The organism is Streptomyces sp. NPDC048018, assembly GCF_043202995.1.
Taxonomy (GTDB): Bacteria; Actinomycetota; Actinomycetes; order Streptomycetales; family Streptomycetaceae; genus Streptomyces.
The window spans coordinates 223228-279138 of sequence record NZ_JBIDBK010000005.1 but is presented as its reverse complement, the minus strand read 5'-3'; the positions used below and the strand labels follow the sequence as shown (position 1 = coordinate 279138).

Below are 55911 nucleotides of genomic sequence, written 5' to 3'. Positions count from 1 at the left end.
TCCTCACCAAGGACGACTTCCGGGCCGCGCTCCCCGGCACCGTGGCCCGGGCCCGTGACGCCCGCTTCGGCTCCCTCGTCTACGCGAGCGGCGGCACCACCGCGAGCCCCAAGCTCAGCCTGATCCCGAGCCACATGTTCGTCCGCGACGTCGCCGCGCACTGGAACCCGCTCACCGCGGACGACGTGCTGCTCAACTACGACACCCCGGGCCTGCTGTCCTCCGCGCACAACTTCTTCAACGGGCTGGCCGAGTTCACCGGCGCCGTCAGCGTCCCCCTCGGCGCGGTCGACGACGAGCGCGTCCCGGCCTGGCTGGACACCGTCGAGTCGCTCGGCGTCACCGCCTTCAACGGCACCCAGAGCCAGATCGCGCAGCTGGTCAGGCTGTGCGCGGCGGCCGGCCGCAAGCCCCCGGCCTTCCGCAAGGTGCTGTGGAACGGCGAGGCGTTCAGCGCCTCCGCCGCCGCCCTGGTGCGCGAGCAGCTGCCCGACACCGAGCTGCACGGCATCTACGGCTCCACCGAGACCTGGGTGATCGGGCACAACGGCCTGGGCTGCGACCTCGACACCTTCCACGTCCTGCCGTACCAGCACATCGAGCTCGACGAGGGCATGATCCTCGTGACCAACACCCACCCCGACTGCCTCAACCCCGTGCTGCGCTACCGCATCGGCGACCGGGGCACCTGGGTCGACTGCCCCTGCGGCCGGCCGGGCCCGGCGCTCAGGGTGCACGGCCGCGACGACCCCCAGCTGAAGTTCCTCAGCATCCTCGTCACGCCGCAGGAGGTCGCCGGGGCGGCCCACGCCGTGCCCGCGGTGACCGGCGTCCAGGTCGTGATGGTCGACCACGGCGCCGCCGAGGAGCGCATGGAGCTGCTGGTGACCCTCGCGCCCGGCACCGACACGGACGGAGCGGTGGCCGAGGTTCGCCACCGGGTCCTCACCGACGTGTACAGGTTGGGGTTCGAGGTGGCGGCCGTCCCCCAGGCCTTCGAGGTGCGTGCGGTGGAGCGGCTGTGGGTGAACCCGCGCTCGAACAAGACGCCGCTGCTGCGCCACCGCAGCGGCTCCGACACGGAGGAGACCTGGAATGGCAACGCCTGAGACGCAGCGCAGGATCGTGGTCGTCAGCGGCGGCGGCACCGGCATCGGACGGGCCGTGTGCGCGGCCTTCGCCGCCGAGGGCGCCGAGGTCGTCGCCCTCGGACGCCGCGCCGAACCGCTGGAGCGGACCGCCAAGGAGCTCACCGCGGAGCACGCGGCGGCGGGCGGCTCGGTGCGGGCCCTGACCGCCGACCTGACGGAGCCGGCCGAGGCCGAGCGGGTCCGCGACGACCTGCGGGCCGCCTACGGCCGGGTGGACGTCGTCGTCAATAACGCCGGCGGCAACGTGCTGGTCGGTGCGCCGGAAGGCGCCGCGGACGGACTGGCCGGCGCGGCCTGGCACTGGACCGGCAATTTCCGGTCGAACGTGCTGACCGCCGTCCTCCTCACGGAGGCCCTGCGCGACCTGCTGGCCGCACCCGGCGGCCGGGTGGTGCTCCTCAGCTCGATCGCCGCCTACCGCGGCTCGGGCGCCGGCTCGTACGCCGGAGCCAAGGCGGCGCTCCACCCGTACATGTACGACCTCGCCGCCGACCTCGGTCCGCGCGGCGTCACCGTCAACACGGTCGCCCCCGGCTACATCGCGGAGACCGAGTTCTTCGGCCCGGACGGCGTCGCCGACGCACGGCGCAGGATGCTCGTCGAGCAGGCGATGAACAGGCGTGCCGGGGCGCCCGCGGATGTCGCGGAGACCGTCCGCTGGCTGGCCTCGCCGGCCGCCGGCCATGTCACGGGCCAGATCATCCAGGTCAACGGCGGTGCCGAGAAGGGCCGCTGACGCAAGCCTCGTCAGTCTCGCAGGGGGAGTGGAAGCGTTGATATTCGCCGATTCCGTGGCCGTGAAGGCCTTCGAGGAAGGGCACGAGGAACGGCTTCGGATCACCGAGGCCGGATTCGGGAGCGAGCTCGTCGCCGAGCGGCAGCGGGTGAAGCTCGACCGGCTGTGGGACCGGCTCGCCGACGTGCCCTACTACCGCGGCCTGCCCGCGGTCGCCGAACGGGCCTTCGCCGAGGCGCCGTTGACGCCCAAGGCGGCGCTCAAGGCGGATCCGGACCGGTTCCTGCGCGAGGGCGCCGGGCCGTACCACAAGTACTACGAGACCTCCGGGACGACGTCGGTGCCGACGCCGACCCCGCGGCTCGTCGAGGACACCGTGCTCAACACCGTGTCCGTGGCGTCCTTGTGGTCGCGGGTGCTGCGGCCCGGCGACCGGGTGGCCTCGCTGCTGCCCTCCGACGTGGCACCGGTCTGCGACCTGGTCGCCGGCGTGTCCGAGTACCTGGGCTGCACGATGCTGCGCTGCTACCCGTTCAGCCAGGGCATGTGCGACTGGGACCGGCTGGAGGTGCTGTTCACCCGCTACCGGCCCGAGCACGTCTTCGCCGCCCCCGGCGTACTGCTGCAGTGGACCCGTGTCCTCAAGAGCCGTGGCCGGCTCGACGAGGTCGCCGCGGGCGTCCGCAGCCTGATGCTGCTCGGCGAGGTCAGCACCCCGCCGCTGCGGGCCCGGCTCGCCGAGCAGTGGGGCGCGCGGGTCCTCGACGCCTCGTACGGCAGCACCGAGACCGGCACCATCGCCGCGGCCTGCGAGCACGACCGGCTGCACGTCCTGGAGCACAGCCACGTCGCGGAGGTGGCCGCGCCCGGCGGGCAGCCGGTGCCGGCCGCCCCCGGCGCGCACGGCGAGCTGGTCGTCACCCCGCTCAACAACCACGCCCGGCCGCTGCTGCGGTACGGCACCGGCGACCTGGTCACGGTCGGCGACGGCAGCGACTGCGGCTGCGGCGTCACCCTGCCCGTGCTCACGGTGCACGGCCGCGACACCGACGGCGTGGCGCTCGGCGGCACCCGGCTGACCGCGGAGGCCGTGGAGCGGATCGTCTACACGACGCCCGGCGTCACCGGCTACCTCATGCAGCTCAAGAGCTCCGACCCCGGCGCCGGACGCCTGCTGCTCGAACGCGACGTGGACTTCGACAGCGCCGTCGGCACGGATCCGGACGAGCTGTGCCGCGCGGTCTCGGAGCGGTTCGCGGCCGAGGGCGTGCGGTGGACGGCGGTCGCCCTGGTCGGCCAGCTCCCGCAGACCACCAAGGCGGGCGGCAGCCAGAAGAACTGGAAGCGCACCAACGTCCAGTGGGTGGACTGACCATGACCGACACCCTCGACCGCACGCTGTGGACCGAGGACGGCGGCGCCCGGCAGGGCGGCGCCGACCTGTGGTGCACCTACGCCGCGGTGCGCACCGCGACCTGGCTCGGCCTCACCCTGCCGGGCCGGGACACCACCGTCGCCACCCTGCTCGCACGCCAGAACTCCGACGGCGGCTTCGCCTGGCAGAAGGGCCTGCCCTCGGACATCTGGGCCACCTACTACTGCACCCAGGCGCTGAACGACCTCGGCGCCGAGGTGCCGGAACCCGGCCGGATCGCCGCGTGGCTGGCCGGCACACAGGATCCGGACGGCGGTTTCGCCATGACCCCGGGCCAGGCCGCCGACATCTGGGCCACCTACTACGCGGCCCGCACCTACGCCGAGATCCTGGGCCGGCCCGTGCCCCGGCCCGAGGCCCTGCGGGCCTGGCTGGCGGGCAGCCAGCGGGCCGACGGCGGCCTCGGCTGGAACCCGGGCGCGAGCGAGTCCGACGCCCGGGCCTGCTACTACGGGGCGATGGCCCACCGGGCCGCCTTCGGTGACACCGCGCCGCCCTGGGACGTCCCGGCCCTGGTCGGCTGGCTGCGGGAGCGCCAGACCCCCGAGGGCGGTTTCGTCTTCGACGAGTCCGCCACCGCGGCCTGCCTGTGGGCCACCTTCCGCGCGGTGCGCGCCCTGACGGCGCTCGGCGCCCGGCCCGCGCGCGAGGAGGAGTGCGTCGCCTGGATCCACGCCCGGCAGCTGCCCGACGGCGGCTTCGTCCGCTGGGAGGGCTACGGTCACGCGGACGTCTGGGCCTGCTTCAGCGCGGTCGGCGCGCTGACCGCGCTCGGCCGCGAGGTGCCGGAGCCCGAGGGCGTCCGCGCGGCCCTGGTGGCGTGCGGTCTGCCCGAGGGCGGCTTCACCTACCGGGACGCGGCGTCCGCGGGCGACAGCCTGGCCACCGCGGCGGCCCTGATCCTCGCCGCGCCCGACGGGACCGGCACCGGTCCGGCGACGGACCCGGTCGCGGTCCCGGAGCCGGGCGCGGACCCGGTCGCGGGGGAGCCCGGCCGGCGCGCGGCGCTCGCCGGGTGGCTGCGGGCCGCCCATCTGCCGTACGAGGGCGGCGTGATGTACATGCCGGGGCGCGGTGCCGAGGTGCGCTGCACCCTGTGGGCCGCGAGCGCGCTGCGCACCGCGGACGAGCAACCGCTCGACGCGGACCGGCTCGCCGACTGGCTGCGGCTGCTGCAGAACTCCGACGGCGGCTTCGGCTTCTGGCACGGCCGCGGCTCCGACATGGTGGCCACCGTCTCGGCCCTGGAGATCCTCGCGACCGCCGGCCGGTCCCCGGAGGGCCTGGACCTCGACGCGCTGCGCCGCTTCCTCGACGCCTGCCGGGACTCCGGCGGCTACCGCTTCGCCCCCGGGGGCTCGGTCACCTGCGCGGCCACCGCGCAGGCGGTGCGCGCGCGTTTCCTGCTGGGGGACCGGGACGAGGCCCGGGCCGAGGCCAAGCTGCTCGACCCCTTCCGCTCGCCGCTCGGCGGCTTCTCCGCCGTCCCCCGGCACCTGCCCGACCTGGTGTCCACCTACCAGGCCCGGCTGACGGCGCAGACACTCGGCGCGGCCGGGGACGCGGCGGGCGGCGCCGTGGCCGAGGAGGCCGACGCCGACCTGGACCGGTTCCTGGCGAAGGTCCGGCGCCCCGGCGAGGGGCACGCGTGGTCCCCGCTGGGCCGTGGCTCCGGCGGCCCGCTCGCCGACGCGCTGGGCGCGCTCCTGGAACGCGGCCGGCGGGCGGACCGTCCGCTGCCCGCGCTCAACCTCTGACCCCCGACCCGCCGAGGAGCCCTCCGTGCCCACCCTCACCGTGCGCACCACGGTCACCGATCCGGTGGTGCGCCGCCGCTTCGCCAAGCACATCAGCATGTGGATGCGCGGCCGGGGCGTGGACCTCACCCACGTCCTGACCGAGTTCCACACCCTGGAGCCCGACGCGGTGTTCAGCGGCCCGTTCCCGCTGGCCGCCGCGGGGCCCGAGCCCCGGCACGTCGCCCTGGTCCGCTGTGTCGTGTCCCGGGACCGGACCCGGGAGTTCCTGGACGAGGCGGCGGTAGAGATCGCCCGCGGCCTCGCCCCGGACGTGCCCCGGGACCGGGTCTTCGTCCACTTCGAACCCATCGATCCGCTGCTGCACCACGCAGGTCCCGGGGACACGGGTCCCCGGGACTCCGAGAGCAAGGAGACCGCCGATGTCTGACGCCGTGCCCACCCCCGAGGAGATCGCCGACCGGGTGCGGTCCGCCGTCGTGTCCGTCGTCGCCACGGAGCTGTCGCCCGCGGACGACGCCGTGGAGCTGGCGCCCCGTTTCGACCGCTACGACAGCCTGGGCGTGCTCGACTGCGTCGGCGCCGTGGAGCGGGAGTTCGGGATATCGGTCGACCTCGTCGACGACGACCTGCGCACCACCTTCGTCAGCGTGGCCGCGATCAGCGCCCTCGTGCGCCGCAAGCTCGAGGACCAGTCGGTGCTGGGCGCGGCGTTCTGATGGAGCCCGGCTTCACGCCGTACCGCACGTCGGGTTCCACCGGGGAGCCGGTGACCTGGTGGCGCGGCCGGGCGCAGCTCGCGGCCGAAGCGGAGCTGCTGGCCGGCCTGTTCGCGGACGATCCGCCGGACGTGATCGTCACGCACGCCCCCGAGGAGCACCTCTTCGGGCAGTTGATGGGGGTGCTGGTGCCCCGGCTGCTCGGGGTGCCGGCGGTCCGGCTGCACCTGCTCGACGGACTGCCCACCGGGCCCGTCCGACCGCTGGTCGCGGCCGTCCCGGCGACCTGGTGGGCGCTGGAGCACGCGGGCCGGGCGCTCGAAGCGTACGAGCGGGTCACCGTCGTGCACAGCACGGCGGCCCTGCCCGAGCGGGCCGCCGCGGTGTGCGCGGCCCACGCGCACCTGCGGCTGACCGAACTCCACGGTTCCACCGAGACCGGCCTGATCGGGGTGCGGCGGGACGGCCCCGACGGCGGGGACGCCTGGCGGCTCGCGCCGGACGTCCGCCCGGCCGGCCCGTGGACCCCCGGGGAGGAGACCCGGCTGACCGTCTCGGGCCCCCGCCTCGCCCGTACGGAGCCGGACGCGCCGCTGCCGGACGCGTTCGTCCTGGACGACCTGGTGGTGCCGGTCGACTCCCGCGCCTACCGCCTGGTGGGCCGCCGCACCCGGCTGGTCAAGGTCAACGGGCGGCGGGTCAACGCCGACGCCGTCTCCAACCGGCTCCGCGCCGCCGCCCCGGGCTGCCGGCTCTCCTGGACGCCGGTGACCGACCCGGTGCGCGGCGAGTGGTACGAGATCCTGGTCGACGGCGACGCCACGGCGACCGCCCGCGTGGCGCGGGCGGTCGACCGGGTCCTCCCGCCCGCCGAACGGCCCCGGCTGGTCCGCCCGGTGGGCGCCGGACGGAGCTCCTGAGCGCCGGCTCCGTGCCGTCCTGGGTCAGCCGGCGCGGAAGCGGCGGCGGAGGAAGTCGACCAGCGCCAGGAGTTCCGGACGGGTGTCGTCGCGCGACCAGACCAGGGCGAGGGGCGCGGTCGGCTCCGGGGTGGTGAAGTGCTTGTAGCGGACGCCCTCGGCGCGCAACAGGCGTGCCGTGGAGGCGGTGACGAAGGAGATGCCGCCGTGCTCGGCGACCGCGGCGACCAGGTGGGTGTCGTCGGGCTCCAGCCGCCAGGGCTCGGGCGGCTCCGGGTAGAGCCGGCCGATGACCGAGTCCCACAGGCCGGGGCTGTGTTCCCGGGCGACGAACACCAGCGGCTCGCCGCGCAGTTGGGCGGGTGCCACCCGGGTCGCCTCGGCGAGCGGATGGTCCTCGCGGACCACCAGCAGCACCGGCTCCTCCTCCAGGGGCAGCACGTTGCGATGGCGTCCGTCCTCCGGCCCGGGCAGCGGCGTGCGGACGAACGCCGCGTCCACCCGGCCCTCGTCGAGATGGCGCAGCTGCTGCGCGGTGCTCGCCGAGCTCGCCGGCAGCCGGGTCTCCGGGTGTGCCTCCCGGAAGGCGGCGACGGCCGCGCGCAGCGCGGACGAGTGCACCGAAGGGGTGTAGCCGAGGCGCAGTTCGACCGGGGCGGGATCCGTCAGGGTGCGGGCCAGCCGGTCGACCGAACTGGCCTGTTCGAGCAGCCGGGCGACCGGTGGCAGCAGCCGTTCGGCCGCCGCCGTGAGCCGGACGCCCCGCGGCCCGCGGACGAACAGCGGGGTGTCCAGGTGCGTCTCCAGCGACTTGATCTGCTGGGAGAGGGTGGGCTGGGAGACCCGGCAGCGCTGCGCGGCGACGCTGAAGCTGCGCTCGGTCGCGACGGCGACGAAGTACCGCCACTGCCGCAGGGTGAGCGGGCCCGGCTCCGCCGGCACGGCCGGGAGCGCATCGGGTACCGGATCGGCGAGTCTCACCGGCCGCTCCCCCCGTCGGCCGCCACCGGTCCGCGGGACCCGTACGCCTCCTCCGGCTCGCGGAAGTGCGCCCGCAGGCTCGCTCCGGCGGCCGCCACGGTCCCGGCGAGCGGCCGGTCCTCGGTGAGCGCCGGCATGAGCGCGCGCAGTCCGTCCCAGACCGCGCCCGGCGCGGGCGCCCGCCCGGCGAGGCGTTCCCACTGGGTGACGGCGACGCCGAGCGAGCCGAGCACGAGCCAGCCGAGCCGCACGACCTCCTCGCCCGCCAGGGCGCCGTTGAGGGCCATGGGGACGTGGTCCTGGTTGCCGAGGTTGGTCGGCAGCGGGGTGAGGGTGGCGGGCAGGCCGAGCTGTCGTGCCTTGGCGACCATCGAGGTGGCGGCGATCTGGACGCCGGCGAGCCCGCTGCGTGCGCCCGGGGTGGGCGTGAGCATGGGGGGCAGGCCGCCGTTGTGCGCCGGGTCCACCAGCAGGGCGAGCTGCCGTTCGGCCAGGAAGGCGAGTTGGTGCGCGCAGAGGGTCAGCTGGTCGGAGGCGAGCGCGACGGGCAGCGCGTGGAAGTTGCCGCCGTGCCAGACCTGTCCGTCGACCACCACCGGGTTGTCGGTGCAGCCCGCCGCCTCGGTGGCCAGCACCGCGCCCTGGGCGTCGAGCTGGTCGAGTACGGCCCCGATGACCTGCGGCGCACAGCGCAGCGAGTACGGCTCCTGGAGGGGCCGGTCCGCCCCGCGCCGGGCGTCCGCGGGCAGTTCGGCGCGGATCCACTCGGCCGCCCGGCGCTGGCCGGGGTGCGGGCGGACCCGCTGGAGCGGTTCGGCGTAGGCCTGCGGATCGCAGCCGAGCAGGCCGGCGATGTGCCCGGTGAGGGCCGCGAGGGCCCGGGCCTGTGCCGCGAGTTCGAGCTGGTTGAGGACGGCCACCGCGAGGGAGACGCTGGTGCCGTTGACGAAGGCGAGGGCGGACCGGGCCGACCAGGCGACCGGCGTGCCGCCGAGTTTGTCGATGACCTGGGCGGCCGGTGCGGCGATCGGGCCGGCGTCGGTGTCGAGCCAGGCCTCGCCCTCGCCGCCCAGGGCGAGGGCGGCGTGGGCCAGCGGGACGAGGTCGCCGCTGGCGCTGAGGCTGCCCTCGCCGGGCACGACCGGGACGAAGCCGCGGCCGAGCAGGTCGGCCACCGCCTCCCAGTGGGCGGCGGACACGGCCGACCAGCCGTGCCGCATGCCCTGGAGCCGCAGCCAGACCGCGAGGACGGTGGCCTCGCGGCCGAGCGGGCGGCCTTGACCGGTGCACAGATGGTGGACGAGTCCGAGGCCCTGGGCGGCGCCGTCGTGGTCGGCGGCGTAGGCGACCAGGGGGCCGAAGCCCCGGGTGACCCCGTAGACGGACTCGCCTTCGGCGAGCCGCCGTTCGAGAGCCGTGTGACCGTCGGCGATGCGCCGTCGGTCCTCGGACGTCAGGACGAGTCGTCGGGCTCGCAGCGCGTCCCCCGCAAGCGCGCTCAGAGTGGTCACGGCTTCGGCTGGTCCCAGCCCGAGTCCTCGACGACCACCGGAGCGATCCGGTCCCAGCCGGAGTCCGCCCGGACGGAGAGCCCGTCCTCCGCCGCGGAGGTGCTGGTGGGGCCGCCCACGGCGAGCACGCTCAGGCAGGCGGCGGCGAGGGTCGGAGCAAGCAGCGCGAGGGTTATCGGCTTTCTCATCTCGAGTGTCTTTCTCTGGGTTCACAAGGAGTTCATAAATAGCGGGGTGGCCGCGCAGAACCTTCCCCGCCCATGCTGCTTCGCTCCTCCTCCCCGGGCAAAGAAGTACCCTCTGCACAGGTGTACATTTCCCAAGTGTGAACCCCGGACATACCTGCCGAGATGTGGCCTTCTGTGACACGTCACAGGGGCAAACGGCCTGTGAGGCGGCGCTCGACCAGTACCGGAGGGCCCTCGCCGAGCCGTCCCTGATAGCGGAATCAGCCCTTCCGTGTCTGCGGGAGCTCGGTCTTGTCGCAGAGATTCCGGATAATCCCGGGACGTTCCGCGCCGTACCGCCGACCGCTGCCGCCGCGGCCGTTCTCGCCCCGCTTCAGCGGCAGATCCGGGAAACCCGGGAAAAGGAGTACGCGGTCGAGACCGCGCTGAATTCCTTTGAGTCCGTCTACGCGGAGCACCGCCGCCAGCGCGGGGAACTGTTCACCGAGCACCACGGCAGCCGCAACATCGGCAACGCCCTCGAAGAAGCCCTGAGCCGCTGCCGCACGGAGCTGATCACCGCCCAGCCCGGCGGCCGCCGCTCCCCCGAGACCCTGGCGGCGGCCCTGGAGCGGGACGGCGCCCTGCTCGCCCGCGGGGTGCGCCAGCGCACCCTCTACCAGCACGCGGTGCGCGCCCATCCCCCCACGCTCGCCTACGTCGAGCAGGTCGCCGGCCTCGGCGCCGAGGTCCGCACCGTCGCGGAGGTGTTCGAACGGCTCATCGTCTGCGACCGCGACGTGGCCTTCGTCCCGGTCGGCGAGGACCGCGGCCGGGCCGCCCTGGAGATCCGCCACCCCGCGGTCGTCCGCATCCTGGTGCGGGCCTTCGAGCAGGTCTGGGCCCAGGCCACGCCCTTCGACCCGGCCACGACCGCCCGCCCCGACATCGTGCTCTCGGAGGTCCAGCTGACCATCGTCCGGGCGATCGTCGACGGTCAGACCGACGAGACGATCGCCCGGAGGCTCGGCGTCAGCCGCCGTACCGTCGGCGACCACGTCCGCCGGATCTCCGAGGGCCTCGGCTCCCACAGCCGCGCCCAACTCGGCTATCTGCTCGCCACCTCGGGCCTGGTGACCCCGGACCCCGGGCAGCCGGACGGCGAGCCGTCGTAGAACCCGTCCTCCGGATCAGGGCCGGCCGAGCCGCTTCAGCCGGTCCACCGCCTCCTGGAGCACGTCGACGCGCTTGCAGAAGGCGAAGCGCACGAAGGGGGCGCCCTCCTCGCGGTGGTCGTAGAAGACCGCGTTGGGGATCGCCACCACACCCGCGCGCTCGGGCAGGGCCCGGCAGAAGGCGAAGCCGTCGGTCTCGCCGAGGGGACGGATGTCGGTGGTGACGAAGTAGGTGCCGGCCGGACGGTGCACGCCGAAGCCGGCCGCGGCCAGACCTTCGCTCAGCAGGTCCCGCTTCGCCCGGAGTTCGGCGCGCAGGCCGTTGGTGTACGCGTCGGGGAGGCGCAGGGCCTCGGCGATCGCGTACTGGAAGGGGCCGGAGGCCACATAGGTGAGGAACTGCTTGGCGGAGCGGACGGCGCTCGTCAGCTCGGGCGTGGCGGTGACCCAGCCGACCTTCCAGCCGGTGAAGGAGTACGTCTTGCCGGCCGAGCCGATGGTCACGGTGCGCTCGCGCATGCCCGGCAGGCTCGCGATCGGTACGTGCTCGGCGTCGTCGAAGACCAGGTGCTCGTAGACCTCGTCGGTGACGACGAGCAGGTCGCGCTCCTGGGCGAGCTCGGCGATCGCGGTCAGCTCGGCGCGGCTGAGGACGGTGCCGGTGGGGTTGTGCGGGGTGTTGAGCAGGATGAGCCGGGTCCGCCCGGTGACCGCCGCCCTCAGCTCGTCCAGGTCGAGGGTGAAGGCGCCCGCGTGCGGGCGGAGGGTGACGGGGACCCGGGTGCCGCCGGCCATCGCGATGCAGGCGGCGTACGAGTCGTAGTACGGCTCCAGGGCGATGACCTCGTCACCGGGCTCGACCAGCGCGAGCAGCGCGGCGGCGATCGCCTCGGTGGCGCCGGCGGTGACCAGGACCTCGGTGTCGGGGTCGTGGGCGAGGCCGTAGCGCCGCAGCTGGTGCTCGGCGATCGCGGTGCGCAGCTCGGGGACGCCGGGGCCCGGCGGGTACTGGTTGCCGCGGCCCTCGCGCAGCGCCCGTACGGCGGCCTCGCGGATCTCCTCGGGGCCGTCGGTGTCCGGGAAGCCCTGGCCCAGGTTGATCGAACCGGTCCGGGCGGCGAGCGCGGACATCTCGGCGAAGATCGTCGTCCCGAACTCCGCGAGCCGGCGATTGAGCAGCGGTCGTGTCATGACCGCCATCCTGGGCCGAAGCTCTGGACTTGCTCAAGTGCGCTTCGGGCCCGTTCCCGCCGGGAATCCCCCTCGCAGAGAGCCCGCAGAGGCTCCTTCAGCATCGTCATGACGGGGGACGACATGGAATTCTTCGTGATCTTCGGGCTCATCATCCTGGTGGTCGTCGGCTTCTCCGCGGCCGCGGGCGGGGGCTCCCGCAACCGGCGGCGGCGCCGGCGCGGCGGCTGGTCCAGCGGCTCCGGCAGCGCGAGCGGATCCTCCTCGTGCGGCGGCTCCAGCTCCTCCTGCGGCAGCTCGTGCGGCTCGTCGTGCGGCGGTGGCGGCTGCGGCGGCGGGAGCTGACGGGGTGCGGGCAACCGCCGTCGTACGCCTTTCCGTTGGGCATTTGTGGGAATCACGCGATCGATTCCGACTGAACAGTTGAACCGTGGGGCCCCCGGGGGGATGGAAACCACGTCAAGTTGGGTAAAAACGCTGTGAGCTCAGCGCGGTTCATGATTCCCTCGCTGTCGAGAACATCCAGCCCTCGGACCGTGTGTGGACCCGAGCCGGCGATCCCCACTCCCGGTCGAAACCCTTCACCGGGACGCCCCCGGCCCACCCGTCAAACCGTGTTTGCGGAGCCGATCCATGCTCACCACCCTGAAGACCTCCTACACCGATACGCGCGCGGCCGACCTGGCCTGGGCGCTGGGGCGCGACCCGCTGCCCGCGCTCGCCGTGCTCGATCTCGAACTCGCCGGGGCGAAACTGCAGTTGCGTCTCCTCGGCGCCTCCCACCAGGTCCTCCTCGAAGAGGAGCACCGCACCTGCTCGGAGACCGTGGCCTGCATGCCCGGCAGCAGCACCCCGCTGCCGCTGGGCGTGTCCAAGCGGGTCGGCGAGTGGGAGTACGAGTTCGCGGCCCGCGTCGAGACCCTCACCCATGGTTCGTTCGCCGGGCGCGCACAGGAGTTGCTCGCCCTCGTCGCCGACCACCCCCACGGCCTCGCGGGGACCTTCCCCGGCTCGCCGCACGCCTTCACGGCGATGCTGGCGCAGCGCCACGAGGGCCAGGTGCGCTGGCGCACCTGGCACGCCTACCCGCAGGAAGGGCAGTTGGTGGTGACGAGAACGCGGATCGGCGCCCGTATGCCCGCCGCGCTGTGACGCGCCGTACACCTGCCTCGGATGCACTCGTGTGGGTGACAGGCCGCGCCACACCTGTGACGTAGCGTTACGGACATGATCGACCCGCCCGTGACCCTGCCCCTGCCGTCCGAGCGGGCGGCGCGGCCGCCCCGGCGGGCGCCGAGGCTGTCCGAGCGGCCGGGTGCGGTGCGGTATCCGGTGCTCGCGGTGGTGTTCGTCTGCGCCGCGTGCGGTCTGGTGTACGAGCTCGAACTGGTGGCGCTCGCCTCCTACTTGATCGGCGACTCGGTCACCCAGGCGTCCGTCGTGCTGTCCGTCATGGTCTTCGCCATGGGCGTCGGCTCGCTGCTCGCCAAGCGGCTGCGCTGCCGTGCGGCGGTCGGCTTCGGCCTGGTCGAGGCCGGACTGGCGCTGATCGGCGGCTGCTCGGCGATGGTGCTCTACGCGGCCTTCGCCTGGTTCGGCGCGTCCCAGTACCTCCTCGTGGCGTTCGCCCTCGCCATCGGAGTGCTCATCGGTGCGGAGATCCCGCTCCTCATGTCCCTCATCCAGCGGGCGGAGTCCGCCCGCGGGGTCGCGCACCGGCGGGAGGCCCACGACCCGGCCGGCACGGTCGCCGACCTCTTCGCCGCGGACTACGTCGGCGCGCTCGTCGGCGGGCTCGCCTTCCCGTTCCTCCTGCTGCCCTGGCTCGGCCAGCTCACCGGCGCGCTGGTCACCGGCGCGGTCAACGCCGTGGCGGGCGGCGGGCTCGTCCTGTGGCTGTTCCGGCACGACCTGACGTCCCGTTCGCGGACGCTGCTCGTCGGCACCAATCTCTGCGTGCTGGCGGTCCTCGCGACCGCGACCGCCCTCGTCGGCGACTTCGAGCAGGCCGCGCGCCGGGCGGTGTACGGCGACAGCATCCGGGTCGCCGTGCACACCGACTTCCAGGAGGTCGTCGTCGCGGGCGAGCGCGGCGCCCCTCCCGACCTCTTCCTGGACGGCCGGCTGCGGGTCGGCGGCCGGGACGAGTACCGGTACCACGAGGCCCTGGTGCACCCCGCGATGAACGGGCCGCACGCGCGCGTGCTGATCCTCGGCGGCGGCGACGGCCTCGCCGCCCGCGAGGTGCTGCGCTATCCCGGCGTCCGCGCCGTCACCGTCGTCGAGCTCGACCCCGGGGTGGTCCGGCTCGCCGAGACCGCCCCCGATCTGGCCGGGCTCAACGCCCATGCCTTCCGCGACCCGCGCGTCACCGTCGCCTACGGCGACGCCTTCAGCTGGCTGCGCGACTCCCGTCCCGTGCAGGAACGGTACGACGTGGTGATCTCCGACCTCCCGGACCCCGGGATCACCTCCAGCGCCAAGCTCTACTCGGAGGAGTTCTACGGACTCGCGGCCGGCGTCCTCGCCGCGGAGGGCCGGCTCGTCGTCCACGCCGGCTCGGCGGCCGCCCGCCCCCGCACGTACTGGACGGTCGCCGCCACCCTCCGCGCGGCGGGTTTCGCCCCTCGCCCCTACGGTGCCGGCGGCCGCACCGCCGGACTCACCGCGGGCCCCGACCGCGCGGCCCGCTCCTGGGGCACGGCCGACTGGGCCTTCCTCCTGGCGACCCCCGGCCCGCGCCCGCCCGCCCTGGCCCTTCCCGCCGACGCCCCGAGACTGCGCTCCCTCACCCCCGCCTCCCTGCCGGCCGCGGAGACCCGCGTCCGACGCACCCGCACCCCGTCGACGACCGACCTCCCCCCGTCGACCCTGGTGCACCCCCGCTACTGACGAAGACGGCGGGAAGGGGGCCGGGTCGCGGAGGTCCCGGCCCCCGAGGGCCCACGGGTCTGAGGCAGCGAATCTGCCGGGCGCCCCGACCTGGGCGCCCCACGGGCGGGGCCCGACGAACCAGCAGGGCACCCGCGCCGCCGGCACCAACAGGCGACGGGCGTCCCCCGCCTGAGTAGGCTCGGCTTCCATGGAGCATGAGGTGTTCGTCCCGGTCCCCGCCGAGGTCCTGCGCGCGACGCTGACGGACCCCGCCCGGGTGGCGCGCTGCGTCCCCGGCTTCCAGCAGGATTCCGAAGGAGAGGCGGGCCCGCTCTCGGGCCGGCTCAAGGTCCGCGTCGGCGGCAACACCATCACCTACCGGGGGGCGCTGCGGATCGCCGAGCATGCCGGGCACTTCGCCGTCGAGGGCGAGGGCACCGAGGTCCGCGGCAAGGGCACCGCGACCCTGTCCGTCACCCTCGCGCTCACCCCCGTGGCCGAGGGCACCACGATCGGCTTCGCCGGACGGGTGACGGCGGAGGGCCGCCTCGCTGACGCGGACGCCGACGCCCGGGCGGCGGCCGGGGCCCGGCTGTTCGACCGCTTCGCGGAGGCACTGGCCGCCGTCGCGGACGTGGAGGCGGAGATCGCGGCCGAGGAGGCGGAGGCCGACCTCGACGCGGTGGACCTGGACGGCGTCGACGACGGTGTCGAGGAGCCGGGCGGGGCCTCGGTCTTCGATGCCCCGGCCCCGCCTCCGCCTCTGGACCCGCTCGCGGACGAGGACCTCGCCGGCCGGACGGGCACCGGCGGTCCCGCCGAGGCCGCGCACGCCCGCCGCACCATGATCGGCCGTAGCGCGGAGGAGGTCGACCACGCCCCGCCGCGCGGCCGCTATGCCCCGGTCCCGGCCGCCGAGAACTCCAGCGCGGGCGCGACCCTGCGCTGGATCGCCCCCGCCGCCGCCCTCGCCCTGGCCTCGGCCGTGGTCGTGGGGCGGGCGCTGCGCCGCCGCCGCTGAGAGCACGGACGGACGAGCCCCGGCCCCCCGTTGGCCGGACCGAGCCTCCGGCCCCGTGGCCGGACCGAGCGCTGGCCCCGGGCGCGGTGGAACCAGCACCGCCCCCCGTGCCGATCCGCAACGTGCCGATCCGCAACGAGCCGACCCGCAACGAGCCGACCCGCGACGGGCCGGCCGCCGGCTCGGGCCGGGGGCCGCGACGGGCCCGCCGACAGGCCTGAGGACCTGTCGACAGGAGCAGGCCGGATGGCCCTAGGGTCGGACCCGTGACCAATCTGACGCGACTGACGGCCGGCGACGCCGAGTTGACCATCGACCCGGAGCACGGCTGCCGGATCGACAGCCTCCGTATCGGAGGCACCGAACTGCTCCTCCAGGGAGCCCGCTACGGCTGCTTCGTGATGGCGCCGTGGGCGGGCCGCACCGGGAACGGGCGTTTCCGCGACGGCGGCACCGTGCACCGGCTTCCCGTCAGCGAGCACGCGGCGCCGCACGCCCTGCACGGCACCGTCCGCGACGTGCCGTGGAAGACGGCGTACGCGACGGAGACGACGGCGGCGTTCACCACGGAGCTGGCCGCCCCCTGGCCGTACACGGGCACGGTCACCCAGACCGTCGAGCTGACGGAGGACTCCCTCACGCTCCAGCTCGGCGTCGAGACGGCCGGGGACTCCTTCCCGGCGCAGGCGGGCTGGCACCCCTGGTTCCACCGCACCCTCGGCGGCGACGCCCGCGAGGTGGAGATCGCGTTCCACCCCGGCTGGCAGGAGGAGCGGGGCGACGACCACCTGCCCACCGGGCGCCGGATCGATCCGAGGCCGCGCCCCTGGGACGACTGCTTCGGCATGCCGGACGGCGTCGACGTGACCCTCACCTGGCCGGAGCGGCTGGAGCTGAGGATCACCAGCCGGGCCGAGTGGGTCGTGATCTACGACGAGCCGGCGGACGCGGTCTGCGTCGAGCCGCAGTCCGGCCCCCCGAACGGCCTCAACACCCATCCGCGCCTGGTCACCCCGATCGACCCCCTGGAGATCGCGACCACCTGGCGCTGGCGCGGCCTGTGACCGGGCGGCTTTAAGCTCGTGAGCATGACTGACGTACGCGCTGAGCTGCTCCAGCAGATCAAGGACAAGGCCGTGGTGCACGGCAAGGTGACCCTCTCCTCGGGTCTTGAGGCCGACTACTACGTCGATCTGCGCCGGATCACGCTCGACGGCGCCGCCTCGCCGCTCGTCGGCCAGGTCATGCTCCAACTGACCAAGGACCTGGACTTCGACGCGGTCGGCGGTCTGACCCTGGGCGCCGACCCGGTCGCCACCTCGATGATGCACGCCTCCGCCGGGCGCGGCGAGCGCCTGGACGCCTTCGTGGTCCGCAAGGCCGCCAAGGCGCACGGCATGCAGCGCCAGGTCGAGGGCCCGGACATCAAGGGCCGTCGGGTCCTGATCGTGGAGGACACCTCGACGACCGGCGGCTCGCCGCTGACCGCCGTCGAGGCGGCGCGCGCGGCGGGAGCCGAGGTCGTGGCCGTCGCGACGATCGTCGACCGGGCCACCGGCGCCGGCGAGAAGATCAGCACGACCGCCGGGGTGCCCTACCTCTACGCGTACGCGCTCGACGAGCTCGGGCTGGCGTAACCGGAGCCACCGCTCCGAAGTCGTGACCTCGGTCCCGGGGCTGTCGTAAAACGACCCTGACCTGCGGTTTTGTCGAGGGGCGGGGTGTTTCACGTGAAACACCCCGCCCCTCGGCGTGCCGGGCCTGTGGGAGCCCGCACCAGAGTCTGGAAGGATGGGGTCGACGATGACGTCGCCCCCCAGGTCAGGGACAGCAACGCACACACCCGCACATCACAAGGAGCGGACGAATGCCCATCGCAACCCCCGAGGTCTACAACGAGATGCTCGACCGGGCGAAGGCAGGCAAGTTCGCCTACCCGGCCATCAACGTCACCTCGTCCCAGACCCTCCACGCCGCCCTGCGCGGCTTCGCGGAGGCCGAGAGCGACGGCATCATCCAGATCTCGACCGGTGGCGCCGAGTTCCTGGGCGGCCAGCACAAGAAGGACATGGTCACGGGCGCCGTCGCTCTGGCCGAGTTCGCGCACATCGTCGCCGCGAAGTACGACATCACGGTCGCGCTGCACACCGATCACTGCCCGAAGGACAAGCTGGACGGCTACGTCCGCCCGCTGCTCGACATCTCCGCCGAGCGCGTGGCCCGTGGTGAGAACCCGCTCTTCCAGTCGCACATGTGGGACGGCTCCGCGGAGACCCTCGCCGACAACCTGGCCATCGGCCAGGAGCTGCTCGCGAAGGCCGCCGCCGCCAAGATCATCCTCGAGGTCGAGATCACCCCGACCGGTGGCGAGGAGGACGGTGTCAGCCACGAGATCAACGACGAGCTGTACACCTCCGTCGACGACGCCATCCGCACCGCCGAGGCCCTGGGCCTGGGCGAGAAGGGCCGCTACCTGCTGGCCGCGTCCTTCGGCAACGTCCACGGCGTCTACAAGCCGGGCAACGTCGTGCTCCGCCCCGAGCTGCTCAAGGACCTCCAGGCGGGCGTCTCCGAGAAGTTCGGCAAGGCCTCCCCGTTCGACTTCGTCTTCCACGGCGGCTCCGGCTCCACCGCCGAGGAGATCGCCACCGCGCTCGACAACGGCGTGGTCAAGATGAACCTCGACACCGACACCCAGTACGCCTTCACCCGTCCGGTCGTGGACCACATGTTCCGCAACTACGACGGTGTCCTGAAGGTCGACGGCGAGGTCGGCAAGAAGTCCACCTACGACCCGCGCACCTGGGGCAAGCTCGCCGAGGCGGGCATGGCCCAGCGCGTCGGCGAGGCCTGCGCCGCGCTGCGCTCGGCCGGCCAGAAGCTGAAGTAAGCCTCCGAGGCAGAGCACTGTTGTGTGACGGGCCCGGCACCACGAGAGTGGTGCCGGGCCCGTCGTCGTCTCCGAAAGGGCTGCGATGTTCGACTTCGACCGTCAGATAGACCGGCAGGGCACCTGGTCGGTGCAGTGGGACGGCATAGCCGACCGCTTCGGTGTCTCCGACCTGCTGCCGTTCACCATCTCCGACATGGACTTCGCCTCCCCGCCGGCCGTCCTCGACGCGCTGCGCGAACGGGTCGACCACGGGGTGTTCGGCTACACCGACTGGCGGCTCGGCGAGTTCCGTGAGGCCGTACGGGACTGGTACGCGCGCCGTTACGGCACGGCGGTCGACCCCGAGTCGATGGTCTACGCCCCGTCCGTCCTCTCCCAGCTCTCCCAGCTGCTCCAGATGTGGACCGGGCCCGGCGACGGCGTGGTCGTGCACACACCGACCTACGACGGCTTCCGCAAGGCCGTCACCGGCCTCGGCCGCGAGCTGCGCGGTGTCCCGGTCGGCGACCTCGACGCCCTGGAGCGCGAGCTGGCCCGGCCGGACAGCCGGATGCTGCTGCTCTGCTCCCCGCACAATCCGACCGGACGGGTGTGGCGCGCGGAGGAGCTGAAGGAGTTCGCCCGGCTCGCCGAGCGGCACGGCGCGGCCGTCGTCAGCGACGAGATCCACGCCGATCTGACCGGCGAGGGGCACCGTCACGTGCCGTGGGCGGCGATCGCCGAGCCCGGGCGCGGGCGCCGCTGGGCCCTGATCACCTCCGGCACCAAGGCCTTCAACTTTCCCGCGCTCTCCGGCTCCTACGGCTTCCTCGGCGACCCCGACGAGCGGGTCGCGTTCGTCCGCCGCATGGAGACCGGGGAGGGCCTGGCCTCCCCGGCGGTGCTCTCGCTGACCGCCCACATCGCCGCCTACCGGCACGGTGCGCCGTGGCTGGACGCGCTGCGCGGCTATGTCGCCGGCACGATGGACCTCGTCCGGGAGCGGCTCACGGCCGGCCTGCCGGACATCGACTGGTCCCCGCCGCAGGCCGGCTATCTGGCCTGGATCGACCTGCGGCCGCTGGGCATCGACGAGAGCGCCCTCCAGGAGGAGCTGGTGTCGGCCGAGCGGGTCGCGATCATGCCCGGCGGGACCTACGGCACCCCCGGCTTCGTCCGTCTCAACGTCGGCTGCCCCCGGGCCAAGGCCGAGCGGGGCGTCGACGCGCTGGTCCGGGTCGCGGCGCGGCTGCGAAGTTGACCACTCAACGGATACCGGGAGGCGGACCGTCAGAGGGGTGATCTAGGCTGCGTCCACCGTGCTTCGATCTGTGAAGCGCGAGGGATCATGTGGGGGGTCACATCATCGTGCGCAAGCGCACTCTCTCGGCCGCGACGGCGCTCGCGGTCCTTTTCAGCTCCGCGGCACTGGTCGCGGGCACGGCGGGCACGGCGTCCGCCGACGGCAGTGTGAACCTGCCTCTGGCGTCCGTGGGCGACATGGTCGTCGACGGCGTCCACCAGAAGGTCTTCATCAGCGACCCGGCCGGCGGCAAGATCGTCGTCACCGACTACGCGGGCCGGGTCCTGGCGACCCTGTCCGACCTGCCGGGCGTCCGGGGCCTGGAGATCTCCGCCGACTCGTCGCGGGTCTACGCGGCCGTGGCCGGCAAGGGCGAGATCGCCTCCATCAGCACCGAGACGCCGACCGAGGCGGTCGGCTACGACCTCGGCGACGCCGAGAATCCCGAGGACCTGGCGATCGCCGGCGGCAAGATCTGGTTCGGCTACGGCAAGGCCGCCGCCGGCAACCTGGGTTCGCTGGACCTGTCCGGCGAGACGCCGGTGGTGGCGCTCGCCCAGGTGGCCCAGGGAGCCTTCTACTCGGCGCCCCTGCTCGGGGCGGACCCGGCGGCGCCCAGCCTGCTGGCCGCGGGCGTCCCGGGCCTGAGCCCGGCCCCGGTCACGCTCTTCGACGTGTCGACGGGCAGTGCCACGGAGAAGGCCCGCCGGGTCGACACCGGCAGCAATCTGGGTGAGCTCGACATCACGCCCGACGGCAAGCAGGTCGTCACGGCGAGCGGTTCCCCTTACTACCACGCGGCGCTCTCCACCACGGACCTGTCCGAGGTGACGCGCTACCACACCACGACCTACCCGAACGCCGTGGCCGTCGCGCCCGACGGCACCATCGCCGCCGGCACCATGTCGTCCTACGACAAGGACGTCCGCGTCTTCAAGCAGGGCGGCTCGACGGCGGTCCGCGACTTCGAGACGGGTCCGAACCTCGCCGCCGGCGCCCTCGCCTGGGCGCCCGACAACAGCAAGCTGTTCGCGGTGTCCGAGAGCTACGGCGGCTCGGCCCGGCTGAACGTCTTCGACGAGCCGACCAAGGCCGCGGCGACGGTCACCGTCAGCGCCCCGGCCACCGCGCCGGTGCGCAAGCCGCTCACCGTCAGCGGCACCGTCTCGTCTCCCGTGGCGCTGCCCGCCGGCACGCCGGTCACCGTGACCCGCTTCGACCCCGCGAGCCCGCAGGGCGAGGACCTCGGCACGAAGACGCTCGGCGCGAACGGAGCGTTCTCCTTCGAGGACACCCCGCCCGTCGCCGGCAACGCCACGTACAAGGTGGCGTACGCGGGTGACGCCGAGCACGCGCCCGGCACCGGGACCGCGTCGGTCAGGGTCGAGCTGGCCCGGACCACCGTCACCCTCAACGCCGCGTCGTCCGCGCCGCTGCTCAGGGCGCTCACCGTCACCGGCACCCTCACGTCCACCCAGGCACTGCCGGCCGGCACGCCCGTGGCCGTGCAGCGCTTCGACGTCGAGAACCCGCAGGGCAAGTCCCTCGGCACGAAGACGACCGCCGCGAACGGTGCCTTCTCCTTCCAGGACACGCCCACCGCCGCCGGCAGCGTCAGCTACCGGGTGACGTACGCGGGTGACGCCGACCACGCCTCCGCCATCGGGACGAGGGCGGTCCAGGTCTCGCACAACCGGACCGCGCTGACGCTGGACCGCAACGGAACGCTGGTCAACTACGGCACCACGGTCACCTACACCGCCACCCTCGGCCCGACGTACAGGAACCGCGTCGTCGAGATCTGGGCCGACCCGTGGGGTCCCGAGCCGAAGCGGCTGCTCAAGCGCGGCACGGTAAATTCGGCCGGCAAGCTGTCCGCGTCGATGTGGATGAACCGCGACACCACGGTCACCGCCGTCTTCACGGGCGACGCCCGCAACGCCTGGGTGCAGGCCAAGTCCGGCGTCTACACCAAGGCCGGTGTCACGACCTCGCTGTCGCGGCACTACAAGTGGACCAACATCGGTGGCGTCAACTACCAGACGTACCACCAGACCGCCGACCCGCTGTTCACCACCTGGCACAACGCCTTCCCGAACCGCAGCACCCAGCTGGACGTCCAGTTCTGGTACGCGGGTGCCTGGCGGGACCTCGGGGCGGAGTACTTCCTGCTCGACCAGTACGGCAGGTCCTACGTGAGCTTCGACGGTGACGAGCTGGCCGGCTACCGCTTCCGGATGCGCTCGGCGTACATCGACGGGCTCGCCGGCGACAACGTGAACGCGACCGCCTACGGCCCGTGGAAGTACTTCAACTTCACGCGCTGACCGCCCGCGGGCACCTGAAGACGCAGAGGCCCCGTCCGCCGTTCCGGTGGGCGGGGCTTCCGCGTTCGCGGGACGATGCAGGCATGGACATCAGGCTGGCCTCGGGGACGGGGCGGTGGATCGTGTTCACCACCGTTCTCGCCTCGGGAATGGCGCTGCTCGACTCCACCGTCGTGAACATCGCCCTGCCGCACATCGGCGAGGACCTGGGCGCCGACCTGGCGGCCCTGCAGTGGACCGTCAACGCCTACATGCTCACCCTGGCCGGCCTGATCCTGCTCGGCGGGTCGCTCGGCGACCGCTACGGGCGGCGGCGGGTGTTCGTGACCGGGGTGGTGTGGTTCGCGGCCGCCTCGCTGCTCTGCGGGCTCGCCCCGAACGCCGGCGTGCTGATCGCCGCCCGCGCCTTCCAGGGCGTCGGCGGGGCGCTGCTCACACCGGGCTCGCTGGCGCTGATCCAGGCGAGCTTCCACGAGGACGACCGGGCCCGCGCCGTCGGCCTGTGGTCCGGCTTCGGCGGGGTGGGGGCGGCGATCGGGCCGTTCGTCGGCGGCTGGCTGGTGGACGGTCCCGGCTGGCGCTGGGTGTTCCTGCTGAACGTGCCGCTCGCGCTGGTCTGCGTCCCGGTGGCGCTCCGGCATGTCCCCGAGTCGCGCGACGAGGGGGCGCACGGGCGTTTCGACGTGCTCGGCGCGGTCCTGGGCGCCGCCGCGCTCGCCCTGGTGACGTACGCGCTGATCGACGAGGTGTGGTGGGCGGGCGCGGCCGGGCTGGTGGTCGGCGCGTGGTTCGTCCTGGCGGAGCGGCGGCGCGGCGAGGACGCGATGGTGCCGCCGTCGATCTTCCGCTCCCGGACCTTCACCGCGGTGAACCTGGTGACGCTGTGCGTGTACGCGGGCTTCAGCGGCTTCTTCTTCCTGGCCGCGCTGCAGCTCCAGGTGGTGTCGGGCTATTCGGCGCTCGCCGCCGGCACGGCGCTGCTGCCGACGACCGTCCTGATGCTGCTGCTCTCCGCGAAGTCCGGCGAACTCGGCGAGCGGACCGGGCCGCGGCTGCCGCTCACCGTGGGGCCGCTGCTGTGCGCGGCGGGGATGCTGCTGATGCTGCGGGTGGGGGAGGACGCCGACTACCTGACGGACGTGCTGCCCGCGATGCTCGTCCTCGGGCTCGGCATGACCGCGCTGGTGGCCCCGCTCACGGCGACCGTGCTGGCCTCCGTGGACGTGTCCCGGGCGGGCCTGGCCAGCGGTATCAACAACGCCGCGGCCCGGGCGGCCGGCCTGGTCGCGGTGGCCGCGCTGCCGCTGCTCGCGGGCATGAGCCCGGAGGCGTACCGCTCGGCCGACGAGTTCGCCGCCACGTTCGAGCGGGCGATGCCGATCCTCGCGGGCGTCCTGGTGGCCGGGTCGGTCCTGGCCTGGGCGACGCTGCGCACCCCGGTGACGGCGGAGTGCCACCCCGAGTGCAGGGTGCACTGCGGGGTGACGGCCCCGCCCCTGGACCCGGGCGAGCGGGGAAAGGGCGCGGCCGCACCGCCACGGGAGAGCTGAGGCAGACTGGCCCCATGGCACTCCACGAGAACCTGCTGGGGGGACCCGCCCCCACCCACCTGCCCGACGACCCGGAGCCGCGTGAGCTCCTGGCGTCCGGCGCCGCGCCGGCCGACGTCGCGGCGAAGTACCCGACCTCCTCGCTCGTCTGGGCGCAGCTCGCGGACGACGCGTACGAGGGCGGCCGCGTGATCGAGTCGTACGCCTACGCCCGTACCGGCTACCACCGGGGCCTCGACGCCCTGCGCCGCAACGGCTGGAAGGGCCACGGGCCGGTCCCGTGGGAGCACGAGCCGAACCGCGGCTTCCTGCGCGCGCTGCACGCGCTGGCGCGGGCGGCCGGCGAGATCGGTGAGAAGGACGAGTACGAGCGCTGCACGGCGTTCCTGCGGGACTCGTCGGAGACGGCCGCGAACACGCTCGGCTGACCTGAGCTGACGCTGCGGATCGTCCCCGGCCCCCGGGGCGGGGACGATCCGGACAGGGCCGCCTGCGGTGTTCGAGCGCGTTCGAAGGGGTCGGTACGATCCTCCGGACCGCATGCAGGGGGGAACTGTCTTGGGGAAGCGTGCCGCGACGTCCGGTCGCCGACGGAGCAGAGGGAAACGGTCCTCGGGAAGGCGGCCGGTCCTGCCCGTGCTCGCCCTGGTCCTGGTCTCGCTCGGCTGCGGAGCCGCGCTGGCGCACCTCCGGGGGGAGGACGACGGCCGGGACACCGCCGCCGTCCGGCCGTTACCGACGGCAGCCACCGGGTCCCCGGCGCCTCCGGAGCGGAGACCCACCCCCACCCCCAGACCCACGCCGAAGCCGAAGCCGAAGCCGGAGCCGAGGCCCACGGCGAAGCGGACCACGGTGCCGCAGGCAGGCGCCGGCCGTTTCACCACCGCCCTGGCCACCGGCCGGGCCGTCGGCACCGGGGGCTCCCTGCGCCGCTACCGCGTGCAGGTCGAGGACGGCGTCGACATCTCCGCCCGCGAGGCGGCCGAGGAGATCGAGCGGATCCTGGCGCATCCGCGCGGCTGGGCCGCGCACGGTCGCGGCCGCTTCCAGCTCGTCACCGGAGAGGCCGACTTCGTCATCCGCATCGCCACCCCGGACACCGCGGACAAGCTCTGTGCCGCCGGCGGCATGGACACCCACGGCGAGCTGAACTGCGAGACCGCCTCCGGGGTCGTGGTCAACCTCAAGCGATGGCTGCTCGGCTCGCCGACCTTCGCCGGGCCCGCCGGGGAGTACCGGCATCTGATCATCAACCACGAGGTCGGGCACGAGATCGGCCTGCGGCAGCACCTGGGCTGTACGGGGCCCGGCAGGCTCGCCCCGGTCATGATGCAGCAGATCAAGGGCCTGAACGGCTGTCGTTCGAACGCTTATCCGTATGACGAAGAGGGGATCTACATCACGGGTCCGATCGTGTCATGATGCGGTTGGGAGGCAGCGCGACGAAGCCGCCTCCCGAGGGGACCGGGGCTCCCGTGCCGGAAGGGCCGAGAGGAGCGGACCGCTACCTGGAAGTTCGTACCAGGAGACAGAAATGTCAGCCTTCCAAGGTTCTCCCGATGCCTCCGGAGCCGCTCCGGTCGCCGAAGACGCGCCGAACCTCGACTTCGCGGGCACCACGCCGTACGAGGACTACGTCCAGGCGGACGTGCTCACCCACCTCCAGCACCTTCGCTCGGACGACCCCGGTGAGATGGTCTTCCTCGTCACCACCCAGGTCATGGAACTGTGGTTCACGGTGATCGTCCACGAGTGGGAGACCGCCGGCCGCGCCCTGCGCGGCGACGACCTGCCCGTGGCCATGGACGCCCTCAAGCGCTCCGTCCGCGAGCTGGAGGCCCTCAACCACTCCTGGCGGCCGCTCGCCCACCTCACCCCCGCGCAGTTCAACTCCTACCGCGGCGCCCTCGGCGAGGGCTCCGGCTTCCAGTCGGCGATGTACCGGCGCATGGAGTTCCTGCTCGGCGAGAAGTCGGCGTCCATGCTGGTGCCGCACCGCGGCGCGCCCCGCGTCCACGCCGAGCTGGAGAAGGCCCTCCAGGAGCCGAGCCTCTACGACGAGACGCTGCGGCTGCTCGCCCGGCGCGGCCTGCCCGTCCCCGCCGAGGTCCTCGACCGCGACCGGGCACTGCGCTACGAGCCCTCCGCCGAGGTCGAGCGCATCTGGGCCGGGATCTACGCCGACCCCGACCAGAACGCCGAACTCGTCCGCCTCGGCGAGGCGCTCAGCGACGTCGCCGAACTGGTCTGGCGCTGGCGCAACGACCACCTGGTCGCCACCCGGCGCGCCATGGGCGCCAAGACCGGCACCGGCGGCTCGGCGGGCGTGGCCTGGCTGGAGAAGCGGGCGCAGAAGAACGTCTTCCCCGAGCTGTGGACGGCGCGCAGCCATGTCTGAGACCTTCGGTGAGCGCGCCCAGGCGCTCGACACCGCCGACGAGCTCGGCAAGCACCGCGAGAAGTTCGCCCTCGACGCCACCGTCTACCTCGACGGCAACTCGCTGGGCGCGCTGCCCGCGCACGTCCCCGCGCGGATGGCCGACGTCATCGCCCGCGAGTGGGGCGAGCTGCGCATCCGCTCCTGGGACGAGTCCGGCTGGTGGACCGCGCCCGAGCGCGTCGGCGACCGGATCGCCCCGCTCGTCGGGGCGGCCGAGGGGCAGATCGTGGTCGGCGACTCGACCAGCGTGAACGTCTTCAAGGCCGTCGTCGCCGGGACCCGGCTCGCCGGCGAGGGCCGCGACGAGATCCTCGTCGACGCGACCACCTTTCCCACGGACGGGTACATCGCGCAGTCCGCGGCCCGGCTGACCGGGCACCGGATCGTGCCGCTCGACCCCGCCGACATCCCCGGCGCGGCCGGCGACCGCACCGCCCTCGCCCTGGTCAACCACGTCGACTACCGCACCGGCCGGCTCCAGGACCTGCCCGCCGTCACCGCCGCGCTGCACGCGGCCGGCGCGCTCGCCGTCTGGGACCTGTGCCACAGCGCCGGCGCGCTGCCGGTCGGCCTGGACGCGCACGGCGTCGACCTCGCGGTCGGCTGCACGTACAAGTACCTCAACGGCGGCCCCGGCGCGCCCGCGTTCCTGTACGTCGCCGAGCGGCACCAGGGGCGCTTCGACTCGCCGCTGCCCGGCTGGAACTCGCACGCCGACCCCTTCGGGATGACCCCGGGCTACCGGGCCGCCGAGGGCGCGCTGCGCGGCCGGGTCGGCACCCCCGACATCCTGTCGATGTCCGCCCTGGAGGCGGCGCTCGACGTGTGGGACGGGGTGCGGATCGAGGACGTGCGGGCCAAGTCCCTCGCACTGACGGACTTCTTCCTGGAGTGCGTCCGGGCCTACGCCCCCGAGGGCCGGGTCGTCTCCGTGACGCCCGGGGCGCACGCGGAACGCGGCAGCCAGGTCGCGCTGCGCTGCGCCGAGGCGCCCGCGGTCATGGCGGAGCTGATCCGCCGTGGCGTGGTGGGCGACCTGCGCCGCCCGGACATCCTGCGGTTCGGCTTCACACCGCTGTACGTGGGCTTCGCGGACGCCGAGCGGGCGGCGCGGGTGCTCGCGGAGGTCCTGCGGGACGTCCCGGCCGCCGCGGCCTGATCCCGGCCGGCGTCCGGGCGTCGTCCCCGGGCGCCGGCACGCTGCCGCCCATGCCTCTGGCATACGTCGGATGATCGCCTGATCGCCTGATCTCCGGGGGCCGTACTCCTGATACGGTCCCCGCAGGTCAGGCCAATCGGCCCTGTCTGACGAGAGGTTGGAAGCAGCATGCCGGACCCCGCCGCGCGCGACGCCGCCGAAGAGGCATCGGCCTTCTCGCACCCGGCCGTCGCCCCGGACGCCTCCGCGGCGTACGGCGCGCACCCCGACCAGGTGGTCGACTTCTACGCCCCGCGCGACGGCCGGCGCAGCGCGCCCCTGGTCGTCGCGCTGCACGGCGGCGCCTGGCGGGCCCCGTACGACCGGCAGCACCTCACTCCCTTCGTGGACTTCCTGGCCCGGCGCGGTTTCGCCGTGGCGAACGTCGAGTACCGGCGCGGCAGCGCCATCCCGCGGCAGGGCGGCGCGGCCCCGGTGGCCGGCCGCTGGCCGGAGACCTTCGACGACGTGGCGGCGGCGCTGGACGCCGTGCACGACCTGGCGGCGGAGCACCTGCCGCAGGCGGACCCGCGCCGGACCGTCCTGACCGGCCACTCCGCGGGCGGACACCTGGCCCTGTGGGCCGCCGCCCGGCACGTCCTGCCGGCCGGCTCGCCCTGGCGCCTCTCCGCCGCGCCCGCCCTGCGCGGGGTCGTGGCCCTCGCACCGATCGCCCACTTCGAGCGGGCGGTGGAGCTGGCGGTGTGCGGCGGCGCGGCGACCGAACTCCTCGGCGGAGAAACGGACTTCGCGGCCCGGGCGGCCCACGCGGACCCGGCGCTGCTGCTCCCGACGGGCATCGCCACCGCCGTCGTCCAGGGCCGCACCGACGTGGTCGTCCCGCCCGCCGTCGCCGACGCCTACGCCGACGCGGCCGCCAAGGCGGGCGAGCCGGTCGGCTTCACGCTCCTGGAGGACGTCGGCCACTTCCCGCTGATCGACCCGGCGGCGGACGCGTGCGCCGTGGTGGCGGAGGAGATCGCCCAGCTCGCGTGGTGACCGGGGACGGCCCGCCCGCCCCGCCGGACCCCGCGTAGTCCTCAAGGCGGACCCCGCAGGATCCGCATCCAGCGGGACGACCGCGCTCCCCGGCCGCCCGTACCGTGGACGGGTGACTTCGACGCCCCGGACCTCCGAACCGAGCCGCAGCCCCGAGCTCCGCCTGACCCTGAAGGCGCTCGGCGGTCTGCGCGCCGACCTGATCGACGACGCCCTCGCCTACCGGCCGCTGCCACGGCTGGACCTGTCGCGCGGGCGGCTCAGGTTCCTGCCCGAGCGGATACGCGACGAGCTCGGCGTGCTGCCGCACCTCACCGTCGGCCTCGGCGCGCTGATCGTCTTCCTCCTCGGAATCGAGCGCGCCGGGGACGCCATCGGCCCGGTCGCGTTCGTGTACGCGGTCGTGCCGGCCGTGGCCGTGCTGCTCACCCTCTTCCGTCCGGTCCTCGCGTTCTGGGTCTCCCTCGTCTCCACCCCCTTCATCGCCTACCTGGGCAGCTACGGGGACGGCTGGCCGTGGGCGCCGAACTCGTTCGCCGCGCAGCTCCTCGTCCTCGTCGTCGTCGCGCTGCGCACCAGGCCGCGCACCGCCGGCTGGATGTGGCTGGTCACCGCCGGCTACGCCCTCCTCGTCTCGGTCTTCGTCGGCGGCGTCGGCTACGGCAACGACGCCCTGCCGCTGCTCTTCACCGCCGGCGTCTGCCTCCTGCTCGTCACGACCTCCCAGGTGCGCCGACAGGCGGCCCGCGAGGTCACCGCCCAGCAGAGCGTGACCGCCGTCGAGCGCTCCAAGCGCACCCAGCTGGAGGAGCGCACCACCATCGCCCGCGAGCTGCACGACGTCGTCGCCCACCACATGTCGGTGGTCGCGATCCAGGCCGAGGCCGCCCCGTACCGCGTCGAGAACCCGCCGCCGGAGCTGGAGCAGGCCTTCGTCACCATCCGGGAGAACGCCGTCGCCGCCCTCACCGAGCTGCGCCGCATCCTCGGTGTCGTACGGGCCGAGGACTACGAGGCCCCCGACGCGCCGCAGCCGACCCTCGCCGACCTGGACGCCCTGGTGGCCAACGTGCGCGAAGCCGGCCTGGAGGTCGAGACCACGGTGACGGGCGCGGTGCGCGAGCTGCCGCAGGGCGTGGAGCTGTCCGCGTACCGGATCGTCCAGGAGGCCCTGTCGAACGTGCTGCGGCACGCACCCGGCGCGGCCGCCCGCGTCGAGGTCAGCCATGTGCTCGGCGGGCTGGGGGTCAGGGTCGTCAACGGTCCTGCCCGCGGCCTCGTCAAGCCCGCCCGTCAGCCGGCCGGCACGTCCGAAGGGGGACTTCGCCCGCCGCACGCGACCGGCGCCGGACACGGCATCACCGGGATGCGCGAGCGGGTCGCCATGCTCGGCGGCGAGATGACCGCCGAGGCCACACCCGACGGCGGTTACGAGGTCGCCGTCTTCGTCCCCGTCAGTACGCACCGTGAGGAGCCCCAGCCGTGATCCGCGTGCTGATCGTCGACGACCAGATGATGGTCCGGGAGGGCTTCTCGGTGCTGCTGGGCGCCATGCCCGACATCGAGGTCGTCGGCGAGGCGGTCAACGGCCGCGAGGCCGTCGCCCAGGTCGCCGCGCTCCGGCCGGACGTGGTCCTCATGGACATCCGCATGCCGGAGCTCAACGGCATCGACGCCACCCGGGAGATCGTCGCGGCGAACGCCGACGCCAAGGTGCTCGTGCTGACCACCTTCGACCTCGACGAGTACGTGTACCAGGCGCTGCGCGCCGGGGCCTCCGGCTTCCTGCTCAAGGACGCCTCGGCCCGGCAGCTCGCAGAGGGCGTCCGGGTGGTCGCGGCCGGGGAGGCGCTGCTCGCGCCGACCGTCACCAAGCGCCTCATCACCGAGTTCGCCAAGTCGGCCGAGCTCTCGCCGAGGCCGCCGGCGACCGCGCAGATCGGGGAGCTGACCGAACGCGAGACGGAGGTCCTCGTGCTCATCGCGCAGGGCCTGTCCAACGTCGAGATCGCCGACCACCTCGTCGTCGCGGAGTCCACGATCAAGACGCACGTCAGCCGCATCCTGGTGAAGCTGGGCCTGCGGGACCGGACACAGGCGGCCGTCTTCGCGTACGAGGCGCGCCTGGTGGAGGTCGGCCGGTAGCGTCCGGTCATGGACGCCGCTGACCCCGTTGCCGCCTTCGACCCCTGGTCGCCCGAGTTCGTCGCCGACCCCTACCCCGCCTACGAGCGCCTGCGCGCCGCCGGACGCGTCCACTGGTACGGGCCCACCCGCCAGTGGCTGGTCCCGCACCACGCGGACGTGTCGGCGCTGCTCCGGGACCGGCGCCTGGGCCGCACGTACACGCACCGCTTCAGCCACGAGGAGTTCGGGCGCGAGGCCCCGGACCCCGCCCACGAGCCGTTCCACACCCTCAACGACCACGGGCTGCTCGATCTGGAGGGCGCCGACCACACCCGGATCCGGCGGCTCGTGTCCCGGGCGTTCACGCCGCGGACCGTGGAGAACCTGGCGCCGACGGTCCGGCGGCTCGCCGCGGAGCTGGTCGGCGGGCTGGTCGCGGAGGGCGGTGGCGATCTCCTCGCCGCGGTCGCCGAGCCGCTGCCCGTGGCGGTGATCGCCGAGATGCTCGGCATCCCGCGGGACGCGGAGGAGCGCGGGCGGCTGCGGCCGTGGTCGGCGGACATCTGCGGGATGTTCGAGCTGAGCCCCTCGGAGGAGACGGCCCGCCGGGCCGTCCGCGCCTCCGTCGAATTCTCGGACTACCTGCGGGAGTTGATGGCCCGCCGGCGGAGGGATCCGGGAGACGACCTCGTCTCGGCTCTGCTCGCCGTGACGGAGCTGACCGAGCAGGAGATGATCTCCACCTGTGTGCTGCTGCTCAACGCCGGTCACGAGGCCACGGTGAACACCACGGTCAACGGCTGGTGGACGCTGTTCCGGCACGGGGTCCGGCCGGACCCCGGTCCCGAGAAGTTGTCCACAGCTGTGGACGAACTTCTGCGCTTCGACACCCCGCTCCAGATGTTCGAGCGCTGGGTCCTCGACGACATCGAGATCGGCGGGGTGGTCATCCCGCGCGGAGCCGAGGTCGCCCTGCTCCTCGGCTCCGCCAACCGCGACCCGGCCCGCTTCGGCCCCACCGCCGGCACGCTCGACCTCACCCGCGCCGACAACCCCCACGTCAGCTTCGGCGCCGGCATCCACTACTGCCTCGGCGCCCCGCTCGCCCGCCTCGAACTCACCGCGGTCTTCGGCGAACTGCTCCGCCGGGCGCCGGGGCTCCGGCTCGCCGCCGAGCCGGAGTGGAGGCCGGGCTACGTGATCCGGGGCCTCAAGGAGCTGCTGGTGGAGGTCTGAACGGCGCCGGCCCCCGCCGCACGCGTCGGCGGGGGCCGGTTCCCGGGGCATGCCGGGGGGCTCAGCTCAGGATGTCCCGGCGGCGCAGCCCGGCCAGCCCGGCCGCGACCAGCGCGGCGGCGAGGGCCGTGAGGACGAGGACCGGGGTCCAGGCCATCTCCTGGCCGGGGAGCTTCGGCAGGTGCCCGAAGGGCGAGAGGTTCAGCACCGCCTGCGGCAGGCCGAGCGCGGGCCCGATCCAGCCGAGTCCCAGGCACGCCCCCGCCACCCCCCAGGCGCCCGCGGCCGCCTTCGGGAACGCCCCCCACAGCAGGACCGCCAGCCCCGCCAGGGTCCAGATCGCGGGAAGCTGGACGAGTGCGGCGCCCAGGATCGGGAGCGGGTCCCTGCCGTACGAGAGGGTCAGGCCGACTCCCGCGAGGAGCATGATCAGCGCGGATCCGGCGAAGGCGGCGAGCAGGTGCCCGGCGGCCCAGCGGAGCCGCCCGACGGGGGCGGCGAGCAGGGGCTCGGCGCGCTGCGAGGTCTCCTCGCCGTGCAGCCGGAGCACCGAGCCGACCGCGAACAGCGCCGCGAGCATGCCGAAGAGACCGCCCATGGTGGCGAGGAAGGCGTCGCTGAGGGCGCTCCGGCCGCCCATCCGCTCGAAGATCTGCCTGGCCTGCTCGTTGTCGCCGACGATGTCGGCCGCGCCCTCGACCATGCCGCCGAGGACCAGCCCGCCGAGCAGGAAGCCGAGCGCCCAGCCGAGCAGGGTCCCGCGCTGGAGCCGCCAGGCGAGGGCGCCCGCGGTCGCGAGCCGGCCGGCCGCGGGCCCGGGACGGGTGGGCAGGAAGCTCATGCCGACGTCCCGCCGCGCGGTGAGGACGTACGCGGCGGCCGTCTGCGCCGCGGTCGCCGCGGCGAGCAGCAGCAGCACCCACCAGCGCTCGCCGGCGAAGGCGCGGACGTTCTCGGCCCATCCGACGGGGGACAGCCAGGTGAGCGCCGAACCGCCCTCCGCGGTCCCCGCGTCACCGGCGGCCCGGAGGGCGAAGGCCAGGCCGAGGACGCCGGCCGTCAGGCCCTTCGCGAGCCGGGCGCTCTCGGTCAGCTGGGCGACGATCGCGGCCGCGGTCGCGAAGACCATGCCGGTGCCGCCGATCGCGAGGCCGAGGGCGAGGGCCCCGGCCGCGCCCTGTCCGGCGAGTCCCGCGGTCACGATCAGGGCGACGAGGGCGTTGGCGGCGAGGGCGGCGAGGAGGGCGGCGGTCAGCGGGGCCCGGCGGCCCACCACGCCCGCGGACAGCATCTCCTGACGGCCCGACTCCTCCTCCTCGCGGGTGTGCCGGACGACGATGATCAGGCTCATGACGGCGGCGAGGACGGCGGCGAAGGTGCCGAACCGCCAGGCGACGAGACCGCCGAGGGAGTCGTCGAAGACCGGCCCGTAGAGCGAGCGCATCGAGCTGTTGGCGGTCATGGAGGCGGCGAGCTCGGCGCGTTGGGCGGCCGTGCCGTACAGGCCCTCCAGAGAGCCGGCGCCACTGGCGACCATGCCGCCGGTGACCAGGGCCCAGACCGGCAGCATCAGCCGGTCGCGGCGCAGGGCGAGCCGGGTGAGTGATCCGGTCCCGGCCAGGCTGAGCGTACTCATCGGGCGTTCGCCTCCTCGTCCGTGCCGTCCGCGTAATGCCGGAGGAAGAGCTCCTCCAGGGTGGGCGGGGTGCTGGTGAGGCTGCGGACGCCGGACTCGGTGAGCGAGCGCAGGACGGCGTCGAGCCGCTCGGTGTCGACCTGGAGGCGTACGCGGTGGCCCTGGACGTCGAGGTGGTGCACGCCGGGGAGGTGGGCCAGTCCGTTGGGCGGACCGGCGAGTTCGGCGGTCACGCTCGTGCGGGTGAGGTGACGCAGTTCGGCGAGCGAACCGGACTCGACCGTGCGGCCCTTGCGGATGATGCTGACCCGGTCGCAGAGGCTCTCGACCTCGCTGAGGATGTGGCTCGACAGCAGCACGGTGGTGCCGCGGTCGCGGGCCTCCTCGACGCAGCTCTGGAAGACCTCCTCCATCAGCGGGTCGAGGCCGCTGGTGGGTTCGTCGAGGACGAGCAGGTCGACGTCGGAGGCGAAGGCGGCGACGAGGGCGACCTTCTGCCGGTTTCCCTTGGAGTAGGTCCGGCCCTTCTTGGTGGGGTCGAGCTCGAAGCGCTCGATCAGCCGGGCCCGCCGGGCGCTGTCGAGTCCGCCGCGCAGCCGTCCGTAGAGGTCGATGACCTCGCCGCCGGAGAGGTTGCGCCACAGGGTGACGTCGCCCGGGACGTAGGCGATCCGCCGGTGCAGTTCCACGGCGTCGGCCCAGGGGTCGCGGCCGAGCAGGCGGGCGGCGCCGGAGTCGGCGCGCAGGAGTCCGAGGAGGACCCGGATGGTGGTGGACTTCCCGGAGCCGTTGGGACCGAGGAAGCCGTGGACCTCGCCCGACTCGACGGCGAGGTCGAGGCCGTCCAGCGCCTGGGTGCGGCCGAACGCCTTGTGGAGCCCGGCGATGCTGATTGCCTTCGTCATGCTTCAGAACGTACGCTACTTTCACAAAGTTGTGAAGATAAGGAAGTTAAAGAACCGTATAAAGTCAGGGGATGAGCGAGATGACGACGACCGGTGAGGACAGCGGCGGTGGCAGGGACGAGGCGGTCTCCCGCTTCGTGGAGCGCTTCGCCGCCGAGTTGACCGCGGCGGGCATGCAGCGCATGGCGAGCCGGGTCTTCGCGGCGCTACTCGCGTCCGAGACGGGCTCCCTGACCTCCGCCGAGCTCGCCGGGCAGCTGCAGATCAGCCCCGCCGCCGTCTCCGGCGCGATCCGCTACCTCACCCAGGTCGGCATGGTCAGCCGCGAGCGCGACCCCGGCACCCGCCGCGAGCGCTACGTGCTCCACAACGAGCTCTGGTACGAGACCTTCACCCGCCGCGACCAGGTCCTGATCCGCTGGGAGAAGGTCCTCGACGAGGGCACCGAGATCCTCGGCCCCGACACCCCGGGCGGCCGGCGCACCGCCGAGACGGCCGAGTTCTTCGCCTTCCTGCACGGCGAGATGACCGGGATCATGGACCGCTGGCGGGCCCGCAAGGCGGCGCGGGGCCCGGCCTAACCCTGCCGGACGCCGTCCCGGCGCTGCCCGGCGGCGGATCCCGGCGCGGTCCGCGCCTGGGCGCGAGCGGTGGCCTCGCGGGTGCTCCGGCGGCGCCGCAGCAGCAGGTCGGCCGCTCCGCCGGCCAGCCCGACGAGCAGCGTGACCGCGCCGAGCACCTTCAGCGCCCGGGTCTCGACGAACGCGCGGGTGCCCTCCCGCTGCGCGTTGTACAGCTCGCCCTGCCACGGCCTGTACGACACCACGTGACCGGTCTCCCGATGCCGTTCGAACGGGCGCTCCGGATGCTGCGCGCACCGGTACGGACCCGACCGCAGGACCCCGTCGAAGGGGTCCGTCCACGTGACCGTGCAGGAGCCGTCGGGCTGCCACGCCTCCACGGTGAGCTCGACCTGAGGGTCGTCCGCCACGGAGACCTCGCAGAGCCGGGCGAACCCGAGGACGAGCGCGCCCACCACGACCACCCACCGCCACCCGCCGCGGCGGCGGACCGGGACGGACCCGGACGCGGCGGGGAAGGGCACATCGCCCGCGGTACCGGTTCCGGGTCCGTTCGTGTGGGTCGGTCCGTTCGTGTGGGCCGGTCCGTTCGTGCCGGCGGGTCCGTTCGTGTGGGTCGGTCCGTCCGCGCCGGCGGGTCCGTTCGTGTGGGCCGATCCGTTCGTGCCGGCGGGTCCGTTCGTGTGGGCCGGTCCGTCCGTGCCGGCCGGGGCGCCCCCGGTGTGCGGTGCGTCCCCTTCGGCCGGTGTGCCGGGAGCACCCGTTCCGCCCGCGCCCGCCCGGGCGGGCGGCCAGGCCGCCGTGGCGCGCTCGGCCGCCACCTCGCGCGCGCCGCCGCGGACCGGTACCGCGCGCAGGAGTTCGCCGCTGCCGGGGCGGCTCAGGACCCCGCCGGTGGCCGGGTCGCCGCACCACCACAGCTCGCCGCGGGCGTCGGGGCGCGCGAGCCGGCGGCGCCAGGGCACCGTGCGTACGGTCAGCGGCCAGATCTCGCCCGAGGCCGGGTCGCGGACCACCAGGGCGCGGGGCACGCGGACGGCGGGCAGCGGCGTCCACGGGCCCGCGGCCAGGGCGTCCTCCATGCGGCGGGCGCCGGACAGGGCGCCGAAGCCGAGCGCGGCGCCGGCCGCGCCGAGTACCAGCAGCCCGATCCCCACGAGGGTGCTCGGGCCGGTGCGGAACGGACCGACGGCCAGCCATGCGCCCACCAGGCCCGTCAGCGGCCCGCAGACCGCCCAGCCGCGGGCCCGCTCCCGGTGGCGCGTCAGCGCCTCCCGGGTCCCCGCCTCGTACAGTGCGGCGGAACCGCCCCCCATGCCCACAGCGCTCTCCCCCCGTCCGGACCTCGGCGGCCGAGCCTACGCGGTGTCCGCCGAGGTGGGCGCGGGAATGGTCAGCCCCCAGGCCCCCGCCTGCACCGTCCAGGTGCGGCGCCGGACGGGACCCGAGACCGTCGTGTCGGCGCGGTAGCGGAAGTCGGGGCCGGTGACGGTCAGGGTGTGGGCGGTGACGTGCACCGGCGGGGCGCCCGCCGGGGCCAGGGTGAGGGCGGCCGCGCCGCCCAGGGCCCGGACCGTGAGGCCCTCCACCGGGGTGTCGACGTCGCAGAGCAGCACCCCGTCCGCCTCGACCCGCAGCCGGTGGGTGGGCTCCGCCAGGGCCGTCGGGGCCGGCCGGACCAGGGTGCGCACCAGCGAACGGCAGGTGTCCCAGACGGTGGGCGTCGGCGGGGCGAGGGTGCGGGCCGCCGGGACGTCGAGGCGGTCGAGGACGACGCCGTCGCTGTCGTCGACGAGGAGGTCGAGGCTGCGCACCACGCCGTCGAGGACCGCCCGGGCCGCCGCGACGGTGCCCGGCGGCACACCGAGCGCGTGGGCCGTCCGCAGCCGGTCGGGGGCACCGATGGGCACCACTGCCAGCACCCCGCCCGCGGCCGCCCGTCCGGCCGCCGCCTCGCGGTGCAGCAGGGTCACGGTGCGCAGCAGCGTGCGGTCGTCACCGAGGACGACGGGGCGGCGGGAGCCGCGCCGGGACAGGGCCCGGGAGAATTCCTCCGGGCCGTCCGGCAGGCAGATCTTCGCTGCAGCGCCCGCTGACAGCACATCCTTCGCGATCCGCACGGACTCGCCGTCCATTCGGCGGGCGACCGGGTCGACGATGACCAGCAGCTGGTCGTGATCCGACACCTCGGTCCTTCCTCGGGTAGCATCTTTGTGCAAGAGCCCCTTGCGCTATTGCGCCAGGGGCTTCGTCTATTCCGGGGCACACCGGTGAGGCGGCGTACGCCCCCTGACCTTGGTCTTGCCCCGCCCGGAAGGGGTGTACGCCTGTGCCCGCACTTGTGCTGCTCGGTGCTCAGTGGGGTGACGAGGGCAAGGGAAAGGCCACTGACCTGCTCGGTGGCTCCGTGGACTACGTGGTGCGTTACCAGGGCGGCAACAATGCCGGCCACACGGTCGTCGTGGGCGACCAGAAGTACGCACTGCATCTCCTCCCTTCCGGAATCCTGTCGCCGGGGTGCACCCCGGTCATCGGAAACGGTGTCGTCGTCGACCCGGCGGTCCTGCTCTCCGAGCTGAGCGGGCTGAACGAGCGCGGCGTCGACACGTCCAAGCTCCTGATCAGCGGCAACGCCCATCTGATCACGCCGTACAACGTCACCCTCGACAAGGTGACGGAACGGTTCCTCGGCAAGCGCAAGATCGGCACCACGGGCCGCGGCATCGGCCCGACCTACGCCGACAAGATCAACCGCGTCGGCATCCGGGTCCAGGACCTGTACGACGAGTCGATCCTCACCCAGAAGGTCGAGGCGGCGCTGGAGGGCAAGAACCAGCTGCTCGCCAAGCTCTACAACCGCCGCGCCATCGAGGCCGCGCAGATCGTCGAGGAGATGCTCCAGTACGCGGAGCAGATCAAGCCGTTCGTCGCGGACACCACGCTGATCCTCAACAAGGCGCTCGACGACGACAAGGTCGTGCTCTTCGAGGGCGGCCAGGGCACCCTGCTCGACGTCGACCACGGCACGTACCCCTTCGTCACCTCCTCGAACCCGACCGCCGGCGGCGCCTGCACCGGCGCGGGCGTGGGCCCGACGAAGATCAGCCGGGTCATCGGCATCCTCAAGGCCTACACGACGCGTGTCGGCGCCGGCCCGTTCCCGACCGAGCTGTTCGACGAGGACGGCGAGGCGCTCCGCCGCATCGGCGGCGAGCGCGGTGTCACCACCGGCCGTGACCGCCGCTGCGGCTGGTTCGACGCGGTCATCGCCCGCTACGCCACCCGCGTGAACGGCCTCACCGACTTCTTCCTGACCAAGCTCGACGTGCTGACCGGCTGGGAGCAGATCCCGGTCTGCGTCGCGTACGAGATCGACGGCAAGCGCGTCGAGGAGCTGCCGTACTCGCAGACCGACTTCCACCACGCGAAGCCGATCTACGAGATGCTCCCGGGCTGGTCCGAGGACATCACCAAGGCCAAGACCTTCGGTGACCTGCCGAAGAACGCCCAGGCCTACGTGAAGGCCCTGGAGGAGATGTCCGGCGCCCCGATCTCCGCGATCGGCGTGGGCCCCGGCCGCACCGAGACGATCGAGATCAACTCGTTCCTGTAGGCCGCACCGGCCACGCGGGGCGCACCGACCGCACCGGCCGCTCGGCACACGCGCAAGGGCCCGTCCCCCGGCTTCGGCCGGGGGACGGGCCCTTCGCACATCCGGTGACTCAGGCGTCCAGCCGGGTGTCCCGGCCGACCTTCTCCCAGGCGGCCAGGTCGGCGCGGACCTGGTCGAGGTGCCGGTGGATCGTGTCGATGGAGTCGTCGCCGAGGGCGAGGCGGAGCGGCTTCTCCTCGGCGTTCAGCGCGGCCAGGACGGCGGCGGCGGCCTTGGCCGGGTCGCCCTCCTGGGTGCCGCCGCCGGTCTCGACGAAGCCGCGGGTGGTGCCGACGGTGTCGGCGTAGTCGGCGATGGCGCCCTCGCTGACGCTGTGGTTGCCGAAGAGGCCGGTGCGGAAGGCGCCGGGCTCGACGATGAGGACGTGGATGCCGAGCGGGTTCACCTCGGCGGCCAGCGCCTCCGACATCCCCTCCAGTGCGAACTTCGTCGCGCTGTACGCGCCGAAGCCGGCCATCGACATCTGGCCGCCGACGCTGCTGAGCTGGACGATCGCGCCCGAGCGGCGGGCCCGCATATGGGGCAGGACGGCGCGGGTCAGCGCGGCGGGGCCGAAGACGTGCACGTCGAAGAGCGAGCGCAGTTCGGCGTCGGCGGTCTCCTCGACCGAGCCGACGTGCGTGCGGCCGGCGTTGTTGACCAGGACGTCGATGCGGCCGTGGCGCTCGGCGACCCCGGCGACCACCCGGTCGACGGCCGCGTGGTCGGTGACGTCCAGGGTGACCGCCTCCACCTGGTCGGGGTGGGCGGCGACCAGCTCGTCCAGGGTGCCGGCGCGGCGTGCGGCGGCGACCACGACATCGCCGGCGCCGACCGCGGCCTCGGTGAAGGCACGCCCGAAGCCGCTGTTCGCCCCGGTGATCAGCCAGACCTTGCTCATGTTCCCGGATTCCCCTCGTTCGTTGTCCGATCCGTGCAACCAGACTGCATCCGAAGGGAGTTGTCCGTCCAAGATCTGTCGTGATAGCCCATGGGCATGACCACCACGGATGTGCACGGCCGGGATCTGCGGTACTTCCTGGCGGTCGCGGAGGAACTCCACTTCACCCGCGCCGCCGAGCGTCTCTACGTCTCGCAGCCCACGCTCAGCAAGCAGATCCGCGCCCTGGAACGGCATCTCGGAGCCCCGCTCTTCGACCGGGACCGGCAGGGGGTCAGGCTCACCGCCGTCGGCGCCGCCCTGCTGCCGCACGCCAGGGCGGTGCTCGCCGCCTGGGCGGAGGCCGACGGGGCCGTCCGGGCGGCCCGGGCGGCGGCCGGCGCCACCCTGGTCGTCGGGATGAGCACCAGCCCCGGGCGGGGCGGGCTGCTCCCCGCGATCCGCTCCCGCTTCACCGGGGCCCATCCGGCGGCGCGGACGCGGCTGCGGCAGGTCGGCTGGGAGGATCCCACGGCCGGGCTCGCGGACGGCGGCAGCGACGTCGCGTTCGTGTGGCTGCCGCTGACCGGGGCGGAACGCTTCCGCTGGGTCGTGGTCGCCACCGAGCCCCGGCTGGTCGCCCTGCCCGCCTCGCATCCGCTGGCGGCCCGCGAGAGCCTCGACTTCGCCGAACTGCTCGACGAACCCTTCCTCGCCCTCCCGGACACCGGGCCCGAACTCCGCGACTACTGGCTGGCGGTGGACGCCCGCGGCGGGCGGCCGCCGGTCGTCGGGGCCGAGATCGCCAGCGCCGACGAGACGTACGAGGCGCTGGTCGGCGGCCTCGGCATCTGCCTCGTCGCCACCGGCAACGCGCCGCTCGTCACCCGCGACGGCGTCGTCACCCGGCCCGTCCGCGGGGTCAGCCCCAGCCGCTTCGCCCTCGCCTGGCGCGCCGACGACACCCGCGAACTGGTCCAGGGCTACGCGAGGGCGGCGGCGGCCGTCGCCGCTCCAGGCCCTGGGCGCACGGCTCAGGAGCCCTGACCACGTCCGTGATCCCCGCGCCCGGCAGCGGTCACCGGATCCTGTGGAACTCGCCCGGCTCCCCGTCCGTCATCGGATAGACCAGGAGCCGGTCCTCGCCCTTGTAGCGGACGATGTCGAGGTAGCTCGCGATGCCGGCGGTGGGGGCGCACTCGGCGTCCGAGCCCGGTTCGGCGGTCTGCGGGCCGACGACCAGCGGGGTGCCCGTGCGGGCGAGGAGGGCCGTGAAGATGCAGTGGACCGAGTCGGAGGTGGGGTTCCCCTCCGCGTCGGTGCGCGGATAGCCCTGCTCGTAACGGAGGACGGCGGAGCCCACCGGGCCCTGGGTGAGCGTCACCTCGTCGGTGTAGCGGTCGACGTCCTTCCCGAAGACCTCCGGGTCGTTCCGCATCCGCCAGCTGCCGGGGAACTTCGCCGGGAGCGCCTCGGAGCCGGTCCGGCCCTTGCGGAAGGTGGCCTTCGCGGCGCCCGAGGTCCACACCAGGACCTCGGGGGAGCGCAGGGTGAGGGTCTGCCGGGCGGAGGGCGTGCAGCGCTGGGCGGGCACGCTGGTGGTGACGTCGGACTCGCCGAGGACGACCTTGTCCTCGTCCGCCGAGACGAGCCGGGAGCGGCCCATGCACAGGCGCTCGTCGGTGACGTGGACGTAGACGGCCGCCTTGCTGCCGGCGGCGCCCTGGGTGATCTCGAGCCGGAGGGTCTCGCGGGGGTGGCTGTCGGAGCCCTGCAGGACGCCTTCCCAGGCGCCGAGGAAGCCGGCCGGGACGATCCCGGCGGGGCCGGAGGACGTGCCGGTGCCGCCACGGGCCTTGTTCCTGTGCCCGTCGGCCCCGGAGGCGGTGCCCGCGCCGGGCCAGTAGGTGTAGGCGAGCGTCCCGGCGGCCGCGACGGCGAGCGCGGTCACGGCGCCGATCAGCGGGGCGCGGCGGCGGCGCCGGGGCGCGGCGGCGCCGCCGGGCGGCAGCGGGGTCGAGGGGGTGGGGTCGCCCGCCTCGGCGGCGGCGCTGCCCTCGGCCTCCAGGACCCTGGCGGCGTGCCGGCCGAGCCGGACGAGGACCTCGGCGGGCAGCCACGGGTCCGTGACCTGGAGGGTGTCGACGAGCTCCGTGGCCGAGGGGCGCTCCGCGGGGTCCTTGGTGAGGCAGGCCCGGATGAGGCCGGTGAGTTCCGGCGCGAGCCCGGTGAGGTCGGGCTCCTCGTTGGCGATGCGGAACATGGTGGCGTGGACGCCGCTGTCCGACGAGCCGAACGGGGAGCGTCCGGTCGCCGCGTAGACGAGGACGGATCCCAGGCAGAAGATGTCCGAGGCGGGCGTGACCCGCTCGCCGCGCACCTGCTCGGGGGACATGAAGCCGGGGGATCCGACGACCGCGCCGGTGCTGGTCAGGCCGCCGTCGGTGACGGTGTCCAGGGCGCGGGCGATGCCGAAGTCGATGATCTGCGGCCCGTCGACGGTGAGCAGGACGTTGCCCGGCTTCAGGTCGCGGTGGACCAGTCCCGCGGCATGGATGTGGGTGAGCGCGTGGGCGAGGCCGGAGGCGAGGGTGCGGACGCTGGCGGGCGGCAGCGGCCCGTGCTCCTCGTTCACGACGGTGCGCAGCGACGGGCCGGGCACGTAACCGACGGCGACCCAGGGGAGGTCGGCCTCGGTGTCGGCGCCGAGCACGGGTGCGGTGCCGGTGCCGCCGACGCGTTCCAGGGCGGAGACCTCGCGGGCGAAGCGGCGCCGGAACTCGTCCTGGGCGGCCAGCTCCGGGTGCACGACCTTCACCGCGACGGCGCGTCCGCCCGCCGAACGGGCCAGGTACACCCGGCCCATGCCGCCCGTACCGAGCCGCCCGAGCAACCGGAACGGTCCTATGGCGGCCGGGTCTTCCGCGTTCAAGGGATCCACGTCGAAAGAGGATGCCAGACATGCCGTCCGGCGGACCGCCTCCACCTTCTCCGCTTACCCGGGTCCCTCGGGCGTGGCCCGTGCGACGGTGCCCGTCCCGGCGACCTCGGGGCGGCCGCGGAACGGGGCGTGGGGGACGGCCGCGGCCCGTACGGTCCGCCCGCCGGGGGCGACGGTGAGCCCGCGGGCCTGCGGGAAGTGCGTCCGGAGCCCCTCACGCGGCTGCCGCGTCCCTGTTGCCGGGGTCGGCGGGCGTGGGTGTAATGGCCACGAGGGGGCTTCCGCAGGAGGAGGATCCCCATGCGTGTCGTCGAAGTCACCGCCTTTGGCGGACCCGAGGTGCTGAGCATGTCCCGGCGCCCCGAACCCGAGGCCGGCCAGATGCCGGGAAAGGTACGTGTACGGCTCAAGGCGGCCGGCATCACCATCGCGGACCTCCGGATCCGTGCCGGTCTGTATGTCGAGCACATGGGTGAGCTGCGTCCTCCCTTCGTCCTCGGCACGGACTTCGCGGGCAGGCTCCTCGACCCGGCGCCCGGCCCCGGCGGCACCCTGCCGGCCGGCACCCGGGTGGCGGGCTTCATCCCCTGGTACGAGGAGCTGACCGGGCACGGGACCTACGCGGAGGTCATCTGGGCCGATCCCGAGTGGTTCGCCCCGCTGCCCGACGACGTGGACTTCACCGCGGCCGCCTCCGTCCCCCTGGCCGCGCTCACCGCCCGCAACGGCATGGAGCAGCTGAACCTGCCGCCCGGGGCCACGCTCCTCGTCACCGGTGCCAGCGGGGTGGTCGGCCGCTTCGTGGTCCAGCTCGCCTCGACGGCCGGGCTGCGGGTGATCGCCGTCTCCTACGAGGGCGACGAGAGCGAGCTCAAGGTCCTCGGTGCCAAGGAGTGCATCCCGCGCGGCGAGCCGCTCGACGTGCTCCGCCAGGTCCGGGAGCACGCCCCGGAGGGTGTCGACGGCATCTTCGACGGGGCCCTGCTCGGCACCGTGGCGCTGGCCGTCCTGAAGGACCGCGGCGTCTTCGTCTCCATCGCCCCGGACCGCGTCCCGGCGTCCGAGCGGGAGATCCGGGTCGAGTTCGACCGCGCCAGGCCGGACGCGGTCCTGCTCAAGGAGATCCTGGAACAGGTGGCGGCCCGGCAGCTCATCACCCGTGTGGCCGACGTCATGCCCCTGGAGGAAGCCGCCGAGGCCCACCGCCGCGCGGAGTCGGGCCACCGGCCCGGGCGGATCGTCCTGATGATCTGAGCCGGCCCGGGGATGGCGCCGACGGCGCCCCTGGTCCGCCGGCCCCGGCGCCCGAGATCGGGCACCGGAGCCGGGCGGACCGGAAGCCCGGGGGATGACCCCGGGCTCCGGTCCGGAGGGTCTACTCCGCGTAGAAGCCCTGCACGTCGGCGATCAGGTCGACCGTGCCGCCGTGGTTGTAGAAGGTGACCTTGCCGTCCCTGACGGGGACGACCACCAGGTTGGAGACCGTCGCACCGGCCGGCACGTTCAGGTTCGACGCGCTGCTGCGGGTCGTGCCGTACGGGTAGGCCGTGACGTAGGTGCCCGCCGTGGCGCCGGTGGCGGTCACGTTGAGCACCACGGCCGTGGCGCCCGTCGCGGGTATCCCGGCCTTGCCGGCGACCGTCAGGGTGACCGTCCTGCCGGCGCCCACCTTGGCCCTGGCGACGCCGGTGCCGTAGCGGGTGTCCATCAGGCGGGCGCCGTAGGGCAGTTCGCTGTACAGCGAGCCCGTGCGGGCCTTGGTGTAGTAGCCGGCCACGTCGGCGATCAGGTCGACCGTGCCGGAGTGGTTGTACAGGTCGACGCCGCCGTCCTTGACGGGGACGACCACCAGGTTGGAACGGGTCTCGCCCGGCTGCGGGTTGAGGTGCGAGCCGACCACCGGGCCGCCCTGGGGGACGGCCGTGACGAAGGTGCCGCCGGTGACGTTGGTGGCCGTCACGTTGAGGACGACCGCCGTGACGTCGGCGCCGCCCACGGCGGTGCCGCCGAAGGTGACGTGTGCCCGGGTGCCGCCCCTGACCTTCGCCTTGGGGCCGCCGAGGCCGCTGCGGGTGTCGAGGGCCCGCCACGGGGCCATCGGCCGGTACAGCGAACCGTCCTCGCCGATCTTGTTCACGCCGGCGACGTCGGCGATGAGGTCGACCGTGCCCGCGTGGTTGTAGAAGGTGACCTTGCCCTCGTCGACCGGGGCGATGATCAGGTTGGAGACCGTCTTCCCGGCGGGCACGTTGAGGTTCGAGCCGGCGGAGCGGTCGTCGTCGGCCCCGTAGGCGGAGACGAAGGTGCCGGCGCTCGCGTTGGTCGCGGTGACGTGCAGCGCCACGGACCGGTTCCAGGCCGTCCCGATGCCCGGCACGCCCGAGACGTCGAGGGTGACGGTGCCCTTGGCCCCGAGCTTGCCCTTGGCGACCCCGGTGCCGTTGCGGGTGTCCAGGACACGCTGGGTCGGCAGGCTCGTGAACGAGGTGTGCGCGGGCGACGCGCCGCGCCGCAGCAGGGCGCCGCCGGCGACCGTGGTCGCCGCGCCGGCGGGGCCGTCGGGCCGGGCGGTCAGCGTCCAGGTGTACTCGCCGTTCGGCATCAGCGTGCCGGCCTTGTCCCGGCCGTTCCACGCCGGGCGCAGCCAGCGGCCGTCCGTGCCGGAGGCCAGCTCGCTGACCTTGCCGGTGGTGCGGTGCCGGGCCGTCAGGGTCCAGGACCCCAGGGGCCGGGACGGGGTCAGCGAGGTGAGGAGGGTCGGGCGGTCCTCCGCGAATCCGTCGACCACCGGGGACGGGGTGTCCTGGCGGTCGAGCAGGGTCATCGGCTGCCGCGCCACCCCGCTGGGCACGACGTGGATCTGCTCCTTGGCGTCGGCGTAGGCGAGGTGTCCGCCGAACCGGTCGACGGTCCAGCGCACGCGGCGCTGGGAGACGCCCGTGTCGGGCAGGTCGCCGACGACCCGGCTGACGGCCGGCTCGCCGGTGTCGGTGCCGGTCAGGACGAGCTTGCCGGCGGCCTTGTCGTGGGTGACGACGTAGCCGTCGCCGAGCAGCGCGTCGCCCGAGGGGACGGCGCCGGACTTCCGGGCCGTGCGGTCGTAGACCCCGGCGGGGCCGTTCGCGCCGCAGGACCAGTAGACCCAGCGTCCGACGGCCTGGAGGTCCTGGGGCACGCAGTCGGCGCCGGTGTTCAGCGTCTCGACGGTGGCGCCGGTCTTCAGGTCCTTCGCGGTGACCGCGCCCTTCGCGCCGTCGGCGCTCCACAGCCACGAGCCCCACAGGGCGGCCGCGACGGGCGTGCGCTCCTCCAGGACCCGGCCGGCCTCGACGCCCGGGGCGAGGGCGACGATCCGCTGCTTCGGGGTGGTGCCGCCGCTGTCGACGACCAGGTAAGAGCCGTCGACGTCCCGGATGCGGGCGCCGGCGCCCACCCAGGTGCCGATGAAGTCGTTGCGCTTCTCGCTGGTGAAGTAGAGGTAGCCACCCTGGCGGGTCACGAAGCGGCCGTCTCCGGTGGCCCAGTAATCGCCGCACGGGGCGTCGTCCTCCGGGCAGGGCAGGACGGACACCGATTCGGCGGTCCGGGCGCCGTAGCCGAGGGTGTCGCCTATGGACAGGTCGCGGCGCCACTCCTTGCTGTTCCCGGCGTCGTCGTCGCTCCGGTCGACGACCGACAGCTCTCCCTGGGCGAGCGCGAGCCGCTCCACGGGTGCGGTGGTGCCGGTGGTCTTCTTGACGGCCGGCGGGATCACCAGCTCCTGAGGTGTCTCCGCCGCGGCCGGTGCCGCGAGCGGGATCAACGCGCCCGCGGTGACCGCGAGCGAGAGCGCGGCGATGGAAGCCCCCCGCGTGAGGGCATGACGAACCACCTGGTTTCCTCCCCGATTTCTCCCGGATGCCCGGGTCCCCGTGTGTTGCTCTTCCGGCCCGTTCGTCCCCCGTCGCAGGCCGAGAGGAGGAGCGTAACAGTGTGATCGTCATGAACGCGGTCGAATTCGAACCCGTTCAAGGGCGGCTCGGGCCGGTGTCCCGACTCGGCCGGTCCTCCGGCCGCCCGGCCGGGCGACGGCTCCGCCCGTCACGCCGTCAGGGCCGCGAACTCCGCATCGGCCCGCTCCGTGACCAGCGCCAGCACACGGCCGGCGGCCGCGAGGTCGTCGGGTGATATGCCGCCCCAGACCCGGGCCGAGACCGGGGCGGTCGCCGCGGCGAGCGTCGCGAGCAGCTCGCGCCCCGCGTCCGAGGGGAGCAGGTGCGCGCCGTCCTCGACGAGCAGCTTCCCGGCCCTGAGCTCGTCGAGCGTGGCGCGGATGTCGGCCGGGTCGGCCTTCAGGGAGCCCCGGATCTGGGCGACCAGCTCCTCCGGTGTCCGGGGGCTCTCGGCGGTCACGGCGGCGCGCAGCGCGATCTGCTGCTGGAACGTGGTGCCGTGCTGCGCCAGGACGAGCTCCAGGACGCCTCGGGCGGCGTAGTGCGCGAGACCCAGGGAGCGGGCGTCGGCGAGCGGCGCGGTGGAGGCGGCAGCGGGGGTGGTGTGCGCGGACATGCTCGTTCACTCCTCTAACGTTCAAGTGGCTAACGTTTGTCGCACGAACGACATTAGATCGTTCGGACCACTAACGCAAGAGGTAATCTGCACGCCATGACCGAGACCCCCCAGGGCGCCGAGACGGACGAGGCGCAGACTCCCGACCGCCTCCGCGGTCTCCCCAGCCGCCTCCTCGCCATGACCGCGGCGCGGGCCGACCGCGTGGTGGGCGAACGCCTGGCCGCCGAGGACGCCCGCAAGTGGCACTACGCCGTGCTCGCCTCGCTCGACGAGCACGGTCCGACCAGCCAGGCGGGCGTCAGCCGCCGCACCGGCATCTACCGCAGCGACCTCGTGGCCGTCATCAACGAGCTGGAGGAGCGGGGTCACGTCGCCCGCACCCCCGACCCTGCCGACCGCCGGCGCAACGTCGTCACCCTCACCGCGCAGGGTCGCAGGCACCTCAAGCGTCTCGACAAGGTCCTCGCGGACGCGCAGGACGACCTGATGGAGCCGCTGTCGGTGGCCGAACGGGCCCTGTTGGTGAGCCTGTTGGAGCGGATGCTCGCGCGCTGAACGGAGGGGTCCGGTCCGCTTCCGGCTGGTCCAGACCTATTGACAGGTACAGACCAATCGCGCTTCTGTGTTCTTCCCCCCCACCGGAAGGACGAGCGCATGCTGCGACGTCTGCTGACTGTCCTCGCCGCGATCTGCACGGTCGCCGGCCTCGCCGTGATCCTGCCCGCCACCGCGGGCGCGGCCACCGCCTGCGCGGCCGCCTGGAACGCCTCCGGCGTCTACACCGGCGGCATGACCGCCTCGTACAACGGGCACAACTGGCAGGCCAAGTGGTGGACCCAGAACGAGACTCCCGGCACGACCGGCGAGTGGGGCGTCTGGGCCGACCAGGGCGCCTGCGACGGCGGTGGCGGTGGCGGCACGACCCCGCCGCCCACCACCGGGTTCGTGGTCACCGAAGCCCAGTTCAACCAGATGTTCCCGGGCCGGAACCCCTTCTACACCTACGCCGGGCTCACCGCCGCGCTCGGCGCGTACCCCGGTTTCGCGAACACCGGCAGCGACACCGTGAAGCGGCAGGAGGCCGCGGCCTTCCTCGCCAACGTCAGCCACGAGACGGGCGGCCTCGTCCACGTCGTCGAGCAGAACACCGCCAACTACCCGCACTACTGCGACGCGACGCAGCCCTACGGCTGCCCCGCCGGCCAGGCCGCGTACTACGGCCGCGGTCCCATCCAGCTCTCCTGGAACTTCAACTACAAGGCCGCCGGTGACGCCCTCGGCATCAACCTGCTGGCCGACCCCTACCGCGTCGAGCGCGACGCGGCCGTCGCCTGGAAGACCGGCCTCTGGTACTGGAACACCCAGAACGGCCCCGGCACCATGACCGCGCACGACGCCATGGTCAACAGCCGCGGCTTCGGCGAGACGATCCGCTCCATCAACGGCTCCCTGGAGTGCAACGGCGGCAACCCCGGCCAGGTGCAGAGCCGGGTCACCAAGTACCAGGAGTTCACCCAGATCCTGGGCGTCCCCACCGGGGCGAACCTGTACTGCTGACGGGCGCCCGGCCCGGCCGCGGACTGATCCGCCGCCGGACCGCCGGCGGATCAGTCCGCCGCCGGACCGTCCGCGTCGGCGGCACCCAGCGCCTCCAGTGCCCGGCTGAGCCGCTCGAGGACCCGTACCGTCTCGTCGAAGGCCTCCTGGCCGCCCAGCTCGCGCATGAGCCGGGCGGCCAGTTCCGCGTGCCCGGGGTCGATGCGGCGGACGGCGGCGCGGCCCGCCTCGGTCGGTGCCAGGAGCTTGGCGCGGCGGTGGGCCGGGTTCGGCTCGTAGGCCGCGAGGCCCTCGCGGACGAGCAGGTCGGCGACGCGCTGGACGCTCTGGCGGGTGATGCCCATGGCGCGGGCGATGCCGGAGACGGGGAGCGGTGCGGGGAGGACGGCGCCGAGGACCTGCCACCAGGCGGCGGTCAGGCCGGCCGGTTCGGCCAGCTTCTCGGACACGGCGAGGAACTGGCCGTTGAGGCGGAAGACGCCCAGGGCGGTGCGGCTGAGCGCGTCCTGTGGTGCGCGGGTCATCTACGCATCATCGTCCGCGTGGAGCTCGGCGAAGGCCGCGGGGTCCGAGTCGTGGAAGAGGCGGTACCAGGCGTCCCGCCTGCCCTCGTACGCGCCGAGCCGGGCGAAGATCTCGCGCGCGAAGGCCACCGGTTCGGTGGGGCCCGCCGTGATCAGGTCGCCGTCGGTGACCGCGTCCGCCTCCACGTAGTGCTCGCCGCCCGCGTAGCCGGTGGCGGCCAGGTAGAAGGGGGCGGCGCTGGTGTGCGGGCGGGCGTCGAGCAGGCCCTCCCTGGCGAGTCCGGCCGTGGCGCCGCAGATCGCGGCGACCGGGACGCCGGCGTCGAGGAAGGCGCGGGCCTTGGCGGTGAAGGGGGCGAGCGCGTCGCCCTCGTCGTACGTCTCGGCCCCCGGCAGGATCAGCAGCGCGCTGTCCGCCGGATCCAGGTCGGCGAGGGCGAGGTCGGGGACGACGCGGATGCCCGCGAGGGTCGTGACGGGCTCTCCCGCGGGGCGGTCGTCCGGGCCGACGGTCCGGACGGTGTAGCCGGCCCGGGCCAGCCAGGCGGTCGCGTGGCCCGTCTCCCAGTCGGCGAGGGTGTCGTAGACGGCGAGGTGGACGGTCGTGGGTGCCTCGATCTCGGTCATGACAGCAGACTGTCACTATGACAGCTTGCTGTCAATGAAACCCGGTCGAGCCCCTACGGAATCCGTCGCGCAACGCGCTCCCGGCAACCTGTCTCGTCCCTCCCGGTCTCGTTGGACAAGATGGCCATGGCCCGCTTCACCTGCGGTTCCCTACCCTCGGAGGCATGACCCCTCATGTCGTACCCGACCCCCAGGCCGGAGCCGCCGTCAAGGCCGCCGACCGCGCGCACGTGTTCCACTCCTGGTCCGCCCAGGGCCTGATCGACCCGCTCGCCGTCGCCGGCGCCGAGGGTTCGTACTTCTGGGACTACGACGGCAACCGCTACCTCGACTTCACCAGCGGCCTCGTCTACACCAACATCGGCTACCAGCACCCCAAGGTCGTCGCCGCGATCCAGGAGCAGGCCGGGAAGCTCGCCACCTTCGCGCCCGCCTTCGCCGTGGACGTCCGCTCCGAGGCCGCACGCCTCATCGCCGAGCGCACGCCGGGCGACCTGAACAAGATCTTCTTCACCAACGGCGGCGCCGAGGCCGTCGAGAACGCCGTCCGCATGGCCCGGCTGCACACGGGCCGCCACAAGGTGCTCTCGGCCTTCCGCTCGTACCACGGCGCGACCTCCACGGCGATCAACCTGACCGGCGACCCGCGCCGCTGGGCCTCCGACACCGGTTCCGCGGGCGTCGTGCGCTTCTGGGCGCCGTTCCTCTACCGCTCCCCGTTCTACGCCGAGAACGAGCAGCAGGAGTGCGAGCGCGCCCTCGCGCACCTCGAGGACACCATCGCCTTCGAGGGCCCGCAGACCGTCGCCGCGATCATCCTGGAGACCGTCCCCGGCACCGCCGGCATCATGACCCCGCCGCCCGGCTACCTCGCCGGCGTCCGCGAGATCTGCGACAGGTACGGCATCGTCTTCGTCCTCGACGAGGTCATGGCCGGCTTCGGCCGCACCGGCAAGTGGTTCGCCGCGGACCACTTCGACGTGGTGCCCGACCTGATGACCTTCGCCAAGGGCGTCAACTCCGGCTACGTCCCGCTCGGCGGCGTCGCGATCAGCGAGGAGATCGCCGCCACCTTCGAGACCCGCCCCTACCCCGGCGGCCTCACCTACTCCGGGCACCCGCTGGCCTGCGCCGCCGCCGTCGCCACCATCCGGGTGATGGAGGACGAGAAGGTCGTCGAGCACGCCGCCCACCTCGGCGAGAACGTCATCGGCCCCGCCCTGCGCGAGCTCGCCGAACGCCACCCGTCGGTCGGCGAGGTGCGCGGTCTCGGTGTCTTCTGGGCGCTCGACCTGGTCAGGAACAAGGAGACCCGCGAGCCGCTGGTCCCGTACAACGCGGCCGGCGAGGCCAACGCGCCGATGGCCGCCTTCGGCGCCGCGGCGAAGAAGAACGGCCTGTGGCCCTTCGTCAACATGAACCGGACGCACGTCGTCCCCGCCTGCAACGTCTCCGAGGCGGAGCTCAAGGAGGGGCTCGCGGCCCTCGACACGGCGCTCTCGGTCGCCGACGAGCACACGGTCTGAGGTCCCCGGCCTCACGCCGTGTGACCTGATCGGCCCTCTCCGCGGTCTGGACTAGGGTGTCCGGGAGCCGGACGGAGGGGGCCGACCACCATGCCCGCGAGCGGAGCTGTCACCCGCAACACCCTGCGGCAGCAGATCGCGGACGCGCTGCGTGACGAGGTCCTCGCGGGGCGTCTCCAGCCCGGTGAGGAGTTCACCGTCAAGCAGATCGCCGAGCAGTACGGCGTGTCCGCGACGCCGGTGCGCGAGGCCCTCGTCGACCTGTGCGCGCAGGGGCTGCTCGACTCCGACCAGCACCGCGGCTTCCGGGTGCACGAGTTCTCGGTCGACGACTACCGGGGCATGGTCGAGGCCCGGATGCTCGTCGTCGACGGCATCTTCCGCCGGGACGCCCGGCGCCCCCGGCCCGGCGAACCCGACCTCTCCTACGGGGTCGCGCTGGTGTCGGTACGGCGCCGGGGCGAGGCGGCCGCGCGGGCCGCCCGGGCCGGCGACCTGGACGTCCTCATCGGCTACGACATCCGTTACTGGCGCGAGCTGGGCCGGCTGGTCTCCTCGAACGACCACATCGCCGACTTCCTGCACCGGCTGCGCGTCCAGGCCTGGGTCTTCTCCGTGCCGTACCTGCGCTCCGACCGCGACCTGGTGGGCTGGCTGTGGAGCGGGCACGTCGAGCTGGTGGACGCGATCACCCGCGGCGACGCGGAGGGCGCCGTCGCGGTCGTACGGGACTACAACGCGCGCTCACTGGAGTGGGCGGACCGACTGGACCGGCGTTCCGGCCGGACGGGTTGAGAACGCCCTTCCAGGGGCAGGCAACCAGCGGGTGTGCGTGGCGTGCAGGCCCGACTACCCTGGCCGTCCCTGCACCCGACCCCGCAACTGACGGAGAGCGAGCCTCCCTTGGCCTGTGACCTGTGGCTGGTCCCCCTCGTCGACGTGCTGTGCCACAGCCCCGACAACCCCTTCGCCGAAGAGATCGCCGTCTACGACCACGCCCTGACCGCGGCCGGCCTGCCCACCGTGCCGGTCTACGCGTACATGCCGGGGCTCTCCGGGGACGTCGCCCCGGTCGCCGGGTTCGACTACGAGGCCCTGCACTTCCTGCGCCGCGCCTACCTGCTCCAGATGTGCGGGCTGCCCGTCGAGCCGGTCGGTGAGCTCGGCGGGGACTACGAGCAGCTCCTGGAGATGTTCGAGGCGACCGCGCAGCAGTCGCACCTGGTGTGGCACTACGACCACGCCGGCGCCTACGTGCCGGTCGACTTCCCCGTGCCCCTGTCCAACGACGAGCTCCTGGAGGGCGGCGGCCCGCTCGGCTCCTCGCAGGGGCTGCTGCGCGAGCTGGAGTTCGTCGCACCGGCGATCGGCATCGACCCGGCCAACCCGCCGGCCGCGCCGCGGCCCCCGGAGCGGCCCACCGCCCTGGACGAGCCGGCGGCCCCCGCCGCGTACCAGGACGACAGCCCCTTCGCGCGCGAGCGGCACGTCTGGCTCGGGCTCCACGCGGCGGCGACCCGGAGCCTCGGACAGGGCTCCATGATCGTCCTCAGCTGACGCGACGACCCCGCCCGTACGGGTACGGATCCGGCCAGGGGCCGCCGTACCCGTACGGGGGCCACCCCCTGACGGGCGCCCGGCCGCACGGGCCTCAGCGCGGCTCCGGCGGCCGCTGGCGCGGCATGTTCGGGCGGGTGCCGGGCGGCAGCGGGAAACGGCCGGAGGGGTGGCCGCTCTCCGGGCGGACCGGGGTCGTGCCGACCGACTGCAGGGCCAGGGGCGCCGGGCCCGAGCGGAACTCGACCATCCAGTCCGCCGTCTCGGCCCGCACCAGCTCCGTCACGTCCTCCGAGAAGCGGCGCAGCACGCCCAGACAGCGCTCGGCGGCCTCGCTGGCCGTGCCCTCGGTGGGGCCGAGCACCTCGCGCACGCTCTCCGAGGCCCAGTCGAACTGGAGCGCCTGCAGCCGCCGCTGCACGGCCTGGGCGGTGGCCACGTCCCTTATCCAGCCCGAGGTCAGGCCGAAGTAGCGGTCGCAGGCCAGACAGGCCGCGCCGAGCAGCAGCGACATGTAGCCCCAGCCGGCCGTCCCCTCGGCGGCGCCGGTCAGGTCGAGCAGCGGCAGCGCGGCGCCGGCGATCACCCCCAGGGCCGTACCCACGCGCAGCGCGCGGGCGGCGCGGCGCTTGCGGACACGGTCGGAGAGATACCACTCGGCGGTGCGCAGCGCGTGGGACTCGGCCCAGCGGTAGAGCTCGTCGAGGCGTTCGGCGGGCTCGCCCCAGTCGCCCAGCGGGAAGGGCGTTCCGGTCAGGTCGCGGTGTGCGGCCGGGCCCTCGGGCCTGCCCGGTCCTTCGGGACTCCCCGGTTGTGGCTGCATGTCCGGCTGCTGGCTCACCGGGGAACTCCTCTGTTCAGCTCAGCGCTCGTGTCCTTCTGTGACGTGCGGTGCACGTGGTGCCTGCCCTTCCTACCGCCGAATGGTGGGCTGTGGGCCCGGAATCCCGGGATTTCCGCCTGCAAGAGGGTGTTGATCAGGTAGAGGAGCCCGCAGTTTCTCACTCGAAAGTGTTGTGGCGGCACCCCGGTCGGGGACCACGTAGGCTCGGCTTACCGACATCCGCAGCCGCGTACACAGACCAGCAGGAGTGAGTGACCGTGATCCCCGGTGGTGGCCAGCCCAACATGCAGCAGCTCCTCCAGCAGGCGCAGAAGATGCAGCAGGACCTCGCCCGTGCCCAGGAGGAGCTGGCGCGGACCGAGGTCGACGGGCAGGCGGGCGGCGGCCTGGTGAAGGCGACCGTCACCGGTTCCGGCGAGCTGCGCGGCCTGGTGATCGACCCGAAGGCGGTCGACCCGGAGGACACCGAGACCCTCGCCGACCTGATCGTGGCGGCCGTGCAGGCCGCCAACGAGAACGCGCAGGCGCTCCAGCAGGCCAAGCTGGGCCCGCTGGCGCAGGGCCTGGGCGGCATGCCGGGCCTGGGTTTCTGACCCGTCCGGCTTTCCCGTACACCTTCTGCGGCTGGATTCCAGCCACTACCGTAAGAATCAAGCACTCCCGAGAAGGGCGTTCCGTTGTACGAAGGCGTGGTTCAGGACCTCATCGACGAACTGGGCAGGCTGCCCGGCGTCGGTCCCAAGAGCGCGCAGCGGATCGCCTTCCACATCCTCCAGGCCGAGCCCACCGACGTGCGGCGGCTCGCCCAGGCGCTCCTGGAGGTCAAGGAGAAGGTCCGGTTCTGCGCGGTCTGCGGCAACGTGGCCCAGCAGGAGCAGTGCAACATCTGCCGTGACCCGCGCCGGGACCTGACCGTCATCTGCGTGGTCGAGGAGCCCAAGGACGTCGTCGCCATCGAGCGGACCCGTGAGTTCCGCGGGCGCTATCACGTGCTCGGCGGGGCGATCAGCCCGATCGAGGGCGTCGGGCCGGACGACCTGCGGATCCGCGAGCTGCTCGCGCGCCTCGCGGACGGCACCGTCACGGAGCTGATCCTGGCCACCGACCCGAACCTGGAGGGCGAGGCCACCGCGACGTACCTGGCGCGGATGATCAAGCCCATGGGCCTGAAGGTGACCCGCCTCGCCAGCGGTCTGCCGGTCGGCGGCGACCTGGAATACGCCGACGAGGTCACCCTGGGGCGTGCCTTCGAGGGGCGGCGGCTGCTAGATGTATGACGACCGGGTCCGTGCGCACGACGACGCACTCTCAGGGAGGCTCCTCGATGTCTGACGCCACGCTGCACTCCATCACGCAGGATCCGGACGACTTCGCCGTCCAGATCGCGGACTCGATCGAGAGCTTCATCGTCGCGACGACCGAGGTCGCCAAGGGCGACGAGCCCGACAGCGCGGTGCCGTTCCTGCTCCTGGAGATCTCCCAGCTGCTGCTCGCGGGCGGGCGGCTCGGCGCGCACGAGGACATCGTCCCGGACGAGCGCTACGAGCCCGACGCGGGTCCCGACATGGACGTGGACGACCTGCGCGAGCGCTTCGCGGTCATGCTGGAGCCGGTGGACGTCTTCTCCGAGGTCTTCGACCCGTACGAGCCGCGCAGGGCGCCCGTACCGGCCCGGATCTCCGACAACCTCGCCGACATCGTCCTCGACCTGCGGCACGGCCTCGCCCACTACCGGGCCGGCCGGACCAGCGAGGCGCTGTGGTGGTGGCAGTTCTCGTACTTCTCGAACTGGGGCCCCACCGCCTCCGCCACCCTGCGGGCCCTGCAGTCGCTGGTCGCCCATGTGCGTCTCGACCAGCCGCTCGCCGCGCTCGACGGGCTCGACACGGACGAGGACCTCACGGAGGACGACCTCGCGGAGGAGGCGGGCCGCGTGATGGCGGCGGAGCTGGGCGGCCTCGGCCGGCCGAAGGGCTGACGACGGGCCGGGTGGCCGCTCCGGGCCCCGGGACCGCTCCGGCCCGCCCCTGAGGGCTGCGGCCGGGAGCACGCGCTCCAGGCCACCGCGGAGAGCCGGAGCCCGGCCCCGGGACCGCTCCGGCGCCCCCGGATCGCTCCGGCACACCAGGGGCCCGCTCCGGTCGCGCCCTACAGCCGGCCCGCCTGCACGATGCGGCTCAGGAAGCGGCGGGTGCGCTCGTGCTCGGGGGCGCCGAAGACCTCGTCCGACGTGCCGCGCTCCAGGACGACGCCGTTCTCCAGGAAGCAGACCTGGTCGGCGACCTCCCGGGCGAAGCCCATCTCGTGGGTGGCGATGACCATCGTCATGCCCTCCTCCTTGAGGTCCCGCACCACGCTCAGGACCTCGCCGACCAGCTCCGGGTCGAGCGCCGCCGTGACCTCGTCGAGGAGCAGCAGGCGCGGCCGGCTCGCGAGCGCC

54 protein-coding genes (2 of these 54 cut by a window edge) are annotated in these 55911 nt (G+C 73.7%); 38 read left to right on the top strand and 16 right to left on the bottom strand.

Translation table 11 applies throughout. From position 1 onward, the window contains the following. The 7 genes in view from ACGF1Z_RS21175 to ACGF1Z_RS21145 are tightly spaced (at most 37 nt apart) and all read left to right on the top strand, a layout consistent with a single transcriptional unit that may run on beyond the window. A protein-coding gene (locus ACGF1Z_RS21175) for a phenylacetate--CoA ligase family protein (RefSeq protein ID WP_393006166.1) crosses the window boundary here: on the top strand, positions 1–1109 show its 3' portion. Its footprint begins 136 nt before the window's first position; only the last 1109 of its 1245 coding nucleotides appear in the window; the start codon falls outside the window, past its left edge; the stop codon is at positions 1107–1109. Continuing rightward, positions 1096–1887 carry an SDR family NAD(P)-dependent oxidoreductase gene (locus ACGF1Z_RS21170; protein ID WP_393006164.1) on the top strand — a complete coding sequence of 264 codons (792 nt, stop codon included), beginning with the start codon at positions 1096–1098 and terminating at the stop codon, positions 1885–1887. The genes ACGF1Z_RS21175 and ACGF1Z_RS21170 overlap by 14 nt, the downstream gene beginning before the upstream one ends. Before the next feature lie 37 nt (positions 1888–1924). After that, positions 1925–3259 (top strand): phenylacetate--CoA ligase family protein, encoded by a 1335-nt coding sequence (locus ACGF1Z_RS21165; protein WP_393006162.1) that lies wholly within the window; start codon positions 1925–1927, stop codon positions 3257–3259. Positions 3260–3261: 2 nt separating this feature from the next. Then, a complete protein-coding gene (locus tag ACGF1Z_RS21160; protein ID WP_393006160.1) occupies positions 3262–5079 on the top strand; it encodes a prenyltransferase/squalene oxidase repeat-containing protein in 1818 nt (605 codons plus the stop codon). 25 nt (positions 5080–5104) lie between these two features. Next, complete coding sequence (locus tag ACGF1Z_RS21155; protein WP_393006158.1) at positions 5105–5509, top strand: hypothetical protein; 405 nt, start codon at positions 5105–5107, stop codon at positions 5507–5509. After that, complete coding sequence (locus tag ACGF1Z_RS21150) at positions 5502–5798, top strand: acyl carrier protein (protein ID WP_393006156.1); 297 nt, start codon at positions 5502–5504, stop codon at positions 5796–5798. Before ACGF1Z_RS21155 ends, ACGF1Z_RS21150 begins: the two co-directional genes overlap by 8 nt. Next, on the top strand, positions 5798–6718 hold the full coding sequence (locus tag ACGF1Z_RS21145) for a hypothetical protein (protein WP_393006154.1): 921 nt from the start codon (positions 5798–5800) through the stop codon (positions 6716–6718). Before ACGF1Z_RS21150 ends, ACGF1Z_RS21145 begins: the two co-directional genes overlap by 1 nt. Before the next feature lie 24 nt (positions 6719–6742). On the opposite strand, the gene ACGF1Z_RS21140 is transcribed toward ACGF1Z_RS21145, so the two are convergent. The 3 genes from ACGF1Z_RS21140 to ACGF1Z_RS21130 are packed head-to-tail and all read right to left on the bottom strand — an operon-like array spanning position 6743 to position 9398. Further along, on the bottom strand, positions 6743–7699 hold the full coding sequence (locus ACGF1Z_RS21140) for a LysR family transcriptional regulator (RefSeq protein WP_393006152.1): 957 nt from the start codon (positions 7697–7699) through the stop codon (positions 6743–6745). Beyond that, the gene (locus tag ACGF1Z_RS21135) at positions 7696–9210 is read right to left on the bottom strand and encodes an aromatic amino acid lyase (RefSeq protein WP_393006150.1); all 1515 of its coding nucleotides are present in this window, start codon (positions 9208–9210) and stop codon (positions 7696–7698) included. The genes ACGF1Z_RS21140 and ACGF1Z_RS21135 overlap by 4 nt, the downstream gene beginning before the upstream one ends. Beyond that, a complete protein-coding gene (locus ACGF1Z_RS21130; RefSeq protein ID WP_393006148.1) occupies positions 9207–9398 on the bottom strand; it encodes a hypothetical protein in 192 nt (63 codons plus the stop codon). Before ACGF1Z_RS21130 ends, ACGF1Z_RS21135 begins: the two co-directional genes overlap by 4 nt. A 164-nt stretch (positions 9399–9562) precedes the next feature. On the opposite strand from ACGF1Z_RS21130, the gene ACGF1Z_RS21125 reads away from it, so the two are divergent. Next, positions 9563–10552: a LuxR C-terminal-related transcriptional regulator gene (locus ACGF1Z_RS21125; RefSeq protein WP_393006146.1), complete on the top strand. Its 990-nt coding sequence runs from the start codon at positions 9563–9565 to the stop codon at positions 10550–10552. A gap of 15 nt (positions 10553–10567) precedes the next feature. On the opposite strand, the gene ACGF1Z_RS21120 is transcribed toward ACGF1Z_RS21125, so the two are convergent. Next, positions 10568–11752, bottom strand: a complete 1185-nt coding sequence (locus ACGF1Z_RS21120) for a pyridoxal phosphate-dependent aminotransferase (protein ID WP_393006144.1) — start codon at positions 11750–11752, stop codon at positions 10568–10570. A 99-nt stretch (positions 11753–11851) separates the two neighbouring features. Here ACGF1Z_RS21120 and ACGF1Z_RS21115 point away from each other — a divergent pair, with 99 nt between their 5' ends. The 18 genes from ACGF1Z_RS21115 to ACGF1Z_RS21030 all read left to right on the top strand — a co-directional run bounded on the left by ACGF1Z_RS21115 (position 11852) and on the right by ACGF1Z_RS21030 (position 31690). Next, positions 11852–12088 carry a hypothetical protein gene (locus tag ACGF1Z_RS21115; RefSeq protein WP_393006142.1) on the top strand — a complete coding sequence of 79 codons (237 nt, stop codon included), beginning with the start codon at positions 11852–11854 and terminating at the stop codon, positions 12086–12088. Positions 12089–12376: 288 nt separating this feature from the next. Further along, on the top strand, positions 12377–12895 hold the full coding sequence (locus ACGF1Z_RS21110) for a DUF2617 family protein (protein ID WP_393006140.1): 519 nt from the start codon (positions 12377–12379) through the stop codon (positions 12893–12895). A gap of 75 nt (positions 12896–12970) precedes the next feature. Continuing rightward, entirely contained in the window at positions 12971–14635 is a 1665-nt protein-coding gene (locus tag ACGF1Z_RS21105; protein ID WP_393006138.1) for a polyamine aminopropyltransferase, read from the top strand. A 190-nt stretch (positions 14636–14825) separates the two neighbouring features. Beyond that, a complete protein-coding gene (locus ACGF1Z_RS21100; RefSeq protein ID WP_393006136.1) occupies positions 14826–15638 on the top strand; it encodes an SRPBCC family protein in 813 nt (270 codons plus the stop codon). A gap of 266 nt (positions 15639–15904) precedes the next feature. Next, positions 15905–16702: an aldose 1-epimerase gene (locus tag ACGF1Z_RS21095; protein ID WP_393006134.1), complete on the top strand. Its 798-nt coding sequence runs from the start codon at positions 15905–15907 to the stop codon at positions 16700–16702. 24 nt (positions 16703–16726) lie between these two features. Continuing rightward, a complete protein-coding gene (pyrE, locus tag ACGF1Z_RS21090) occupies positions 16727–17275 on the top strand; it encodes an orotate phosphoribosyltransferase (protein ID WP_393006132.1) in 549 nt (182 codons plus the stop codon). 230 nt (positions 17276–17505) lie between these two features. After that, the gene (gene fbaA / locus ACGF1Z_RS21085; protein ID WP_393006130.1) at positions 17506–18528 is read left to right on the top strand and encodes a class II fructose-bisphosphate aldolase; all 1023 of its coding nucleotides are present in this window, start codon (positions 17506–17508) and stop codon (positions 18526–18528) included. A gap of 85 nt (positions 18529–18613) precedes the next feature. After that, on the top strand, positions 18614–19771 hold the full coding sequence (locus tag ACGF1Z_RS21080) for a MalY/PatB family protein (protein WP_393006128.1): 1158 nt from the start codon (positions 18614–18616) through the stop codon (positions 19769–19771). Positions 19772–19878: 107 nt separating this feature from the next. Next, a complete protein-coding gene (locus tag ACGF1Z_RS21075; protein WP_393006126.1) occupies positions 19879–22140 on the top strand; it encodes an Ig-like domain repeat protein in 2262 nt (753 codons plus the stop codon). A gap of 83 nt (positions 22141–22223) precedes the next feature. Then, positions 22224–23690 (top strand): MFS transporter, encoded by a 1467-nt coding sequence (locus ACGF1Z_RS21070; protein WP_393006124.1) that lies wholly within the window; start codon positions 22224–22226, stop codon positions 23688–23690. 14 nt (positions 23691–23704) lie between these two features. Further along, positions 23705–24118 (top strand): DUF3151 domain-containing protein, encoded by a 414-nt coding sequence (locus ACGF1Z_RS21065; RefSeq protein ID WP_393006122.1) that lies wholly within the window; start codon positions 23705–23707, stop codon positions 24116–24118. Positions 24119–24542: 424 nt separating this feature from the next. Next, entirely contained in the window at positions 24543–25112 is a 570-nt protein-coding gene (locus tag ACGF1Z_RS21060; protein WP_393006120.1) for a DUF3152 domain-containing protein, read from the top strand. 112 nt (positions 25113–25224) lie between these two features. Then, complete coding sequence (locus ACGF1Z_RS21055; RefSeq protein ID WP_393006118.1) at positions 25225–26088, top strand: tryptophan 2,3-dioxygenase family protein; 864 nt, start codon at positions 25225–25227, stop codon at positions 26086–26088. Beyond that, the gene (gene kynU, locus ACGF1Z_RS21050; RefSeq protein ID WP_393006116.1) at positions 26081–27289 is read left to right on the top strand and encodes a kynureninase; all 1209 of its coding nucleotides are present in this window, start codon (positions 26081–26083) and stop codon (positions 27287–27289) included. Before ACGF1Z_RS21055 ends, kynU begins: the two co-directional genes overlap by 8 nt. A gap of 168 nt (positions 27290–27457) precedes the next feature. Continuing rightward, positions 27458–28327, top strand: a complete 870-nt coding sequence (locus ACGF1Z_RS21045) for an alpha/beta hydrolase (protein WP_393006114.1) — start codon at positions 27458–27460, stop codon at positions 28325–28327. A gap of 112 nt (positions 28328–28439) precedes the next feature. Further along, a complete protein-coding gene (locus ACGF1Z_RS21040) occupies positions 28440–29813 on the top strand; it encodes a sensor histidine kinase (protein ID WP_393006112.1) in 1374 nt (457 codons plus the stop codon). Next, positions 29810–30472, top strand: coding sequence for a response regulator (locus ACGF1Z_RS21035; protein ID WP_393006110.1), 663 nt, complete (start codon positions 29810–29812; stop codon positions 30470–30472). Before ACGF1Z_RS21040 ends, ACGF1Z_RS21035 begins: the two co-directional genes overlap by 4 nt. A gap of 9 nt (positions 30473–30481) precedes the next feature. Next, positions 30482–31690, top strand: coding sequence for a cytochrome P450 (locus ACGF1Z_RS21030; protein ID WP_393006108.1), 1209 nt, complete (start codon positions 30482–30484; stop codon positions 31688–31690). 61 nt (positions 31691–31751) lie between these two features. Here ACGF1Z_RS21030 and ACGF1Z_RS21025 read toward each other — a convergent pair whose 3' ends face one another. After that, positions 31752–33326, bottom strand: a complete 1575-nt coding sequence (locus ACGF1Z_RS21025) for an ABC transporter permease (RefSeq protein WP_393006106.1) — start codon at positions 33324–33326, stop codon at positions 31752–31754. Continuing rightward, positions 33323–34231, bottom strand: a complete 909-nt coding sequence (locus tag ACGF1Z_RS21020; protein WP_393006104.1) for an ATP-binding cassette domain-containing protein — start codon at positions 34229–34231, stop codon at positions 33323–33325. The genes ACGF1Z_RS21025 and ACGF1Z_RS21020 overlap by 4 nt, the downstream gene beginning before the upstream one ends. A gap of 71 nt (positions 34232–34302) precedes the next feature. On the opposite strand from ACGF1Z_RS21020, the gene ACGF1Z_RS21015 reads away from it, so the two are divergent. Beyond that, positions 34303–34812: a GbsR/MarR family transcriptional regulator gene (locus ACGF1Z_RS21015; protein WP_393006102.1), complete on the top strand. Its 510-nt coding sequence runs from the start codon at positions 34303–34305 to the stop codon at positions 34810–34812. Here the strand turns inward: ACGF1Z_RS21015 and ACGF1Z_RS21010 are convergent. Together ACGF1Z_RS21010 and ACGF1Z_RS21005 are read right to left on the bottom strand one after the other, a co-directional pair. Then, a complete protein-coding gene (locus ACGF1Z_RS21010; RefSeq protein ID WP_393006100.1) occupies positions 34809–36128 on the bottom strand; it encodes a hypothetical protein in 1320 nt (439 codons plus the stop codon). The two genes, ACGF1Z_RS21015 and ACGF1Z_RS21010, sit on opposite strands and share 4 nt — an antisense overlap. Positions 36129–36170: 42 nt before the next feature. Continuing rightward, positions 36171–36947 carry a diacylglycerol kinase gene (locus ACGF1Z_RS21005; protein WP_393006906.1) on the bottom strand — a complete coding sequence of 259 codons (777 nt, stop codon included), beginning with the start codon at positions 36945–36947 and terminating at the stop codon, positions 36171–36173. 194 nt (positions 36948–37141) lie between these two features. Here ACGF1Z_RS21005 and ACGF1Z_RS21000 point away from each other — a divergent pair, with 194 nt between their 5' ends. After that, positions 37142–38425 carry an adenylosuccinate synthase gene (locus ACGF1Z_RS21000; protein ID WP_393006098.1) on the top strand — a complete coding sequence of 428 codons (1284 nt, stop codon included), beginning with the start codon at positions 37142–37144 and terminating at the stop codon, positions 38423–38425. A gap of 109 nt (positions 38426–38534) precedes the next feature. Here the strand turns inward: ACGF1Z_RS21000 and ACGF1Z_RS20995 are convergent, their stop codons facing one another. Further along, a complete protein-coding gene (locus ACGF1Z_RS20995) occupies positions 38535–39365 on the bottom strand; it encodes an oxidoreductase (RefSeq protein WP_393006096.1) in 831 nt (276 codons plus the stop codon). A 96-nt stretch (positions 39366–39461) separates the two neighbouring features. On the opposite strand from ACGF1Z_RS20995, the gene ACGF1Z_RS20990 reads away from it, so the two are divergent. Continuing rightward, complete coding sequence (locus ACGF1Z_RS20990; RefSeq protein WP_393006094.1) at positions 39462–40391, top strand: LysR substrate-binding domain-containing protein; 930 nt, start codon at positions 39462–39464, stop codon at positions 40389–40391. A gap of 31 nt (positions 40392–40422) precedes the next feature. Here ACGF1Z_RS20990 and ACGF1Z_RS20985 read toward each other — a convergent pair whose 3' ends face one another. Then, positions 40423–42285 carry a serine/threonine-protein kinase gene (locus tag ACGF1Z_RS20985; RefSeq protein WP_393006092.1) on the bottom strand — a complete coding sequence of 621 codons (1863 nt, stop codon included), beginning with the start codon at positions 42283–42285 and terminating at the stop codon, positions 40423–40425. Between the two features lie 300 nt (positions 42286–42585). Here ACGF1Z_RS20985 and ACGF1Z_RS20980 point away from each other — a divergent pair, with 300 nt between their 5' ends. Next, positions 42586–43539 (top strand): NADP-dependent oxidoreductase, encoded by a 954-nt coding sequence (locus ACGF1Z_RS20980; RefSeq protein ID WP_393006090.1) that lies wholly within the window; start codon positions 42586–42588, stop codon positions 43537–43539. A 121-nt stretch (positions 43540–43660) separates the two neighbouring features. Here ACGF1Z_RS20980 and ACGF1Z_RS20975 read toward each other — a convergent pair whose 3' ends face one another. After that, positions 43661–46156, bottom strand: coding sequence for a hypothetical protein (locus ACGF1Z_RS20975; RefSeq protein ID WP_393006088.1), 2496 nt, complete (start codon positions 46154–46156; stop codon positions 43661–43663). A 209-nt stretch (positions 46157–46365) separates the two neighbouring features. Next, a complete protein-coding gene (locus ACGF1Z_RS20970; protein WP_393006086.1) occupies positions 46366–46833 on the bottom strand; it encodes a MarR family transcriptional regulator in 468 nt (155 codons plus the stop codon). Positions 46834–46929: 96 nt separating this feature from the next. On the opposite strand from ACGF1Z_RS20970, the gene ACGF1Z_RS20965 reads away from it, so the two are divergent. Then, a complete protein-coding gene (locus tag ACGF1Z_RS20965) occupies positions 46930–47391 on the top strand; it encodes a MarR family winged helix-turn-helix transcriptional regulator (protein ID WP_393006084.1) in 462 nt (153 codons plus the stop codon). Positions 47392–47490: 99 nt separating this feature from the next. Next, complete coding sequence (locus ACGF1Z_RS20960; protein WP_393006082.1) at positions 47491–48393, top strand: glycoside hydrolase family 19 protein; 903 nt, start codon at positions 47491–47493, stop codon at positions 48391–48393. 50 nt (positions 48394–48443) lie between these two features. Here ACGF1Z_RS20960 and ACGF1Z_RS20955 read toward each other — a convergent pair whose 3' ends face one another. Both ACGF1Z_RS20955 and ACGF1Z_RS20950 read right to left on the bottom strand, forming a co-directional pair. After that, on the bottom strand, positions 48444–48917 hold the full coding sequence (locus ACGF1Z_RS20955; protein ID WP_393006080.1) for a MarR family winged helix-turn-helix transcriptional regulator: 474 nt from the start codon (positions 48915–48917) through the stop codon (positions 48444–48446). Beyond that, positions 48918–49544: a DJ-1/PfpI family protein gene (locus tag ACGF1Z_RS20950; protein ID WP_393006078.1), complete on the bottom strand. Its 627-nt coding sequence runs from the start codon at positions 49542–49544 to the stop codon at positions 48918–48920. Positions 49545–49708: 164 nt separating this feature from the next. On the opposite strand from ACGF1Z_RS20950, the gene ACGF1Z_RS20945 reads away from it, so the two are divergent. The 3 genes from ACGF1Z_RS20945 (at position 49709) to ACGF1Z_RS20935 (ending at position 52627) form a co-directional block, all read left to right on the top strand. After that, complete coding sequence (locus ACGF1Z_RS20945; protein ID WP_393006076.1) at positions 49709–51070, top strand: aspartate aminotransferase family protein; 1362 nt, start codon at positions 49709–49711, stop codon at positions 51068–51070. A gap of 90 nt (positions 51071–51160) precedes the next feature. Then, the gene (locus ACGF1Z_RS20940; RefSeq protein WP_393006074.1) at positions 51161–51865 is read left to right on the top strand and encodes a GntR family transcriptional regulator; all 705 of its coding nucleotides are present in this window, start codon (positions 51161–51163) and stop codon (positions 51863–51865) included. A gap of 108 nt (positions 51866–51973) precedes the next feature. Then, the gene (locus ACGF1Z_RS20935) at positions 51974–52627 is read left to right on the top strand and encodes a hypothetical protein (protein WP_393006072.1); all 654 of its coding nucleotides are present in this window, start codon (positions 51974–51976) and stop codon (positions 52625–52627) included. Between the two features lie 94 nt (positions 52628–52721). On the opposite strand, the gene ACGF1Z_RS20930 is transcribed toward ACGF1Z_RS20935, so the two are convergent. Continuing rightward, positions 52722–53450: an SLATT domain-containing protein gene (locus ACGF1Z_RS20930; RefSeq protein WP_393006904.1), complete on the bottom strand. Its 729-nt coding sequence runs from the start codon at positions 53448–53450 to the stop codon at positions 52722–52724. 278 nt (positions 53451–53728) lie between these two features. On the opposite strand from ACGF1Z_RS20930, the gene ACGF1Z_RS20925 reads away from it, so the two are divergent. From ACGF1Z_RS20925 to ACGF1Z_RS20915, 3 genes are all read left to right on the top strand, one after another. Beyond that, positions 53729–54064: a YbaB/EbfC family nucleoid-associated protein gene (locus tag ACGF1Z_RS20925; RefSeq protein WP_365349333.1), complete on the top strand. Its 336-nt coding sequence runs from the start codon at positions 53729–53731 to the stop codon at positions 54062–54064. 84 nt (positions 54065–54148) lie between these two features. Beyond that, positions 54149–54748, top strand: a complete 600-nt coding sequence (gene recR, locus ACGF1Z_RS20920) for a recombination mediator RecR (RefSeq protein WP_041129942.1) — start codon at positions 54149–54151, stop codon at positions 54746–54748. Positions 54749–54795: 47 nt separating this feature from the next. Beyond that, positions 54796–55449: a DUF5063 domain-containing protein gene (locus ACGF1Z_RS20915; protein WP_393006070.1), complete on the top strand. Its 654-nt coding sequence runs from the start codon at positions 54796–54798 to the stop codon at positions 55447–55449. 170 nt (positions 55450–55619) lie between these two features. Here ACGF1Z_RS20915 and ACGF1Z_RS20910 read toward each other — a convergent pair whose 3' ends face one another. Continuing rightward, on the bottom strand, positions 55620–55911 hold the 3' end of the coding sequence (locus tag ACGF1Z_RS20910) for an amino acid ABC transporter ATP-binding protein (protein WP_393006068.1). Its footprint extends 461 nt past the window's final position; 292 of the gene's 753 nt are visible here — the last part of the coding sequence; the start codon falls outside the window, past its right edge — the gene reads right to left on this strand; it ends in the stop codon at positions 55620–55622.

Coding starts and splice junctions, on each gene's coding strand:
- ACGF1Z_RS20990 (WP_393006094.1), top strand. CDS start 39,462: ATGACCACCACGGATGTGCACGGCCGGGATCTGCGGTACTTCCTGGCG.
- ACGF1Z_RS21015 (WP_393006102.1), top strand. CDS start 34,303: ATGAGCGAGATGACGACGACCGGTGAGGACAGCGGCGGTGGCAGGGAC.
- ACGF1Z_RS21170 (WP_393006164.1), top strand. CDS start 1,096: ATGGCAACGCCTGAGACGCAGCGCAGGATCGTGGTCGTCAGCGGCGGC.
- ACGF1Z_RS21070 (WP_393006124.1), top strand. CDS start 22,224: ATGGACATCAGGCTGGCCTCGGGGACGGGGCGGTGGATCGTGTTCACC.
- ACGF1Z_RS21065 (WP_393006122.1), top strand. CDS start 23,705: ATGGCACTCCACGAGAACCTGCTGGGGGGACCCGCCCCCACCCACCTG.
- ACGF1Z_RS21055 (WP_393006118.1), top strand. CDS start 25,225: ATGTCAGCCTTCCAAGGTTCTCCCGATGCCTCCGGAGCCGCTCCGGTC.
- ACGF1Z_RS20955 (WP_393006080.1), bottom strand. CDS start 48,917: ATGACCCGCGCACCACAGGACGCGCTCAGCCGCACCGCCCTGGGCGTC.
- ACGF1Z_RS20980 (WP_393006090.1), top strand. CDS start 42,586: ATGCGTGTCGTCGAAGTCACCGCCTTTGGCGGACCCGAGGTGCTGAGC.
- ACGF1Z_RS21005 (WP_393006906.1), bottom strand. CDS start 36,947: ATGGACGGCGAGTCCGTGCGGATCGCGAAGGATGTGCTGTCAGCGGGC.
- pyrE (WP_393006132.1), top strand. CDS start 16,727: ATGACTGACGTACGCGCTGAGCTGCTCCAGCAGATCAAGGACAAGGCC.
- fbaA (WP_393006130.1), top strand. CDS start 17,506: ATGCCCATCGCAACCCCCGAGGTCTACAACGAGATGCTCGACCGGGCG.
- ACGF1Z_RS20950 (WP_393006078.1), bottom strand. CDS start 49,544: ATGACCGAGATCGAGGCACCCACGACCGTCCACCTCGCCGTCTACGAC.
- ACGF1Z_RS20930 (WP_393006904.1), bottom strand. CDS start 53,450: ATGCAGCCACAACCGGGGAGTCCCGAAGGACCGGGCAGGCCCGAGGGC.
- kynU (WP_393006116.1), top strand. CDS start 26,081: ATGTCTGAGACCTTCGGTGAGCGCGCCCAGGCGCTCGACACCGCCGAC.
- ACGF1Z_RS21045 (WP_393006114.1), top strand. CDS start 27,458: ATGCCGGACCCCGCCGCGCGCGACGCCGCCGAAGAGGCATCGGCCTTC.
- ACGF1Z_RS21030 (WP_393006108.1), top strand. CDS start 30,482: ATGGACGCCGCTGACCCCGTTGCCGCCTTCGACCCCTGGTCGCCCGAG.
- ACGF1Z_RS21025 (WP_393006106.1), bottom strand. CDS start 33,326: ATGAGTACGCTCAGCCTGGCCGGGACCGGATCACTCACCCGGCTCGCC.
- ACGF1Z_RS21150 (WP_393006156.1), top strand. CDS start 5,502: ATGTCTGACGCCGTGCCCACCCCCGAGGAGATCGCCGACCGGGTGCGG.
- ACGF1Z_RS21105 (WP_393006138.1), top strand. CDS start 12,971: ATGATCGACCCGCCCGTGACCCTGCCCCTGCCGTCCGAGCGGGCGGCG.
- ACGF1Z_RS20940 (WP_393006074.1), top strand. CDS start 51,161: ATGCCCGCGAGCGGAGCTGTCACCCGCAACACCCTGCGGCAGCAGATC.
- ACGF1Z_RS20970 (WP_393006086.1), bottom strand. CDS start 46,833: ATGTCCGCGCACACCACCCCCGCTGCCGCCTCCACCGCGCCGCTCGCC.
- ACGF1Z_RS21020 (WP_393006104.1), bottom strand. CDS start 34,231: ATGACGAAGGCAATCAGCATCGCCGGGCTCCACAAGGCGTTCGGCCGC.
- ACGF1Z_RS21160 (WP_393006160.1), top strand. CDS start 3,262: ATGACCGACACCCTCGACCGCACGCTGTGGACCGAGGACGGCGGCGCC.
- ACGF1Z_RS21115 (WP_393006142.1), top strand. CDS start 11,852: ATGACGGGGGACGACATGGAATTCTTCGTGATCTTCGGGCTCATCATC.
- ACGF1Z_RS20945 (WP_393006076.1), top strand. CDS start 49,709: ATGACCCCTCATGTCGTACCCGACCCCCAGGCCGGAGCCGCCGTCAAG.
- ACGF1Z_RS20960 (WP_393006082.1), top strand. CDS start 47,491: ATGCTGCGACGTCTGCTGACTGTCCTCGCCGCGATCTGCACGGTCGCC.
- ACGF1Z_RS21100 (WP_393006136.1), top strand. CDS start 14,826: ATGGAGCATGAGGTGTTCGTCCCGGTCCCCGCCGAGGTCCTGCGCGCG.
- ACGF1Z_RS21010 (WP_393006100.1), bottom strand. CDS start 36,128: ATGGGGGGCGGTTCCGCCGCACTGTACGAGGCGGGGACCCGGGAGGCG.
- ACGF1Z_RS21080 (WP_393006128.1), top strand. CDS start 18,614: ATGTTCGACTTCGACCGTCAGATAGACCGGCAGGGCACCTGGTCGGTG.
- ACGF1Z_RS20965 (WP_393006084.1), top strand. CDS start 46,930: ATGACCGAGACCCCCCAGGGCGCCGAGACGGACGAGGCGCAGACTCCC.
- ACGF1Z_RS20995 (WP_393006096.1), bottom strand. CDS start 39,365: ATGAGCAAGGTCTGGCTGATCACCGGGGCGAACAGCGGCTTCGGGCGT.
- ACGF1Z_RS21145 (WP_393006154.1), top strand. CDS start 5,798: ATGGAGCCCGGCTTCACGCCGTACCGCACGTCGGGTTCCACCGGGGAG.
- ACGF1Z_RS21120 (WP_393006144.1), bottom strand. CDS start 11,752: ATGGCGGTCATGACACGACCGCTGCTCAATCGCCGGCTCGCGGAGTTC.
- ACGF1Z_RS20915 (WP_393006070.1), top strand. CDS start 54,796: ATGTCTGACGCCACGCTGCACTCCATCACGCAGGATCCGGACGACTTC.
- ACGF1Z_RS21110 (WP_393006140.1), top strand. CDS start 12,377: ATGCTCACCACCCTGAAGACCTCCTACACCGATACGCGCGCGGCCGAC.
- ACGF1Z_RS21130 (WP_393006148.1), bottom strand. CDS start 9,398: ATGAGAAAGCCGATAACCCTCGCGCTGCTTGCTCCGACCCTCGCCGCC.